The organism is Myroides sp. DF42-4-2, from assembly GCF_030326445.1.
Taxonomy (GTDB): domain Bacteria; phylum Bacteroidota; class Bacteroidia; order Flavobacteriales; family Flavobacteriaceae; genus Flavobacterium.
Map to the genome: position 1 here is coordinate 1 of NZ_JACAKI010000019.1, position 56,255 is coordinate 56,255.

70 protein-coding genes and 2 pseudogenes (1 of these 72 running past the window's edge) are annotated in these 56,255 nt (G+C 36.2%); 16 read left to right on the forward strand and 56 right to left on the reverse strand.

The window, feature by feature from the left end; all coding sequences use genetic code 11:
* On the reverse strand, positions 1-516 hold a 516-nt coding region (locus HX062_RS12885; RefSeq protein ID WP_286467705.1), incomplete at its 3' end, for a transposase.
* A gap of 508 nt (positions 517-1,024) precedes the next feature.
* Between HX062_RS12885 and HX062_RS12890 the strand changes: the two genes are divergently transcribed.
* Positions 1,025-2,275: a site-specific integrase gene (locus tag HX062_RS12890; protein WP_286385843.1), complete on the forward strand. Its 1,251-nt coding sequence runs from the start codon at positions 1,025-1,027 to the stop codon at positions 2,273-2,275.
* Positions 2,276-2,372: 97 nt separating this feature from the next.
* On the opposite strand, the gene HX062_RS12895 is transcribed toward HX062_RS12890, so the two are convergent.
* From HX062_RS12895 to HX062_RS12920, 6 genes are all read right to left on the reverse strand, one after another.
* Positions 2,373-2,654 carry a helix-turn-helix domain-containing protein gene (locus tag HX062_RS12895; protein ID WP_286385844.1) on the reverse strand — a complete coding sequence of 94 codons (282 nt, stop codon included), beginning with the start codon at positions 2,652-2,654 and terminating at the stop codon, positions 2,373-2,375.
* The gene (locus HX062_RS12900) at positions 2,651-2,947 is read right to left on the reverse strand and encodes a helix-turn-helix domain-containing protein (protein ID WP_286385845.1); all 297 of its coding nucleotides are present in this window, start codon (positions 2,945-2,947) and stop codon (positions 2,651-2,653) included. The genes HX062_RS12895 and HX062_RS12900 overlap by 4 nt, the downstream gene beginning before the upstream one ends.
* Before the next feature lie 101 nt (positions 2,948-3,048).
* A complete protein-coding gene (locus HX062_RS12905; RefSeq protein ID WP_286467707.1) occupies positions 3,049-3,429 on the reverse strand; it encodes a hypothetical protein in 381 nt (126 codons plus the stop codon).
* Positions 3,430-4,119: 690 nt separating this feature from the next.
* Positions 4,120-4,437, reverse strand: coding sequence for a DUF6922 domain-containing protein (locus HX062_RS12910; protein ID WP_286385847.1), 318 nt, complete (start codon positions 4,435-4,437; stop codon positions 4,120-4,122).
* Between the two features lie 39 nt (positions 4,438-4,476).
* On the reverse strand, positions 4,477-5,151 hold the full coding sequence (locus tag HX062_RS12915; RefSeq protein ID WP_262908427.1) for a nucleotidyl transferase AbiEii/AbiGii toxin family protein: 675 nt from the start codon (positions 5,149-5,151) through the stop codon (positions 4,477-4,479).
* Between the two features lie 143 nt (positions 5,152-5,294).
* Positions 5,295-5,753: a DUF3408 domain-containing protein gene (locus HX062_RS12920; RefSeq protein ID WP_286385848.1), complete on the reverse strand. Its 459-nt coding sequence runs from the start codon at positions 5,751-5,753 to the stop codon at positions 5,295-5,297.
* A 545-nt stretch (positions 5,754-6,298) separates the two neighbouring features.
* Between HX062_RS12920 and mobA the strand changes: the two are divergent.
* Both mobA and mobB read left to right on the forward strand, forming a co-directional pair.
* A pseudogene (mobA, locus tag HX062_RS12925) lies at positions 6,299-6,733 on the forward strand (conjugal transfer protein MobA).
* Between the two features lie 4 nt (positions 6,734-6,737).
* Entirely contained in the window at positions 6,738-7,997 is a 1,260-nt protein-coding gene (mobB, locus tag HX062_RS12930) for a conjugal transfer protein MobB (protein ID WP_286395974.1), read from the forward strand.
* Positions 7,998-8,000: 3 nt separating this feature from the next.
* Here mobB and HX062_RS12935 read toward each other — a convergent pair whose 3' ends face one another.
* A complete protein-coding gene (locus tag HX062_RS12935; RefSeq protein ID WP_286395972.1) occupies positions 8,001-8,561 on the reverse strand; it encodes a Tll0287-like domain-containing protein in 561 nt (186 codons plus the stop codon).
* Positions 8,562-9,096: 535 nt separating this feature from the next.
* Here HX062_RS12935 and HX062_RS12940 point away from each other — a divergent pair.
* Genes HX062_RS12940 through HX062_RS12955 form a run of 4 tightly spaced genes read left to right on the forward strand, consistent with a single transcriptional unit; the run spans position 9,097 to position 12,164 of the window.
* Positions 9,097-9,504 (forward strand): DoxX family protein, encoded by a 408-nt coding sequence (locus HX062_RS12940; protein ID WP_286385850.1) that lies wholly within the window; start codon positions 9,097-9,099, stop codon positions 9,502-9,504.
* Between the two features lie 25 nt (positions 9,505-9,529).
* Positions 9,530-9,970: a DsrE family protein gene (locus HX062_RS12945; RefSeq protein WP_286385851.1), complete on the forward strand. Its 441-nt coding sequence runs from the start codon at positions 9,530-9,532 to the stop codon at positions 9,968-9,970.
* A gap of 9 nt (positions 9,971-9,979) precedes the next feature.
* Entirely contained in the window at positions 9,980-11,581 is a 1,602-nt protein-coding gene (locus HX062_RS12950; RefSeq protein WP_286395970.1) for a bifunctional metallophosphatase/5'-nucleotidase, read from the forward strand.
* Positions 11,582-11,603: 22 nt separating this feature from the next.
* Positions 11,604-12,164: a TlpA family protein disulfide reductase gene (locus tag HX062_RS12955; RefSeq protein ID WP_286385854.1), complete on the forward strand. Its 561-nt coding sequence runs from the start codon at positions 11,604-11,606 to the stop codon at positions 12,162-12,164.
* A 44-nt stretch (positions 12,165-12,208) separates the two neighbouring features.
* Here the strand turns inward: HX062_RS12955 and trxA are convergent, their stop codons facing one another.
* From trxA to HX062_RS13005, 10 genes are all read right to left on the reverse strand, one after another.
* A complete protein-coding gene (gene trxA / locus HX062_RS12960; RefSeq protein WP_286385856.1) occupies positions 12,209-12,502 on the reverse strand; it encodes a thioredoxin in 294 nt (97 codons plus the stop codon).
* Positions 12,480-12,704 carry a DUF6132 family protein gene (locus HX062_RS12965; RefSeq protein WP_286385857.1) on the reverse strand — a complete coding sequence of 75 codons (225 nt, stop codon included), beginning with the start codon at positions 12,702-12,704 and terminating at the stop codon, positions 12,480-12,482. The genes trxA and HX062_RS12965 overlap by 23 nt, the downstream gene beginning before the upstream one ends.
* A complete protein-coding gene (locus tag HX062_RS12970) occupies positions 12,704-12,949 on the reverse strand; it encodes a hypothetical protein (protein ID WP_286385858.1) in 246 nt (81 codons plus the stop codon). The genes HX062_RS12965 and HX062_RS12970 overlap by 1 nt, the downstream gene beginning before the upstream one ends.
* Before the next feature lie 10 nt (positions 12,950-12,959).
* Positions 12,960-13,334 carry a rhodanese-like domain-containing protein gene (locus HX062_RS12975; protein WP_430526428.1) on the reverse strand — a complete coding sequence of 125 codons (375 nt, stop codon included), beginning with the start codon at positions 13,332-13,334 and terminating at the stop codon, positions 12,960-12,962.
* 36 nt (positions 13,335-13,370) lie between these two features.
* The gene (locus tag HX062_RS12980) at positions 13,371-13,685 is read right to left on the reverse strand and encodes a rhodanese-like domain-containing protein (RefSeq protein ID WP_286385859.1); all 315 of its coding nucleotides are present in this window, start codon (positions 13,683-13,685) and stop codon (positions 13,371-13,373) included.
* 71 nt (positions 13,686-13,756) lie between these two features.
* Positions 13,757-14,404, reverse strand: coding sequence for a peroxiredoxin (locus HX062_RS12985; RefSeq protein WP_286385860.1), 648 nt, complete (start codon positions 14,402-14,404; stop codon positions 13,757-13,759).
* 29 nt (positions 14,405-14,433) lie between these two features.
* Positions 14,434-15,816, reverse strand: coding sequence for an MBL fold metallo-hydrolase (locus tag HX062_RS12990; RefSeq protein WP_286385861.1), 1,383 nt, complete (start codon positions 15,814-15,816; stop codon positions 14,434-14,436).
* A 12-nt stretch (positions 15,817-15,828) separates the two neighbouring features.
* The gene (locus tag HX062_RS12995; protein ID WP_286396012.1) at positions 15,829-16,089 is read right to left on the reverse strand and encodes a heavy-metal-associated domain-containing protein; all 261 of its coding nucleotides are present in this window, start codon (positions 16,087-16,089) and stop codon (positions 15,829-15,831) included.
* Between the two features lie 117 nt (positions 16,090-16,206).
* Positions 16,207-17,625 (reverse strand): MBL fold metallo-hydrolase, encoded by a 1,419-nt coding sequence (locus HX062_RS13000; RefSeq protein ID WP_286395968.1) that lies wholly within the window; start codon positions 17,623-17,625, stop codon positions 16,207-16,209.
* Between the two features lie 93 nt (positions 17,626-17,718).
* A complete protein-coding gene (locus HX062_RS13005) occupies positions 17,719-18,522 on the reverse strand; it encodes a sulfite exporter TauE/SafE family protein (RefSeq protein ID WP_430526429.1) in 804 nt (267 codons plus the stop codon).
* 219 nt (positions 18,523-18,741) lie between these two features.
* Here HX062_RS13005 and HX062_RS13010 point away from each other — a divergent pair, with 219 nt between their 5' ends.
* On the forward strand, positions 18,742-20,079 hold the full coding sequence (locus tag HX062_RS13010; RefSeq protein WP_286385865.1) for a cytochrome ubiquinol oxidase subunit I: 1,338 nt from the start codon (positions 18,742-18,744) through the stop codon (positions 20,077-20,079).
* 6 nt (positions 20,080-20,085) lie between these two features.
* Complete coding sequence (gene cydB, locus HX062_RS13015) at positions 20,086-21,162, forward strand: cytochrome d ubiquinol oxidase subunit II (RefSeq protein WP_286385866.1); 1,077 nt, start codon at positions 20,086-20,088, stop codon at positions 21,160-21,162.
* Between the two features lie 27 nt (positions 21,163-21,189).
* Here the strand turns inward: cydB and HX062_RS13020 are convergent, their stop codons facing one another.
* The 14 genes from HX062_RS13020 to HX062_RS13085 all read right to left on the reverse strand — a co-directional run bounded on the left by HX062_RS13020 (position 21,190) and on the right by HX062_RS13085 (position 34,540).
* Positions 21,190-21,657 (reverse strand): PaaI family thioesterase, encoded by a 468-nt coding sequence (locus HX062_RS13020; RefSeq protein WP_286385868.1) that lies wholly within the window; start codon positions 21,655-21,657, stop codon positions 21,190-21,192.
* A gap of 20 nt (positions 21,658-21,677) precedes the next feature.
* Positions 21,678-23,144: an MBL fold metallo-hydrolase gene (locus HX062_RS13025; protein WP_286385870.1), complete on the reverse strand. Its 1,467-nt coding sequence runs from the start codon at positions 23,142-23,144 to the stop codon at positions 21,678-21,680.
* A 184-nt stretch (positions 23,145-23,328) separates the two neighbouring features.
* On the reverse strand, positions 23,329-23,970 hold the full coding sequence (locus HX062_RS13030) for a carboxymuconolactone decarboxylase family protein (protein WP_286385872.1): 642 nt from the start codon (positions 23,968-23,970) through the stop codon (positions 23,329-23,331).
* A gap of 5 nt (positions 23,971-23,975) precedes the next feature.
* Positions 23,976-24,668: an ABC transporter ATP-binding protein gene (locus HX062_RS13035; protein ID WP_286385873.1), complete on the reverse strand. Its 693-nt coding sequence runs from the start codon at positions 24,666-24,668 to the stop codon at positions 23,976-23,978.
* A gap of 3 nt (positions 24,669-24,671) precedes the next feature.
* Positions 24,672-25,895: an ABC transporter permease gene (locus HX062_RS13040; protein WP_286385875.1), complete on the reverse strand. Its 1,224-nt coding sequence runs from the start codon at positions 25,893-25,895 to the stop codon at positions 24,672-24,674.
* Between the two features lie 4 nt (positions 25,896-25,899).
* Positions 25,900-26,991, reverse strand: a complete 1,092-nt coding sequence (locus HX062_RS13045; RefSeq protein ID WP_286395966.1) for an efflux RND transporter periplasmic adaptor subunit — start codon at positions 26,989-26,991, stop codon at positions 25,900-25,902.
* Between the two features lie 3 nt (positions 26,992-26,994).
* Positions 26,995-28,320 (reverse strand): TolC family protein, encoded by a 1,326-nt coding sequence (locus HX062_RS13050; protein ID WP_286395964.1) that lies wholly within the window; start codon positions 28,318-28,320, stop codon positions 26,995-26,997.
* Positions 28,321-28,338: 18 nt separating this feature from the next.
* Positions 28,339-28,920: a TetR/AcrR family transcriptional regulator gene (locus HX062_RS13055; RefSeq protein ID WP_286385880.1), complete on the reverse strand. Its 582-nt coding sequence runs from the start codon at positions 28,918-28,920 to the stop codon at positions 28,339-28,341.
* Between the two features lie 127 nt (positions 28,921-29,047).
* Positions 29,048-29,413 carry a carboxymuconolactone decarboxylase family protein gene (locus tag HX062_RS13060; protein WP_286385882.1) on the reverse strand — a complete coding sequence of 122 codons (366 nt, stop codon included), beginning with the start codon at positions 29,411-29,413 and terminating at the stop codon, positions 29,048-29,050.
* Complete coding sequence (locus HX062_RS13065; RefSeq protein WP_286385883.1) at positions 29,413-29,958, reverse strand: DinB family protein; 546 nt, start codon at positions 29,956-29,958, stop codon at positions 29,413-29,415. Before HX062_RS13065 ends, HX062_RS13060 begins: the two co-directional genes overlap by 1 nt.
* A 78-nt stretch (positions 29,959-30,036) precedes the next feature.
* Complete coding sequence (locus HX062_RS13070) at positions 30,037-30,723, reverse strand: class I SAM-dependent methyltransferase (RefSeq protein ID WP_286385884.1); 687 nt, start codon at positions 30,721-30,723, stop codon at positions 30,037-30,039.
* Positions 30,724-30,734: 11 nt separating this feature from the next.
* Positions 30,735-32,039 carry an APC family permease gene (locus tag HX062_RS13075; RefSeq protein ID WP_286395961.1) on the reverse strand — a complete coding sequence of 435 codons (1,305 nt, stop codon included), beginning with the start codon at positions 32,037-32,039 and terminating at the stop codon, positions 30,735-30,737.
* Between the two features lie 3 nt (positions 32,040-32,042).
* A complete protein-coding gene (locus tag HX062_RS13080) occupies positions 32,043-34,103 on the reverse strand; it encodes a TonB-dependent receptor domain-containing protein (RefSeq protein ID WP_286395958.1) in 2,061 nt (686 codons plus the stop codon).
* Between the two features lie 56 nt (positions 34,104-34,159).
* Positions 34,160-34,540 carry a hypothetical protein gene (locus tag HX062_RS13085; RefSeq protein ID WP_286395955.1) on the reverse strand — a complete coding sequence of 127 codons (381 nt, stop codon included), beginning with the start codon at positions 34,538-34,540 and terminating at the stop codon, positions 34,160-34,162.
* Between the two features lie 177 nt (positions 34,541-34,717).
* On the opposite strand from HX062_RS13085, the gene HX062_RS13090 reads away from it, so the two are divergent.
* Positions 34,718-34,891, forward strand: a complete 174-nt coding sequence (locus HX062_RS13090; RefSeq protein ID WP_286467708.1) for a hypothetical protein — start codon at positions 34,718-34,720, stop codon at positions 34,889-34,891.
* Between the two features lie 120 nt (positions 34,892-35,011).
* Here HX062_RS13090 and HX062_RS13095 read toward each other — a convergent pair.
* From HX062_RS13095 to HX062_RS13130, 8 genes and pseudogenes are all read right to left on the reverse strand, one after another.
* Positions 35,012-35,155: pseudogene (locus HX062_RS13095) on the reverse strand (helix-turn-helix domain-containing protein); the annotation flags it as partial.
* A 278-nt stretch (positions 35,156-35,433) separates the two neighbouring features.
* Complete coding sequence (locus HX062_RS13100) at positions 35,434-36,360, reverse strand: hypothetical protein (protein ID WP_286385888.1); 927 nt, start codon at positions 36,358-36,360, stop codon at positions 35,434-35,436.
* A 36-nt stretch (positions 36,361-36,396) separates the two neighbouring features.
* Positions 36,397-37,161, reverse strand: a complete 765-nt coding sequence (locus HX062_RS13105) for a hypothetical protein (protein WP_286385889.1) — start codon at positions 37,159-37,161, stop codon at positions 36,397-36,399.
* Between the two features lie 432 nt (positions 37,162-37,593).
* Complete coding sequence (locus tag HX062_RS13110) at positions 37,594-38,223, reverse strand: Crp/Fnr family transcriptional regulator (protein ID WP_286385891.1); 630 nt, start codon at positions 38,221-38,223, stop codon at positions 37,594-37,596.
* Between the two features lie 12 nt (positions 38,224-38,235).
* On the reverse strand, positions 38,236-38,649 hold the full coding sequence (locus tag HX062_RS13115; RefSeq protein ID WP_286385893.1) for a YeeE/YedE family protein: 414 nt from the start codon (positions 38,647-38,649) through the stop codon (positions 38,236-38,238).
* A 5-nt stretch (positions 38,650-38,654) separates the two neighbouring features.
* Positions 38,655-39,959: a hypothetical protein gene (locus tag HX062_RS13120; protein ID WP_286385894.1), complete on the reverse strand. Its 1,305-nt coding sequence runs from the start codon at positions 39,957-39,959 to the stop codon at positions 38,655-38,657.
* A 56-nt stretch (positions 39,960-40,015) separates the two neighbouring features.
* Complete coding sequence (locus tag HX062_RS13125; RefSeq protein WP_286385895.1) at positions 40,016-40,573, reverse strand: YeeE/YedE family protein; 558 nt, start codon at positions 40,571-40,573, stop codon at positions 40,016-40,018.
* Between the two features lie 80 nt (positions 40,574-40,653).
* Entirely contained in the window at positions 40,654-41,916 is a 1,263-nt protein-coding gene (locus HX062_RS13130) for an FAD/NAD(P)-binding oxidoreductase (RefSeq protein WP_286395953.1), read from the reverse strand.
* A 206-nt stretch (positions 41,917-42,122) separates the two neighbouring features.
* Here HX062_RS13130 and HX062_RS13135 point away from each other — a divergent pair, with 206 nt between their 5' ends.
* Positions 42,123-42,908, forward strand: a complete 786-nt coding sequence (locus tag HX062_RS13135) for an RteC domain-containing protein (RefSeq protein WP_286467709.1) — start codon at positions 42,123-42,125, stop codon at positions 42,906-42,908.
* Between the two features lie 171 nt (positions 42,909-43,079).
* On the opposite strand, the gene HX062_RS13140 is transcribed toward HX062_RS13135, so the two are convergent.
* From HX062_RS13140 to HX062_RS13165, 6 genes are all read right to left on the reverse strand, one after another.
* Complete coding sequence (locus HX062_RS13140; RefSeq protein ID WP_286467710.1) at positions 43,080-43,241, reverse strand: hypothetical protein; 162 nt, start codon at positions 43,239-43,241, stop codon at positions 43,080-43,082.
* 15 nt (positions 43,242-43,256) lie between these two features.
* Complete coding sequence (locus HX062_RS13145; RefSeq protein ID WP_286467711.1) at positions 43,257-45,035, reverse strand: terminase large subunit; 1,779 nt, start codon at positions 45,033-45,035, stop codon at positions 43,257-43,259.
* A 326-nt stretch (positions 45,036-45,361) separates the two neighbouring features.
* Positions 45,362-45,856 (reverse strand): P27 family phage terminase small subunit, encoded by a 495-nt coding sequence (locus tag HX062_RS13150; RefSeq protein WP_286467712.1) that lies wholly within the window; start codon positions 45,854-45,856, stop codon positions 45,362-45,364.
* Between the two features lie 106 nt (positions 45,857-45,962).
* On the reverse strand, positions 45,963-46,274 hold the full coding sequence (locus HX062_RS13155; protein WP_286467713.1) for an HNH endonuclease: 312 nt from the start codon (positions 46,272-46,274) through the stop codon (positions 45,963-45,965).
* A gap of 5 nt (positions 46,275-46,279) precedes the next feature.
* Positions 46,280-46,609 (reverse strand): phiTE_072 family protein, encoded by a 330-nt coding sequence (locus HX062_RS13160; RefSeq protein ID WP_286467714.1) that lies wholly within the window; start codon positions 46,607-46,609, stop codon positions 46,280-46,282.
* Positions 46,610-46,640: 31 nt separating this feature from the next.
* Complete coding sequence (locus HX062_RS13165; protein WP_286467715.1) at positions 46,641-46,820, reverse strand: hypothetical protein; 180 nt, start codon at positions 46,818-46,820, stop codon at positions 46,641-46,643.
* 300 nt (positions 46,821-47,120) lie between these two features.
* Here HX062_RS13165 and HX062_RS13170 point away from each other — a divergent pair, with 300 nt between their 5' ends.
* Positions 47,121-47,435 carry a hypothetical protein gene (locus HX062_RS13170; RefSeq protein WP_286467716.1) on the forward strand — a complete coding sequence of 105 codons (315 nt, stop codon included), beginning with the start codon at positions 47,121-47,123 and terminating at the stop codon, positions 47,433-47,435.
* Between the two features lie 45 nt (positions 47,436-47,480).
* Here HX062_RS13170 and HX062_RS13175 read toward each other — a convergent pair whose 3' ends face one another.
* From HX062_RS13175 to HX062_RS13205, 7 genes are all read right to left on the reverse strand, one after another.
* Positions 47,481-48,953, reverse strand: coding sequence for a replicative DNA helicase (locus HX062_RS13175; protein WP_286467717.1), 1,473 nt, complete (start codon positions 48,951-48,953; stop codon positions 47,481-47,483).
* A gap of 2 nt (positions 48,954-48,955) precedes the next feature.
* Complete coding sequence (locus HX062_RS13180) at positions 48,956-49,609, reverse strand: helix-turn-helix domain-containing protein (RefSeq protein WP_286467718.1); 654 nt, start codon at positions 49,607-49,609, stop codon at positions 48,956-48,958.
* Positions 49,610-49,674: 65 nt separating this feature from the next.
* On the reverse strand, positions 49,675-49,923 hold the full coding sequence (locus HX062_RS13185; protein WP_286467719.1) for a helix-turn-helix domain-containing protein: 249 nt from the start codon (positions 49,921-49,923) through the stop codon (positions 49,675-49,677).
* A gap of 68 nt (positions 49,924-49,991) precedes the next feature.
* Positions 49,992-50,726, reverse strand: a complete 735-nt coding sequence (locus HX062_RS13190; protein ID WP_286467720.1) for a DUF2786 domain-containing protein — start codon at positions 50,724-50,726, stop codon at positions 49,992-49,994.
* Positions 50,727-50,907: 181 nt separating this feature from the next.
* A complete protein-coding gene (locus HX062_RS13195) occupies positions 50,908-51,087 on the reverse strand; it encodes a hypothetical protein (RefSeq protein ID WP_286467721.1) in 180 nt (59 codons plus the stop codon).
* A gap of 74 nt (positions 51,088-51,161) precedes the next feature.
* On the reverse strand, positions 51,162-51,422 hold the full coding sequence (locus tag HX062_RS13200) for a helix-turn-helix domain-containing protein (RefSeq protein ID WP_286467722.1): 261 nt from the start codon (positions 51,420-51,422) through the stop codon (positions 51,162-51,164).
* A gap of 2 nt (positions 51,423-51,424) precedes the next feature.
* On the reverse strand, positions 51,425-51,676 hold the full coding sequence (locus HX062_RS13205; protein ID WP_286467723.1) for a hypothetical protein: 252 nt from the start codon (positions 51,674-51,676) through the stop codon (positions 51,425-51,427).
* A gap of 156 nt (positions 51,677-51,832) precedes the next feature.
* On the opposite strand from HX062_RS13205, the gene HX062_RS13210 reads away from it, so the two are divergent.
* The 4 genes from HX062_RS13210 to HX062_RS13225 all read left to right on the forward strand — a co-directional run bounded on the left by HX062_RS13210 (position 51,833) and on the right by HX062_RS13225 (position 53,987).
* Positions 51,833-52,534 carry a S24 family peptidase gene (locus HX062_RS13210; protein ID WP_286467724.1) on the forward strand — a complete coding sequence of 234 codons (702 nt, stop codon included), beginning with the start codon at positions 51,833-51,835 and terminating at the stop codon, positions 52,532-52,534.
* Between the two features lie 26 nt (positions 52,535-52,560).
* Positions 52,561-52,827, forward strand: coding sequence for a hypothetical protein (locus HX062_RS13215; RefSeq protein ID WP_286467725.1), 267 nt, complete (start codon positions 52,561-52,563; stop codon positions 52,825-52,827).
* Positions 52,828-52,848: 21 nt separating this feature from the next.
* A complete protein-coding gene (locus HX062_RS13220; RefSeq protein ID WP_286467726.1) occupies positions 52,849-53,352 on the forward strand; it encodes a hypothetical protein in 504 nt (167 codons plus the stop codon).
* 65 nt (positions 53,353-53,417) lie between these two features.
* On the forward strand, positions 53,418-53,987 hold the full coding sequence (locus HX062_RS13225) for a hypothetical protein (RefSeq protein WP_286467727.1): 570 nt from the start codon (positions 53,418-53,420) through the stop codon (positions 53,985-53,987).
* Between the two features lie 218 nt (positions 53,988-54,205).
* Here the strand turns inward: HX062_RS13225 and HX062_RS13230 are convergent, their stop codons facing one another.
* From HX062_RS13230 to HX062_RS13240, 3 genes are all read right to left on the reverse strand, one after another.
* Positions 54,206-55,294 carry a helix-turn-helix domain-containing protein gene (locus HX062_RS13230; protein WP_286467728.1) on the reverse strand — a complete coding sequence of 363 codons (1,089 nt, stop codon included), beginning with the start codon at positions 55,292-55,294 and terminating at the stop codon, positions 54,206-54,208.
* A 75-nt stretch (positions 55,295-55,369) separates the two neighbouring features.
* Positions 55,370-56,023: a hypothetical protein gene (locus HX062_RS13235; RefSeq protein WP_286467729.1), complete on the reverse strand. Its 654-nt coding sequence runs from the start codon at positions 56,021-56,023 to the stop codon at positions 55,370-55,372.
* Positions 56,024-56,177: 154 nt separating this feature from the next.
* Positions 56,178-56,255, reverse strand: partial view of a phage integrase SAM-like domain-containing protein gene (locus HX062_RS13240; RefSeq protein ID WP_286467730.1) — the end only. Its footprint extends 1,086 nt past the window's final position; only the last 78 of its 1,164 coding nucleotides appear in the window; its start codon lies beyond the right edge, outside the window; it ends in the stop codon at positions 56,178-56,180.

Below are 56,255 nucleotides of genomic sequence, written 5' to 3' on the forward strand. Positions count from 1 at the left end.
TTCTCTAACTTTAAATACAATACCATCCATCCATACGATTAAATAAACAGGCTCTAATGGGCGATTTTGCCAAGCTATAATATCAGAGGTTATAGCATCTGTTATACGAGAAATGGTCGCTTGAGAAACGTCAAAATTATAAACTTCTCTGATTTGTTCTTCAATATCAGACACGGACATTCCTTTGGCATAAAGTGACACAATAACATTTTCCAAGCCTTCTACCATGCTTTTTCGCTTGGGGATAATCATCGGGTTAAAACTAGCATCACGATCCCTAGGAACCTTTATTTCTTCTTCTCCGTAACTGGTTTTTATCTTTTTGGTAGAATAACCATTACGTGTATTATCTCCCTTTCTTGAATCATGCTTATCGTAATCCAAATGAGCATCTAGCTCGCCTTCTAACATTTTTTCAATTCCTCGCTTTTGTAAGTCTTTTAGGAAGTTTTGAAGTTCATCTCCAGTTTTAAACTGTTTGAAAAACTCATCCGGAAATAGGTCTTTTGTTTCCATAACTATGTAAATATTAAATATATAAAAAAATTCTGCTCGGTTTTAACCCAAGCAGAATTTTATACTTACACAGTTTTTGGTACAGTGTCAAAAAAAAGAACTTTTTCATCCTCTTACACGTTTGTTCATTGCATTTTTAAAACTCCAATAATTCTTATACCGTTTACTCCCAAAATACTTCTCATACAATCCGTTCACATAATTAAAAGCATCAATACGAGAAGAATATTTTGTGATATTTTTAAAATAAATTTTCAGTAAAAACACATCAAAGATTAATAACAGGTAAAACGATTGTAAATAAAGGCTTTACAATCGTTTTTTGATTTTTTTGTAATGAGGTAAAAAGCAGTAAAAAGCGAGGTTTGGCAAAAGTAAGGTTACTAAAACGTTACTTTTAAACATTAGAAGAAATAGTTTTAAAATGCTGTATTTCAGCTTTCTGCATGGTTTTTCATATTGTTCCGTAGCTCACATAGGTTTAATTTTATCATTAAGAATTGTGAGTATGGAAACGACAAAAAAATCAACGTTTAAGGTATTGTTTTACCTTAAAAAGAATGCCCCGAAGAAAAACGGAAAAGTTACGGTTATGTGCAGGATTACCGTAAACGGCAAACAGTCTGCATTTAGCACCAAGCTGGATATTTCCGCAACAAATTGGGATTTGAAGTACGGCAGGGTTTTAGGTAAAAGCCGAGAAGCCCAAGAAACAAACAGTAAACTCGACAAAATCCGTTTGGGTATTGAGGAATGCTATTCCAAAATTTTAAAGAATGAAGGAGCTGTAAACAGTGCTAAACTTAAAAATTCCTTTCTTGGAATGGAAAGCGGAGAACTGACCTTTTTCAAATTTTATGAACAGTTCCTTTCCGATTATGAGAAAAAGGTCAATAACGGACTTCGGGTAAATGGTACACGCAGTAAGTACAAAACACTGTTAAAGCATCTACGAAATTTTGCACTGACAAAATACGGTTATTCCGATGTGTCTTTTAACGACCTTACCCCTGATTTTGTACAGGAATTTGATTACTACCTGCGTGACGCCCAAAGCTTGACGCACAACACCATTTGGCTGTATATGATTGGCTTTACCACGCTTTGCCGTTTGGCAATGAGCAGAAAACAACTTGCTTTTAATCCGTTCAGCGAATATAAGAACACCAAAAAGGACAAAGACAGAGGTTACCTGCTACGGAACGAGTTGGAACAGCTCGTAACATTCAACTGCGAGAAAAAGAAAGACGAATTGGTTAAAGATTTGTTTGTTTTCAGTTGCTTTACAGGATTGTCTTATTCAGATATGAAAGGGCTTAGAAACAGAAATATTCAGGATTTCTTTGATGGCAATCAATGGATTATCGTACGCAGAAAGAAAACGACTACATCATCAAACGTGATGTTGTTGGATATTCCGAAAATGATTATCGAAAAATATGCAGGATTTACAAAGGACGGCAAGGTGTTTCCTGTACCATCAAACACCGTCTGCAATGATAGTTTGAAACGAATATCTCAACAGATTGACTGCCTTAAAGAAAAGAAAGTAACCTTTCATTTGGCACGCCATACGTTTGCCACGCTGTTTTTGAGTGAAGGCGTTCCACTCGAAAGTTTGAGCAAGATGTTGGGGCATAAAAATATTGCCACCACACAGATTTATGCCAAGATACTTAACGAGAAAGTTGGTAAGGATATGCAAAAGGTATCTCATAAATTCAAAGGTATGGAGCAGTCTTTTGTAGCAAGCCTTTAACACTATATCACAATTCCTTAGAACACCACAGCCCACCGCTTAAAGCAGTGGGCTGTTTCTTTAATTGACCGATACGGTTACAGTTTCAGATAGTTGGCTAACGTTGATAATTATCTTCCAATACTTTAATAATATCACTCTCACGAAACAAGATTTTCCGTTCGAGCTTGATAAAAGGTATCAGTCCATCATCTCTGTACTGTTGTAATGTCCGTTTGCTGATGTGGAGCATCTCGCAAACCTGTTCGCCTGACAGATAAATTTCTCCTTTTAAGAGCGGGTGAAAATATTCCCTTATATACAACAGTTCATTTTTAATGCCTACTACAGCTTCGAGCAGGACAAGCATATCCTCGTTTGAATTTCCAATCTGTTTCATTTCTTTTGCTTTTTTAATGGTCGCTCTCCCTGCATTAGTAATTCCACTTCGGATAATCTGAAATAGGTTTTCCGATTGATTTGCGTTGCCCCAAGAATGCCTTTTGCCCTGTACGTCTGCAACGTTCTTTTGCTGATATTGAGCAGTTGGCAGGCTTCCTGTTGGTCGAGCCATTTTGTTGCCTGTTGCAATGCTTTGTAGGGTACAGTTATTTCCGAAATCAATAAAGAAACTTCCTTTACTTCCCTATGCAATGCTTTCAAAATCTGAATGTCTAAAACTGTTATTTCCATATTCTAATCAATTTAGACTTCAAATGTATAAGGTACTTATACAGGGCGTTTCAATGTTGCTGTCAGAGGTAGCATTTGGCGTACAGTTGCCAAATACGGTATTACAATCCTAATTTTGGTTTATTGTTTTTCGGGCGAGCCTGTTGCTGTTTGATTCTATTGTCAATTCTCAAAGCTGGTTTTTTGTTGGTTTGTACAGTCTGACTTTTTCTATCGTTTTTGAAATCTGAACGCATAATCGTTTTTGTTGCACCTATTACGCTTTCGGGTTCGGTAGTCTGTTTTTGTTGTTCAACACGCTTGCCACCGAATAGTCTGCCCAGACCTAAACCCTTTGTATCTTTGAATTGACGTTTAAAGTTGGTAATAAAATTGGAAATCGGGTCGCTTTGCTTATCGACCTGCATAAAAGGAGCATTCTTTTTCTTCTCGGATAGCTCGTTTTCTTTACGCTCTTTGTTGGTATTTACTTTTTGTGCCATAGGTTCAAAATTTCCCCCAATATAGAACACAAGAAAATGTATTATTTTCATTTGGCTTTATGTGGCAGTATTTGGCTTATATTGGCACAATAGCAAAGAAAGCAATCCTTAAAACACTTTAAATTTTCCTCGCAAAGCCCTCACAGATTTAAAGAGTTTTCTACGGATAAAGAAAAGCATACCAAAAACACCCTATCCTTATCCCTTACGTGTTTTTCGTACCCTTTCTTTGATTGGAATGGATTAAAAAAGAATAAAAAGGTCGCAAAGATAAAGCGGACAGTCACCGCACCACCCAACCAAAAGCTTACGGCATAATGGCAGGGCAAAAAGGTGGCTTCGCCGAGTTGTTTGATTGCCCTGCCACCCTTCGGGATTTATTCCGTTTCCTTTTGGTTTTTTCGCCTGTCCGCCTTGTTAAAATGGCTTTCTTTTTTTTCTGTTTTTTTGTTTTGGAAAATATTTTTTGAGAGAGAATTTCAGAACTATAATCAGCATATGCAGGATACCCCTTGTATCTATGGTTCGGGATACCCCGATTTCCTTTTCTTGACAAGTTGCGGAGCAAGAAAAGGAAGCAAAAAGAACTCCGCTATTGGGGTTGGAACTATTAGGCTAAAAGTCGTTGGATAAAAAAAAAGACAGGCTGATTTCTCAACCTATCCCTCTATAAGATTTTAATATTGTAATTTATATCCAATGGTAAGGCTTGTCCTTACGGTTCAGGTAGCAGTACATTTCTTCCTTTTTAAGTTCTGGGAAGAACCTCAATGCCCTATCAATTGCATAGTTGGGCAAAAAGTAAATTTCGTCACGGATTGCTTTGATAACCCTGCTATGACCATAGAAACGGACAAGCTCATCAATTTCATTGTGACCGCCACGTTCTATGATACGGGCTATAATAGTCTTGTAGGCTTTCTTAAAGTCCATTGCTTCGATGTCAAAATCCCAAAAAAACACTCGGTCAAGATTTGGAATGTCGTTATTTTTTTCTCTTAATTCCATATAGTAAAGATACGATTTTTTTAGTTGTTCATTGATTTTTCAACGCCTAAAGCCTCTACCTTTTTTCGGCAGATCGGGTATTTGTCCAAATTTTAAAGACGGATTAAGAACCGCCTTGTTTAAGCGTTCATTAATTTTTTCCATATCGGTCTCTTTACCTTTTAACAACTTAACTTTTGCTTCGTGGTCGATATTCTTGTGATACAATAATGCATATGTAGCCATTGCAGGATTACCGCCATATTTATTTTGATATGCTTCTAAATAGGTTCTTAACGGATGGTGTTCTAATAGAAAATGCATATCTATAAAATCCTTAATCCGTGTACCATTTTGGAAGATGGCGTGGAGCTTCATTGCCCCTATGTCCTCTAAGGATGCTAATCGTATCCCATCTTTTGTTTCAATGGGCTTTTGCCATGGATATTGATGCGAAAGAATATCAACTTTAATCTTATCTATATCAAGTAAGATTGTATTATTAAACATATCGTTTATCAATACCCGAGGATATTGAGTGACTAAATGTTTTAATAGCTTCTGTTCATCAAAGCCTTTGGTTGTAAAAAGGTCAATATCAATACTCAATCGGTGACCAATCTGTAGACTTAATGCAGTTCCCCCTACAAGGTTAAAATCTTTCAGCATTTCATCTTTCATTAGTGTCTGGAGAAGTTTCCACATCTCACTGCTGACTGTTTCTTTGTGTAGCATGATTTTTCGTTTTTCGGGAATTTAATCCCGAAAACGAAGCCTTTGCCCAAAGTGGTAGTCAGTGGCACTGTTTAGCGTTCATGGGCACAATGAGCGATGAATATCCAAAAGATTATATTGCTCTTTGCCTACACAAACCGTTATCAGAACAACGGCTTGTGCTTATCGTTATAGATTTCCTTAATCAGTTCTCCGAACTCCTGAAAGTGGTATTCGATAATATTATCCAGATAAGCATAAATTGTCAGCTTGTCAATTCCCATAATGTTGGTAAGCCTGTTAAATGTTTCGTGGTGTTCCTGCCGTACATAGACCGATTTGCCTTTGCTTGCATTTCTTTTAGGGATTTTAAAGAACGCTACGCAATAATCCTCTTTCGTCAACTTCCTTGGTTTTGAAACGGTTCTTTTGGTATTACCTGCAATCGTTTTTGTATCTTCTGTTTCTACAGGTTTTTCGTCTGTTTCAATTGCAGTAAGCTCATCACCATGCGGTAAGGTGTTCTGCCCCTGTTCAGGTTTTTTCTTTTCATCAGTTAGGAAATTTTCAATAGAAAAATTCTCTATTTCGGGTTGCTGATTTTTGTTTTCTTCGTGTATCATATCTCTTAATTTTAATATTATATCCAATTAGCTATTTGGCTAGCTAAGCAGTCAGTTGTATGGACTGTTACACCTATGTAACAACCTATCTACCTATGCACCTGCATACCCTTAATTAACTGTTTCCTTAACTGAAAAGTGTGCAATTCGTCTGCATTCAGTCACGCAGATTTGCTGTTGGGATTTATGCTGATTGATTACCTAGTTAAGGTTATAACCAATCAGCCAGCTAACCAGATACAAAGGAAACAAATGCAGTCTCAACCTAACTTAAGGTGGTATTCAAAGGCATTATTTGGCGTTCATTGTCGTGACTATAAACAACTGTTATTCAAATAGTCTTGCCGAAATTTGTAATGAAAGCGATGGGTTCTCCCTGCTAACTCCAATCCGTTTGCAAAACGGATTTTCTGAACTCCTGTTCAGAGCAAGTTATCTCTTGAGGTCCTCGAAATAAATTTCCGTACCTCAAGAGCACTTGCCCTTTCAGGGGGCTGGAAACGGCTCCGAAGTCGCTCGTTTGTGTAAAATTAAAAATAGATTTTATGGAAGAGAAAAACAGAAAACAGATTAGGAAAACAGGAAGAAAACCAAAGATTGCCCCTGCAGTCAATCGGTATTCCATCAACCTGAATGCAGAGGACAATGACAAATTTCTTGCTCTATTTGACCAGTCAGATATGAAAGTAATTGCTCATTTTATCACAGCATGTATATTTCAGAAGACGATAAAGACCGTCAAAATTGATATGGATGCTATCGAATAACACGATAAGTTGACCCGATTTTTTAGCCAGTTCCGATCAATCGGAACAAATTACAATCAGATTGTGAAGATATTGTACCACAATTTTTCAGAGAAAAAAGCAGGAACCTACCTTTTTAAATTGGAAAAGAAAACCATAGAATTGGTACAAGTTACTAAAGAAGTCATCCGTTTGACACAGGAATTTGAAGAGAAGTATTTGAAAAAAGAGTAAAGTTATGATTGCAAAAATTGGAAAGGGAAGCAATATGTATGGTGCAATTCTGTACAATCAGCAGAAAGTGGACAATGAAAATGAAACGGTTCTGTTACTGAACAAGATACCCGACACAGTTGACGGTAAGTATTCCGTAGCTTATTTTAATAAATGCTTTGAGTCATATTTATCGGCAAACATCAAAACGGAAAAGACAGTAAGGCATATATCACTAAACCCAGATCCTGCGGATAAGGTTAACGACGAACAGTTTACCGAAATGGCTCAAGAGTATATGGAGCGTATGGGTTACGGCAGTCAACCTTATATTGTTTTCAAGCATACGGACATTGACCGAATGCATATTCATATCGTTTCAACCTGCGTAGGTATTGACGGAAAGAAAATACCCGATGATTACGACCACCCACGTTCAATGGCAATCTGTCGGGATTTAGAACAGAAATATAATCTGCAGAAAGCTACTGAACAAGAGCAGAAACAAGCCAACAAAATTTTCAAGCCTATAAATCATAAAAATGGTGACACCAAAAGTCAGATTGCTTCGGTAGTAAGGCATTTGCCGAAATATTATCAGTACACAAGTCTTGGAACATACAACGCTTTACTTTCGTTTTTTAATATCACAGTCGAAGAAGTCAAAGGAGAGCGGGACGGTCAATCTGTACACGGATTAGTATATTTCGCTTTGAACGACAAGGGAGAAAAGGTAAGCAATCGGTTCAAAGCATCGCTACTCGGAAAAGATGTAGGGGGTACACAACTGCAAAAACACTTTGAACAATCTAAAGAGAAAATGAAAACTACCCCTGTAAGGTCTGTTCTGAAAAACACAATTGAGCTTGCTATTCATACAACAAGTAACGAAGGGGAGTTTAAAAAACAATTAACTGAACAAGGAATTAATACGGTTATAAGACGTAATAATGAAGGGCGAATTTACGGAATGACCTTTATTGACCACGAAAGCCGTAGCGTTTGGAACGGCTCACAATTAGACAGAAACCTTTCAGCTAATATTTTTAACGATTGGTGGAACAAAGGCAATAAGCCCGAACTAAAAATACAAGACAGTGCTATTTCCAAAGCAAATACATTGGATAACCAACCAACAAAAGACCTCTTTGAGTTTCTCTCACAGGACCATTCGTCTAATTTTGATTTAAGTGTGTTCAGCCTGTTAACCCAAACACAGGTCGTGGATTACGAAGAAGAACAGTTTGCCAAACAAATGAAGAAGAAGGGAAGAAGAAAGTTATAAAAATTATTTGTTTATTTCTATTTTCCATAGCCCCCTAAAATCATTTAGCTTATAACCGATTGCTTTATCATTTGGGTATAGGCTTTTAATCTTTTGTAACGTCTTTTCTTCAATGTCAGTTGTTGAGTTTCCATGACATTTCATGCAGGTAGGCATAGCGAGGTTAATTCTTTTGTAATACACATATTGGCTTTTTGCTTTGAATAATGTGTCTACCAATTCTTGCTTTTTTTTGAATTCATCAAAAACAGAACGATCCGTTTCTGTGTCTAAGTTGTTTTCAGGATTTCGATTTTTGTCTGATATACGTTGGATACTCATCCGAACTTCTTTTGATAACGAATCTGTAATGGGTATCGCTTTAACATGGCAAAAATTCACGGCATATTCCGTTCCGTCCTTTTGTATGGCAGCAGCTACATTTTGCAACAAAACATTTTGGGATACTGTCGTAATAGAATCAGCCTGATTTTTCAGGGCAGAAATTTCTTTTTCATTATGTGTAGTTTGCTGACACGAAACTATGGTTAATACTAATAATAAAGTCGATATTCTCAATTTCACTGTTCTGTTTTTGTCAAAAATAGTTCATCTGAAATATTCAGTGTGTAACATTGGTTACAAAACAATGAATATGATCTTGTTATTTTTGCTGTCACTTTAAACTGTGCTCTGTTGATTATGTTTCAACTTCTAACAACATACCGGAAGATTGTAATCGTTTTATTAACGATTATTTTGGCTATTCCGTGTTCGGTAAAAAGGGATCTGAAACAGCAGTTCAATATTGAAAGTAATCAGCCTGCAAAAAATAATTCTGCTAAAATTGGTTGTGCTTCTTTCTGTTCCAATTACATAAAATCTAACAAAGAACAGAAACAGCAAGTTTTCAAAAAAAACGCATCTCCATTCTCTTTTATACAAAAAGACAGGGTTGTTGCTCATCTTATTTTCCCTATTTTAGACCAATATCATTTCTATAAGGAAAAAATTCCCACACATATCCGCAACCAACAATTCTTGATTTGATACTTTGATGAATTTGCTGTTTCATACAGTAATAATTTTTTAATTAGTATTTATCAAATCAGAATTATATATGGACAAAAAAAATCAGATAAACGGATTATCCGTTTTGTTGTTGCGTATTACACTCAGTGGTATATTTATCGTTGCAGGTGTATCACATCTGTTAAATCCTGAAGGAGTAACTCAACGTATTCAAAATGCTCCTTACAGCGGTTTTGCTACATTATTTGGCGATCCACATTTATTAGGGATTCTCTCAGGCTACGTACTGCTCGTTTTTGGCATTGCTTTGCTGTTGGGAGTATTTACCCGTTGGTCTGCCATTATCTTATTTATTACACTCATTCCCATTACGATTACTATACAAATGGGAAATGGATTAATACATGGACCGTTGTGGAAGAACATTGCCTTATTTGGTGGTCTTTTGTTTTTTATCCTCAACAATCCGAAATCATTCAGTCTTTATAACAAATAGTAATAACATTTAAAATCAAAATAAAATGAAAAAACAAATCATTTTCATCGCTATATTCCTTTTAGGAATCACACTATTTCATGATGTAAAAGCTCAAAGCCTTACCACATCGCAAGTCGAAAATGCCATCAAAAAAGATGGGAAATATGCACTTTTAGTTCAAAATTCTATGCACTTTATGGTATCGGTAATGACGGGTGAAGAATACAAAACGAAAAATGCAGGCATTCAGTTCGAGATTATCCTGATAGGTGAAGTCGTAAAAGATTTAGCCGAAAAAGAAGACTTGAAACCTTTCATTCAAAGAGCGGAAAAAGCAGGAATTAAAATCGTGGTTTGCGAATTTGCTATGAACAAACTCGGTGTCAAAAAATCGCAATACCATTCATCAATTCTTACTACACCTAACGGTTTCACATATCTTTTTGGCTTGCAGGAATTAGGATTTAAAACCATAACGCTTTAATCGAACTGTATGAAAAAATTAGCAATATTATTCAGCTCAATAGCGATGCTATCTTGTAGCGACAACAATAAAGAAGAAGTCATTACCATTCTGCAAACTGCAGATATACACGCTTACCTGAATCCGCACTCAGAATTATTCGTTGAAAACGATTCAATCCTTTTCAGAAATGCAGGAGGATTAGCCAACATCAAAACTTTGGTAGAGTCGGTACGTCAGGAAAATCCCGATGGAACTGTTTTTATCGATGGTGGCGATCTAATTCAGGGAAGTGGAGAAAGTGTACATTCTGAAGGAAAAATATTTCCTTCTCTTGTCCAGCAGATGAATTACGATTTACTGATTCCAGGCAATTGGGAAGTTATCTATGGCAAGCAGGTAATGCTCGATGTGATGAATGGTTATAAAACCAACGTCATCGTATCAAATATGTATTACGAAGCGGACGATAAACCGATTTTTCCACCTTATTGGATTACCGAAAAAAAAGGCATTAAAATGGGGTTCATTGCCTACAATGATCCAGAGGTCCCGATACGACAAAACCCCGGTTTCAGTAAAGGATTGAAATTTACAGAAGTAGAAAATAACCTTAAAGAACTCATCAAAGAGCTTAAAGAAACCCAAAAAGTAGATTTGCTCTTTCTGGTGGCACACATTGGCATTTCCAAGCAGGTTTTATTGGCAAACAATCCTGCGGTAGAAGGTGTAGATTTCATCTTTGGAAACGATACGCACGAACGTATCCGAAAACCGATAAAAGGCAAATTTACAACGGTAGTTGAACCCGGAGCTTTTGGTTCGTTTGTAGGAAAATTGGATTTGAAAATCAAAGACAAAAAAATAATCGCTTACGATTATGAACTGATGGAAGTTGACCCAGAGAAATATCCCGCAAATGCCGAAGTACAGCAATTGGTCGATCAGTCGTTGGCTCCCTACAAAGAAGATATGCAACGGATTTTGGGCTATACTTCGACACCGATGTACCGCTACTTAGTGGTTGAAAACCCCATGGACAATATGATTACCGATGCCTTGCTTTGGAAATCAGGTGCAGATTTTGCTACGTCCAATGGTTTTCGTTTTGGTGTGCCGATTGTTCCTGATGAAAATGGTAAAAAGGCGATTACCAAAGAGGATTTATGGCGGATGCTCCCTGTGGACGAACACATGAAAATCGGCGAAGTTACTGGCCAGCAAATCAAAGACTGGTTGGAAAAGGAAATCAATAATGTATTTGCCAAAGATCCGTCCAAACGTTTCGGTGGTTGGCTGGTTCGATTTTCGGGCATGACCTTAAAATTTGACAGTTCCAAAGAAATGGGCGAACGGGTATTGGAAGTAACCATTCAGGGCAAACCGATGGAACTCGACAAAACTTATAAAATGGCGTCTTGTAACCGTACCGGAGAGCCTTTGCACGTGTTATGCCGTATGCCAAACGGTAAAAATGTTGAGATTAAAGATTATACTTTGCACGATGCCGTAGAAGAATATTTAAAGGTAAAAGGAACAGTAAATCCTGTACTGGACGGACGTTCAATTGCGGTAGATTTAGGCACAAATGCTTTCTCTCAAATGGCGGAAACAGGGTATAAATTTCGATAGTATAAGCGGTAAACTAAAAATAATGAACAGAACAAAAAAAAATTATATGCTTGCATTTCATTTCTTAGTCTTATCAACTGCTATACTTGCGGGTTGTTCTAATGTTGATGGTAAACATAATAACAAGGAGCGAAAAACAACGACAGTCACTGAAAAAACGGATATTCGTACAGACAATGGTATTACATTTCAGGATGGAAATGGTAAGATAGTGGCATTAAATGATCTAAAGGGCAAAGTTGTCTTTATCAACTTCTGGGCGACCTGGTGTCCGCCTTGTATTGCTGAAATGCCTTCTATCAACGAGCTGAAAGCAAAATTTAATGGAAATGAAAATATCGTTTTCCTGATGGTGGATGTAGATGGGAAACATAAGAAAGCACAGGCTTTCATGGATAAGCGTAAATTTGACCTTCCTGTGTATGTCCCACACAGCGAAATCCCCAAGGAGTATTTAGGTGGAGCAATACCTACGACGATTATTCTGGATAAGAAAGGTGCTATTGCAGCAAGGATTGAAGGAGGAAGGGATTATTCCGCTCCAGAAATTCTCAATGGGTTAAAAAAGTTGATAGCGGAATAACAAGAAGTTAAAAAAATCCGAAGATGTGAAATCTTCGGATTTTTTTATAGATTTTCTTTTATCAATCTTTCCAATTCATTGGCTTGAAAAACCCCTGATTGTCGCCATTTGATTTCTCCATTTTTGAAGATAGCCAATGTCGGAACACTTCGTATTTGATATTGTGCTGCAACTTGTTGGTTTTGGTCTACATCGATTTTAATAATCGAAGCTATATCGCCAATACGCTCTTTTAGTTCTTCTAATATAGGAGCCTGCATTTTGCAAGGGCCACACCATACCGCAAAAAAATCCACCAAAACCGGCTTATCCTGATTAATTATTTCCTGAAATGTCATTCTTTTCTTTTTTATTGTTTTTAAACATAGAGAATACCAAACCTCCCATTACCGAGCCATATAACGTGCTATTGATTGGATTGGATGTAATGGCACAAGTACCTGTGTTGCAGCCGACAAATTTCCAGTACAAAAATCCAGCTATGGTACCTAATGATATTCCTATGATGGTTAAAAGGTTTTTTCTTATAAATGTATTCATCACTGTTTTGGTTTTACTTCTTCATAGGTAATGTATTCTGTAGCTTTGTTTTTTCTTGAGTTATAAGTAGTGCTACAACCTGCCGTACCGCAACAGCCGATGTTGAGCAAAGGCATCAGTGTAAATAATCCGCCTAAAGCAACGAACATCCATTCGTTTGCCTGAATACCTTGGACAATCACAATAATTCCCAAAACCAGACGGATAATCCGCATAAAATTCCAGTTGCTTAAATAGTTTTTCATTTGTCTGCTCTTAATTCTCTGTAATTACTTTCTGTACATTGTTCCAAGTTCCGCCATTGACAACGTTATTAAAACCGTTTTTTTCTAAAATACTCTTTGCTTGTCCGCTACGGTTGCCACTTCTGCAAAATACAACGATGTGTTTTTTACCCTTGAATTTAGATAATTGCCCAGAAACTTTATCCAATGGAATGTTTACTGCTTCTTTTACGCTTCCGGATGCAAATTCAGAAGGCGTGCGAACATCAACCAGAAAAGCACCTTCTTTGATAACTTCTTTTAGCTGTATATTGTCTTTCTGACCGAAAAGATTTTTAAATAATCCAAACATAGTTATACCGATTACAATAATGATGATAAATATGATATTCTGTTTTTGCATCATTTTCCATTTTATACGATTGAAAAAATGGTATGAGGATTAGTTTTTTTGTAATACCTCATCCAAAGTTTGTTGTACATTTTGCCAAGGACCTCCGTTCACTACATTTTTAAATCCGTGTTGTTGCAGGATTATTTGTGCATTTCCGCTTCTTGCTCCGCTTCGGCAGAAAACGATAATGTTTTCTTTGTTTTTAAATTGTGAAAGCTCCTGTTCCAATACGCTTAATGGTATGTTTATGGCACCGTTAACACTTCCTGAATTAAATTCTTCAGGAGTGCGTACATCAACCAAAAAAAGAAAATCTTTATCTAAAAACTTATCTTTCGAAAGTTTGTCTAATAACTCTAACATATGATGTAAATATTTATGATAAGAAGACTGACCCAAAATTTGCGTAAAGCCAATCTCCTTATTCTTAATGATTAAATTGATTTTTTAGCTAAGTACCAATCCACTTGTTCTAAAGTCGTATCGGCTTTACGTTCTTTTAATCCTTCCAATGTTTTTGGTGCTCCTACGATTACTTTGTCGCCCGGTTGCCAGTTGAGTGGCATAGCTACTTTGTATTCATCGGATGTTTGAAGTGCCAATAAAGAACGTTTAATTTCATCCATATTACGACCTACATTCAAAGGATAATACATAATTAGTCGAATTTTTCCTGCCGGATCCATGATGAATACGGCACGGACAGCCGCAGTTTCGCTTTCGCCCGGTTGCAACATTCCGTACAATTTGGCTACTTTCATATCCAAATCTGCAATAATCGGGAAGTTGAACAATACACCTGTCTTTTCGTCAACGGCATTTACCCATGCGATATGTGAATGAATGCTGTCTATGCTTAACCCCATCAATTTGGTATTGTGCTTTTCGAAGAAATCGCTTTCGTTGGCAAAGCCCGACATTTCGGTCGTACAAACCGGTGTGAAATCGGCAGGATGGGAGAATAAAATCACCCAGCTTCCTTTGTTGTATTCCGAAAATTTGATTACTCCTGTAGTAGTTACTGCTTCAAAATCGGGTGCCATATCGCCAATTCTTGGCATTGTATTTATTTGATTTTCCATTTTTTTAAATTTTAATGTTATTTAAGTATTTAACTATTTACTTCCATCCATTCTTTCATTCCGGCAGAATAGTTCTTGACATTTTTGAAACCGTATTTAGCCAACAATGACTGAGCAATTGTTGCTCTGTCACCGCTTTGACAGTGGATGACGATTTGTTTGTCTTTGCTGAATTTGTCCAGATTGTCTGTTAGTGTTCCCACAAAAACGTTATCTGCACCTTCTACGTGATAGGTTTCGTATTCTGTTAATCCTCTCACATCGACGATTTGTGCATCAGGATTTCCGATGTACGATTTGAATTCTTCAATATTGATAATGTCTTCGGTTTCCAATTCCAATCCCAAGTCTTCTACGTTGGAGATGTATCCGTATATGTTATCCAAGCCTATTCGCATCAGTTTTCTGGTCAAATCTTCGATTTGATTATCATCAGCAACTAAAACAAATTGTTCTTGATAGTTCAGTAACCAACCTGCCCATGTAGAGAAAGAATTATTGCCCTGTATATTGATACTTTCCGGAATAAACCCTTTTGCAAAATCTACTTTATTGCGAGCATCGATAACTTTCAATCCGTTGTTGTAGGCTGTCAAAAATTGTTCTTTCGATAATTTTGGGTGTTTAGGAACCTCCACTAATAATGGACGATTTACTTTGTTCAAGTGTTTCATCATCGCAAAATATTTTGGTGGTTCTGGTTGTCCTTCCAAAAGATATTTCACAAAGCCCGCTTCATCATCTTCGTATTGAAATGCCCAATTGCGGATTTTTTCGTAACCAACTGTTGTACTTGGTACTGCTCCCAAAGCCTTGCCACAAGCCGAACCTGCTCCATGTGCCGGCCATACCTGCACGTATTCCGGTAATTTAGCAAAGCGTTGAATGGATTCGTACATCTGCTTCGCACCTTTTTCTTGTGTGCCGATTAATCCTGCTGCTTTTTCCAATAAATCCGGACGGCCAATGTCTCCAACAAAAACAAAATCTCCCGTGAATACCATTACCGGTTTGTCGGTTGCCGGGTGGTCAGTCAACAAAAAACTGATACTTTCCGGTGTATGCCCCGGTGTGTGCAATACTTCTAATGTCAAGTTTCCTACACTGATTTTGTCACCGTGTTTCAGCTTGGCATGATGCGGAAACTGGTATTCCCAATCTGGTCCTCCTTCGTCTGAAAGATACATTTGTGCTCCGGTCACTGCTGCTAATTCGCGTGAACCGCAGAGAAAATCGGCATGGATATGCGTTTCTGTAATATGGGTAATTTTCATATTGTTTTGCTTCGCAATTTCCAAGTACACATCTATATCACGTTGTGCATCGATTACAATGGCTTCTCCTTTTGCCTGACAGCCTATAAAGTAGCTTGCCTGTGCCAGACTTTTGTCGTATACGTGTTGAAAAAACATAATTTTTATTTTTTAAGATTTTAAATTTCCTACGGCACAGCTTACATAAGACTTTGCCTTTTTTAATAATGAGTTATTGCCTTTTTGCGGATAACCCAAATCATTCAGCTTTTGAATGAAAGGTTCTATGTCTGAATCGGATTCGATGGTTACGGTTTCTGTGTCTTTATCTATGTTGACTTCCTGCACACCTTCCATTTGCTGAAGAGCCGTTTTGATGCTGTTCATACATCCGCCGCATTTTATATTTTCTACTTCTATCGTGTGTATCATTTTATTCTTAAAGGTTAAATTATAATACAAATTTACCATCATAAATCAGCTTATAAAGTAACATTGGTTACACTGACTAAAAAAGCCGATATGTTTTAAATACCGGCTTTTTTGGGATTATAACATAGTGGTCGGACAAACGTAATCGCTCACCTTGAATTTCCCCGAAGCTTTAATGGCATCGAATCCACCTTGAACATCAATCAGGTTGTCATATCCTCTGGCTTTAAGAATAGAGTTGAAAATCATAGAACGATAACCACCTGCACAATGGACATAATAAGTTTTGTCTTTGTTTACTTCAGCTATATGTTCGTTAATATAATCCAAAGCAATGTTTTCGGAATCTAAAACGTGTTCTGAAAAATGTTCACTTTTTTTGCGTACATCTAATATATTCAAATCAGGATTTTCTTCCATTCGTTTTGCCAGTTCATCTACTGAAATTGATTCGATAGCATCAGTTTCTTTACCTGCCTTTTTCCATGCTTCAAATCCGCCTTTCAAATAACCAATGGTATTGTCGTAACCCACACGAGCCAATCTGGTAACGATTTCTTCTTCACGACCTTCATCGACAATCAATAAAATGGTTTGCTTAATATCTGGAATTAATGTTCCTGCCCAAGGAGCGAAATTTCCATCGATACCAATATTGATTGAATTTGGAATAAATCCTTTAGAAAATGTTTGTGCATCACGCGTATCCAGCAACAATGCGTCAGTTTCGTTGGCAGCAGTTTCAAATGCTTCAGGACTTAAAGCTTGCGTTCCTTTGTTCAATACTTCATCAATACTTTCGTAACCTTTGATGTTCATCAGCACGTTTTCTGGAAAATATCCAGGAGGTGGCATTAAGCCATCCAATACTTCTTCGATGAATTTTTCTTTGGTCATCGGCTGCAAAGCATAGTTGGTTTTCTTTTGGTTGCCTAAGGTATCGGTCGTTTCTTTACTCATTTTTTTACCACAAGCCGAACCTGCTCCGTGTGCGGGATATACTATTATGTCGTCTGCTAAAGGAATAATTTTGTTGTGCAGTGAATCGTACAAATGAGCGGCTAATTTCTCTTGAGTTAAGTCGGCAATTACTTTCTGTGCCAAATCCGGACGACCTACATCGCCGATGAATAAGGTATCACCGGTAAACAAAGCAGTTTCCTTTCCAGTTTCATCAATCAATAAAAAGCAAGTACTCTCCATAGTATGACCCGGTGTGTGGATGACTTTGATTTGGATATTTCCGACTTGTAAAATTTCACCATCCTCAGCAACATATGCGTCAAATGATGGTTTTGCAGTGGGACCAAAAACAATCGTTGCACCGGTTTTTTTAGCCAAATCCAAATGACCACTCACAAAATCAGCGTGAAAATGCGTTTCCAATACATATTTAATTTTAGCCCCGTCTTTTTCCGCTTTTTCAATATAAGGTTGTACTTCACGAAGCGGATCTATTACCACAGCCTCTCCATTACTTTCAATATAATAAGCTCCTTGAGCCAAACATCCTGTATAAATTTGTTCTACTTTCATTCTTTATGGTTTTTTAATTGTTTTAAATTTTATACTACAAAATTACAACCTGCTTATAACCTGTACAGTAACATAAGTTACAAGACTGTTTTTTTATAAGAATAATTCCTTGATGAGGATATAGATTCCCATTACGAGTACAAACCAGCCGAATGCGGATTTAAGTTTATTGCCTTCGATTTTTTTAGATAGAAAAATCCCGATAAAAATCCCGACAACGGATAATCCGGTAAAGATGGATAGCAAAGTCCAGTCTATGGTTTCACTACCTTGCAAATCACCTGTGAATCCCAACAGTGACTTTGCTGCAATGATAAACAAGGAAGTTCCTACAGCTAATTTCATAGGCATTTTTGCTAATAAAACCAATGCCGGAATAATTAAAAATCCACCGCCTGCACCTACCAATCCGGTTAGTGTACCAACTAATGCTCCTTCCAGAAGAATCATCGGATAGTTATATTTTATTTCACCGGTGTCTGCATCATTGCAATGCGGGCAAGGACGTATCATCGATATCGAAGCAAAAATCATTACGATGGCAAAAAGCACCATCAAGGCGATAGGTTTGGTAAATTCAAAGCTTCCGATAGAGATAATCACATCAGGAATTAAAGGCATCAGATAGGCTCTGGTTAAATATACGGCAATGATAGACGGAATACCAAAAATAAATACGGTTTTGAAATCTACTTTTTTCTGAATGGCGTTTTGAACGCCACCTACCAAGGATGTAGTTCCCACTACAAATAAGGAATACGCTGTAGCTAATATGGGGTTAACGCCCATCACATACACCAAAATAGGAACCGTAAGTATGGAACCTCCGCTACCTATAAGCCCTAATGAAACACCTACTAAAACGGCTAATAAATAGCCTATAAGATCTGTCGTCATAATTCAAAAATTAAATGATATGGCAAAATTAAAATACCACGATAACGCAGGCAGTAACAATTGTTACAGAGCTAAAAATTAAAACTAAAAATCATTGGATGGCTATTTATTCTATACTGTGTAACAAGTGTTACAATTTTTTTTGTAATTTAGAAATACATTTACAGGTGCATATATGCGGTAACAAAACCTGATATTCAAACGCTTAAAATATTCCTTATGGAAGACATGATCCTTTACAATCGGCTACAGTTTGCCTTTACGATTACCTTTCATTATTTGTTCCCTCAGCTCACTATGGGACTTTCTCTGATGATTGTTTATTTTAAATGGAAGTTCCTGCGAACGAAGAATGAAGACTACAATAATGCTTCTAAATTCTGGATGAAGATATTTGCATTGAACTTCGCAATGGGTGTTGTAACGGGTATTCCGATGGAATTCCAATTTGGCACGAACTGGGCTAAGTTCTCTGAGCTTACTGGAGGTATCATCGGACAAACATTGGCAATGGAAGGAATGTTCTCCTTCTTTTTAGAATCTTCTTTTCTGGGCATGTTTCTTTTTGGTGAAAAGCTACTTGGACAGAAACTACACTTTCTATCGGGACTGATGGTTTTCATTGGTTCGTGGGCAAGTGGTTTTTTGATTATCGCTACACACTCTTGGATGCAACATCCTGTCGGTTACGAAATTTTGGAGAACGGAAAATTTGTATTGAACAATTTTGGTGCTCTATTCAATAACCCTTGGCTGTGGCCTTCATATCTACATAATCAAATGGGTTCGTTAGTAACGAGTTCTTTTTTTGTGGCAGCCGTTGGAGCTTTCTATTTATTGAGTAATAAGCATAGTCGCTTTGGGAAGATTTTTGTAAAAAGCGGAGTCGTTTTCGGGGTGATTTCTTCTGTCATATTGGCTTTCCCTACGGGAGATTGGGCGGCAAAAAATGTGGTTAAATACCAGCCAGCAACATTTGCTGCGATGGAAGGTATTTTTGAAACAGAAAAAGGAGGATCTGAAATCGTTTTGGTTGGACAACCCGATATGGAAAACAAAAAACTGGACAATAAAATCGCTGTACCCAATGTACTTAGTTTTCTTACGTATCAGCGTTGGGATGCTGAAATTAAAGGTTTGAATGAATTTGATGAATCCATACATCCTACCAATGTCCCCGGTTTGTATTATGGTTATCATATTATGGTTGGTTTGGGCACAATTTTCATTGGTATTATGGTATTTGCTTCTTTTTTACTTTGGAGAAATAAATTATATCAAACAAAATGGTTGTTGTGGATACTGATGTTTATGATACCTTTTCCGTACATAGCCAACACAGCTGGATGGTACACAGCAGAACTTGGCAGACAGCCTTGGTTGGTTTACAATCTGATGCGTATGGTAGATGGAGTTTCTCCTACCGTATCTTCGGGAAATACCTTATTTACACTTTTGGGTTTTGTTGGACTGTATTTACTTCTTGGACTGCTTTTTCTTTTACTTGTTTTAAAAATCATTCGCAAAGGACCTGAAGCTAAAATTGCATTAAAATAAATGGTTATGGAAATATTTTGGTTTATTGTATTAATGGTTATGTTGGGGATTTACATTATCCTCGATGGGTATGATTTCGGAGCCGGAATCGTGCATTTGTTTTTTGCAAAGACAGAAGAAGAAAAGAAAGCCGTAACCAATGCTATCGGTCCTTTCTGGGATGCTAATGAAGTGTGGCTCATTGCTGCAGGTGGTGTTCTGTTTTTTGCATTTCCTACGCTATATGCTTCTGCTTTCAGTGGTTTCTATTTACCATTGATGTTGGTATTATGGTTGCTGATATTCAGGGCTGTGGGATTGGAACTGAGAGGACAAGTACATCACAGAATGTGGGAAGCAATATGGGACAAAGCATTTGGGATTGCAAGTTTTCTGTTGGCTCTTTTCTTTGGTGCAGCACTCGGAAACGTGGTAAGAGGTGTAAACCTTGGAATGGTCGAAAATGGTGTTTCTACACAAGAAGCTCATTATTTCTTTCTGGCACTTTGGAACCCTACGTTTGATCCGCTTGCAGTGCATCAGGGAGTTATTGACTGGTTTACCTTGTTATTGGGACTTGTCGCGGTTGTAACATTAACCATTCACGGGGCTAATTGGATTATACTTAAAACATCCACAGACCTTAATCAAAGGCTAAAAAAGGTAATTTTTAAATTGAATTTTGTATTGTTGGCACTGGTTGTTACTTCTGCTTGTTTATGGCATTATGTAAAGCCCTTTCCTTTAAATAATCTGCAAACGCATTATTGGCTTTGGATATTCCCGATAATTGGTGCAGTAGGTCTAATCGGTTTGTTCAGAATTACCAAATTCAAAAAAGACAGCACCGGATTTTTATTTTCTTCTATGTTTATTTTTGGGAGTTTTGCTACTACTATAGCTTCTTTGTTTCCGACATTATTGCCATCTACAAATGGAATTAACCCTTCATTGACTGTGCATAATGTGGCAGCTCATGAATATGGATTGTCAGTAGGATTGTATTGGTTTATTATTGCAGCCATTTTGGTGGTTGTATATTTCATTATTCAGTTTAGGGTATTCAAAGGTAAAATGGATGATGTAGGATATGGAGAGCATTAAAAAAAACTCAAAGACTAAGCATTTGACTTAGTCTTTGAGTTTTATCGCTAAAATTTCTCCTGTCGCACAAACAATTCCTTCAGCAGAAAGTGTCATATCTACCAAGATTTTTCTGCCCTCTATACTTCGGAGTTTTCCTTTTAGCTCCAACTCTTTACCCATTGGTGTAGGCGCTTTAAACTCAACTTTAAGCGATGCTGTTACACATCTTACAGAAATAATTGTTGCATTTTCAAGATCAATATTTTCTGCTAAACAAACAAAAGCCGCAGCCGAACCAGTTCCGTGACAATCTAATAAGGAAGCTACTAAGCCACCATATACACTACCGGGAATTGCTGTGAATTTCTCATCGGGAGTAAAATGCGCAATAGTTTCATCCCCGATTAAATACGTTTTTAACTGATGACCGTTTGGATTGTTTTTTCCACATCCATAGCAATGTGCGAGTTCATCGGGATACAAATCTTGGATTGCTTTTCTTTTATGATGCATTCTTGTTTGAGAATTTGAAATTACTTCACAAGTTCATTGTTTTTATCTTTCCAATCGTTAATTCCACCGGTATAATTCAGAATGTTTTCAAAACCGTTTTTTGCAAGAATAGAATAAGCAATTGCCGCTCTTGTTCCGCTTTGGCAATGGATGATAACAGGTTCTTTTTTATTGATTTTATCAAGATTGTTTTCAAGTGTATTCAGTGCTATATTTTCAACACCTTTGATATGACCACTTTTGTATTCGTTTTCGGTACGAACATCAATTTTCTGAATGTTTTTGTTTCCTAAATATGATTTGAAAGTATCTATATCAATGGTTTTTACATTTTGCAAAGCCAAATTTTGTTCAGACGGATTGGTTATATACCCATAGATATTGTCCATCCCGATACGCATTAGTTTACGGGTCAAATCCTCGATTTGATTTTCATCTGCAACCAAAACAATTTGATTTTGATAATCAATAACCGAACCAGCAAACGTAGAAAATGTTTTCATATTTTCAATCAGAAGACTCCCAGGAATAAATCCTTGACTCGAAACTGCTTTAGGACGGGCATCTATAACGATTAACCCATTTTTAATTGCATTATCTATTTCTTTTTGATTGAGTTCAGCAAGTTTTGGTACTTCAACCAATAGCGGACGATTTACTTTGTTCAGATGTTTCATCATCGCAAAATATTTTGGCGGAGCGGGTTGCTCACTCAAAATATAGTTTACAAAATCTTTTTCTTTTCCTGAAAATTGCAAAGCCGGATTGGTCAATTTTTCTTGTTTCAAAGTAGATTGCGGAATATTGCTCAAACTTTTCCCACAGAAAGAACCTGCTCCGTGTCCCGGCCATATTTCGGTATCTTCGGGTAATTTCATAAAACGTTCGATAGAAGCATAAAGTTGTTTTGCTCCAACTTCCTGCGAACCAATTTGTCCTGCTGCTTTTTCCAATAAATCAGGACGGCCGACATCGCCTACAAAAATAAAATCTCCAGTAATGGCTTTGATTGGATTTTTTGTGCCGTCGTTAACCAAAAAAGTCAGGCTTTCGGGCGTATGTCCCGGTGTGTGAATGACTTCTATCGTAATACTTCCGACCGAAATTTTATCGCCATTTTTCAGTCCGGTGTGTGGAAAATCGTATTGCCAGTCTTTTCCGCCTTCGTCGGATAAATACAGCGGTGCTTTCGTAACTGCTGCGAGTTCTCTCGAACCACTGAGAAAGTCTGCGTGAATATGAGTTTCGGTTATTTTCGTTATTTTCAGATTGTTTGTCTGAGCTATTTCCAGATAAGTGTCAATGTCTCTTTTAGGGTCGATTACAATCACTTCTTTGGTTTCTGTATCGCCGATCACGTAACTTGCCTGTGATAGCGTTTCGTCATAAATACGCTCAAAGAAAAGAGTTTGTGCAAATGAGAAATTGGACAAGAAGAATATTGCTACCAACCAAAGAAAACTGTTTTTTAAAAAGATGGATTTCATATATTAATTGCTTTAAAATTCAATGTTTAAAACTATCTACACTAACTTTAGTACGTTATTAGTGTAGTAACAAATCGTCAAAATTAGCAATTCCCATTTTGGCGGAAAGTAACATAGGTTACATAGGATGCAGGAATAAAAAAATATTCAAAAAAGCAATTGTTCCATTTTTTAATCTTTCAACCTATTCTTTGTTGGTCTCAAAATAGATATTCGGTCTTCCAAAAATCCATTTTACGAATGAAACAACCAATGCAATCGGAATTATGAATATAGCGGCTATAATCATTCCGTATTCATACAACAAAGAACTATCTGAATAAGGTTTCCCTTTCTTTCTGGCACGGAGTGCACTCATTGGTAAGCCAATCATATTGCCCATCAGCATCAGTTGAATGGCAGCTAATATAATTCTTGCTTTTTCTTTTCCGTATTCTTTTACAATGGCTTCGTATGTTTCCATTTCGGGCAATCCACGTGTTTCGGCATAATGTTGAGCAAATAGGACGGCTTTCGATTCTTCGGGTTTGACAAAGCTTTTGTCTCCCGTAAGGAAACCCGATATTTCATCGTTATTCATTCCCATTTTTAATGCCATCTGCGTATGGGCGTATGAACATACGGCACAAGAGTTGACCTCAGTTACTGCCAGTTGCAATCTTTCTAAAAATTGTTCATCAATGGTGTTCTGTTTTTTATTTTTGATAAATACTATTGCTGACCTCGGTGCTAATACCAGCGAACGAAATAGTTCCGATAAAGAAACTTTTCTTTTATACGAAGTTTGATTTTCAATGTTTTGAGGTATAGATATGTTATTGTTCATTGTATTTAATTTGTATGTCCACCAATGATGTTTCCGTCTTTCATTTCTATGGTTCGGTCACTTTTTTGAGCGAATTCATCATCGTGGGTTACAGCGATAATGGTCTGTCCAAAACTGCGTGTCAGGTCTTTGAAAATATCAAAAACAATGTCTGTATTTTTACTGTCCAAATTACCTGTTGGCTCATCACCCATAATAATCAACGGATCATTAATTAACGCTCTGGCAATGGCAACACGTTGTTGCTGTCCACCCGAAAGTTTATTCGCAGGTTTAAGAGCCTGATCTTCCATACCCAGCATTTTTAACTTTTCATAAGCCCGTTCTTCTATTTCTTTTGGAGAAAACTTACCAAGTTTCAGTGCGGGAATCATCACGTTTTTCAGGCAGGTAAATTCTGACAGCAGGTAATGAAACTGGAATACAAAACCTATTTTTTCGTTTCGGATTGCAGCCAGTTCATCAACCGATTTTCCGGTAATTAATTCATTATCTATCATTAAATTTCCACTATAGTCTCTGTCCATAGTGGAAAGAATATAGAGCAAAGTAGATTTACCACTCCCTGACTTCCCGACAAGTGTTAAGAATTCTCCTCTCTCTACTTCAAAACCAATATTTTTCAACACCTGAAATTCTACCGGGTCATAAAAATACTTGTCGATATTTTCTGTTTTTAAAACGATATTTTTATCCATGATTTACTTTCTAAAAATGCTGACCGGATCTACTTTTGCTGCTTTACGGGCTGGAATGTATCCGGCAAAAAATGTAATCACTAAGCCCATAACAATTCCCTGAATGAATTTCTGCAGTTCATAATCTACAGGAAAGTATCCTATGTCACCACCGATGTAAACCTTTTTCAACAAGGTAATCATTAGCAATGCCATCAGCATTCCGCCAACTACACCGATCAAGCCAATAGATAATGCCTGCGTTACAAAAATCCGTATCACGTCGTTCCCTTTAAAACCAATAGCCTTTAATATGGCAATGTCATTTATTTTTTGGGAAACGGTCATGTTCAGGATATTGTAAATGCCAAAACCGGCAATGAGCATAATGGCTGTAGAGACAAAATTGATCATAATGAACCGCATTTTGCTGAGTGCCATCAGCGATTCGTTACTCTCTTTCCAATCTTCGGATTTGTATCCGGTTAATTGAGATAACTTTTCGGCAACGGCTGCCGCGTGGTGCGGATCTTTTACATTGACACTGATGTCTGTTACATACACATTGTTTTCTTTGAGCAATTGCTGAGCGGTGTATAGATTAACGTACGATTTGGTGTCGTCGGCAGTTGAATTAAATGATCGAAAAATACCTGCTACACGCAGGTTCTTAGTTACACCTTTTTGTGATGTAAGATTGATGTTATCACCAAGTGCCAAGTTCATTTTTTCTGCTATTCCTATACCGATTACGATGCCGTTCGGGTCGGATTTCAGGGTTTCAAATTTGCCTTCAACCATTGATGATGTAATGCTGTACATCATATCTGCTTCATCTGGCTTTATCCCGATGCTTAATCCACTCACTTGAGTTCTTCCGTTATTATAAAACACGCTTGTGTTTACCTGGGCTGTTACCACAGTTACTTCCTTTTGCTGTTGTGCCATTTCTGCAATACCGTTCGGGTTAATGATAGTATTGACTTTGGGTACTATTTTCGGATTAGAAATCAGGTATTCGGCAGCAGTATCACTTACCAGATTTTTGCTGATGACATCATCATGGTACAACCGAATATGTGGCGTATTTTTGAAAATATTTTCGTCAGATGCTTTATCAAAACCAACCAGTAAACTGTTCATGAAAATATAGATCGACATTCCGAGCAACACACCAAGAACGGCTACAGCAGTCATTTTTTTGCCCGAAAACAGATAGGTTCTGGCTATGTCTGTATTAATATTCATCAGTCTAAGGTTTTATATGTTCCAGAATATCATCTTTGCTAATTCCTTCCAATATTTCTACATATTCGGTAGAAATGATACCTGTTTTTACAACAACGGGTTCGTCTTTCCCTTTTAGTTTTACCTTATTTCCAAAGCCCAAATAACTTCTCGGAATTAATAAAGCATTCTTCTTTTCGCTTGTCAAAATATTGGCTTCCAACTGTGTGCCGTAAATACTACTTGAAGGTGCTTCATTCAGCAACACTTTTACAACAAATGATTGTGTTTTTTCATCAAATGCAGCCACTATTTCACTGATTTTGCCTTCGTACACGTTGCTTTTATCTGTGTTAAACTGTATATAAACCAATTGTCCCAATTTTACTTTTCCGATGCTTTTTTCATCTACGTTCAATACCACTTCCGGTTTGCTGTCATCAGCAATTGTAGCAACAATATCTCCTTTTTTGACATAATCTCCTGTTGATTTCAGCTTGTTGACAATCGTACCATTTTGAGGTATTATCAGTTGATTGTATCGTTCTATCACTTTGCTGTTTTGTAGCTGATTTTTGTTAGAAATCTGCTGTGTTTTGGCACGTTGCAACAGTTCTGCTTTTTGCTTTTTTAAGGCATTCAGCTGTGCCAGTGAATTTTTTGCTGCCAATTGCATATTTTCAAATTCTACCTTGGCTACACTTTGCTTTTGGAACAGGCGTTCATAACGTTCAGCTTGTTGTTTGTCTTGCTCGTATTTGCTTTCTGCATAGCGAATGTTTTGTTCCAGTTGCTGAATTGCAGGCGAATTTTCCGTTAGGTTTTCGTTGGCAATGGTTAATTGTTCCTCTGCCGAATGCGTATTGATACGGTTAGACGGATTGTCGATAACCGCAATAACTTTTCCTATATTCATTTTGTCTCCCACCTCAAAATTAGCTTCGGTCAATACGCCATCTGTTTGTGCCGTGAGATGATAAGCATCATCCCAATCGAGCATTCCCGATGCAAAAACCAATTCTTTTATATCTTTTACCACCGGCTGCGCTTCTTCCTTTGAACCACAGGATTGTAGTGTAGCGAACAGTACAATGGTAACGAGCAACTTTATTTTCATAGTTTAAAACTTATTATTGATGATAATTTTATTTTCACTAAATCCAATGCCTGCCAAAGCTGTAATAACATTTAGCTGGCTCAGCAGCATATCCGTTTGTGCAGTAAGTAATTTGTCTAAGGGCAGAATATTTTCCTGATACTGATCGAAGTATTTCTGATAAGTATCTTCTTTCAAGGTTTGAATTTTCTTAAAATTTTCGAGCTGTGAAGATGCTTTTTCGTACTCCACCAACAAATTGCTATTGCGGGTTTGGTTTTCACGCAAAAAATGAATACGATCATTTTCCGCCATTTGCCATTGCATTTTTTTCTCTTTTACTGCCGAGTATTTTGAAACGGTAGTAGGTAAATCCCAACTCAAACGAAGACCAACGTAATTAAAATCAATCCAATTGGAATTAGAATGAAAAAAAGACGCATTACTCAAGTTTTGCCAATTAAAGGAAGATACAAATCCCAAAACGGGTAACTGTTGTTTCTGTGCCGCTTTCCATTCCTGTTCTGCCACTTTTTCTCTCAGCTGATAATGGTTTACCCATAAATTGTTGTTTGCTTCTGTCAATATTTGTTTATGATCAAAATCTCGAATGTTTTGATTTAAAATGGGATTGACTTCATTCTCAAAAAACAAAGCAAGATTTTGCTGTTGGATTTGGATATTAAATTGCAATTGCGAAAGCTGATCCTGTAATCGAATAAGGTTCACTTCGGCTTCGTTTACATCTTGTTTGCGTACAAGTCCTTCTTCAAATCTGTTGTTTACGATGGTTAAAATTTGTTTTGCAATGACAATATTCTGCTCTACCATCTGTTGCTGTCCCTGAAACGATAAGATATTAAAGTAAATGCCGTTCAACTGGTCATAAATAGTCCATTCGTTTATTTTTTGCTGATTGGCTACCAGTTCCTGATTGGTTTTGGCAAGTTTTATACGGCTTATATTTCCAAGGTTAATAATATCGAACTGCGGCTGTATGCTGAATGTGCTTACATATTGCAAACCCATTGTGATTTCACGAAAAGAACCGGGCAAACCGCCGAAAACTTCGGCAGAAATATAATTGGTTTGCAAATTCATATTATCAATAACCTGAGCCGATACCGGAATTCTCGGATTAAAGGCACTTCCAACTGCGGTTTTTCTGGTCAGCTCTGCTAAATTTTGCTGGATGATGTCATTTCTGAAACTGACTTTTTTCTCCTTTGCAAAGGCAAGTACTTCGTCCAGCGTATGAAATTCTTTCTTCTCCTGCGACCATACCATAAAAGGCAATAAAAGGATGACTATTAGTAATTTATGTTTGTGAATATTCACTAACTTTTTCATTCAAAAAAATATTATAAATTAGACCTTTATTAAAGCTAAAATGCTATCCATTGTTTTTTGTCCCTGAACCTCAATATCAAATTCAAAAGAAGCCAATTTCCACTTCAGCATTTGCAGCCGAAACGTACCCATAACAATATGCACGAGTTCTTCTGAAGCTATTACTGTTCTAAAAACACCTGTCTCTTGTCCTTCCTTTATCAGGGAATTGAAACGGATGAAATTGGTTTGTAATAATTGCTGTATGGCATTTTTCACCTCATCAGAATTATCAATCAACCCGTCTGATAAAACAATATTGATGAAACACGGATTTTGCTTGAAATACGAAAACTGACTTTTAAAAAGTGTTGTAAACTTTCCTTCCGGTGATTGCTTTGTATTGATAATGGCATCAAAACGCTGGGTAATATTTTCTGATAAATAAGCAATTAATAGTGTTACGATTGCCTCTTTATTTTTGAAATGACGATACAAAGCACTTTCTGAAAAATGCATTTCCCGAGCCAAATTTTTAGTTGTAAGCCCTGCAATGCCACTTTCCATCAATATTTTACCTGATGCCTTTATGATTTCCAGCTGTCTTTCAGACAAATTCATTTAATCCAAACTATTTTAAAAATGTAAAAGTAGTTTAGCTCATTAAGCTACACTGTAACAAAGGTTACACAAATAAAAAACGAGGACATTTAATCCTCGTTTTTCACTAAAGCTATTAAACAGCTTTCTAAGCAGGATTTTCAATTGCTTCAAACACACAATCTACTGCCATGCTAAATGCAGGCATTCCACCTGTAATCGCTGCGGTTTCGCAAACGCCAAAAAGTTCTTTTACGGTAGCTCCGGCTTTTAAGGCTCCTTTGGCGTGCAATTTTGCAGGTTCTTTGTGCATTCCGCCAATCAATAGAGCAAAGTGAACCAATTGCTGGGTTTTCTTGTCAAGTGGATTGTTGTAAATGAGTTGTTCTCGGTATTTTTCGATGATTTCTATGGCATCTGTTTCGTCTGAAAGTGCTGCCAATTTTAACCTTTTCTCGATGTTTTCCGGAACGAAACCCAGCAGTTCTTCGTACTTTTTTCTAATGTTTTCCATTATCCGATTAAGGTTGAAGTGTTGGGCCATTCCATATATTCAGCCGGATAAATTCCGTTTTGACGCATCAGCATATCTACCTGCCCTAAATGGTACGAATGATGCCCAAACGTAATCCACAGAAATGCCATTACCGTGTATTTCCGTCCCATAAAGGAAACGGTTTTATTCAAATCTTCTTCGGTATAGCTTTTTAAGATTTCAAATCCTTTGGCAAAAACGTCCTTGTATTTTTCCACTAATTCCTGTCCGTCTGCAATGTTTTCCAATAAAGAAGCGTTATCGGGTTTTGGAATTGCCAGTCCGTTTTCTCCTTCCTTCATCGCCTGAAACCAATGAATTTCTGCCAATACAAAATGACGGATTAATCCACCTATATTAATTGTATTCACACGAGTTCCGAGATACATCACTTCGTTATCAATCGGTGTACTGTTAAATACTTCATCGGGAACATCTTTCAGTAATTCCAGCGTTTGAAGATACAATTGTTCGTGAATATTCAAGAAGCGATTGAACTCCTGTATTGTTGCCTTATTTTCCATTTTTATTACATTTTAAACTGTTGTAAAATTATGTCGTAACAGGAATTTACACAGTAACCATTGTTACAGAAAGGAGATTTATTTCGCTTTAATAATAAATTGATACGGCAGTAAATCTACATTCACTTCAAAAGAAGTATAACCTGCTTTTTTCAACTCTGCAATTACTTCATCGATAGACACTTTATGGTCGGTTGGCGGGCCCACCGGAACATCTGTTTTGAAGAAATCAATCACGACCAATTCTCCATTGTTTTTTGTTCCTTTTTTTACTTTTGCAAAATATTCGGCTCGATTGTCAATATGGTGATAGGTATTTACGATTAACACCATATCCACTTCATTGTCTTTCAAATCAGGACTGTCAAAAGGTATTTTGCGAAGAGTGATATTATCGATTTTGTTGTCTTCCATACGTTTTTTCAGGAAAGTCTGAAACTCGTCATTTACATCGGCTGCAATTACATTTGCTCCGTGTTTGGCCAGTTTCACAGAAAAATATCCCGTTCCGGCACCGATGTCCATAATGGTTTTTCCGTTGATGTCGCCTAAATATTGCATCACCTTGTGCGGTTGCTGGTATTCGTCTCTTTCTTTCGATTCAAAACGATTTGCTAATTCATCCACAGATGATCTGTGCATATACTCATTTGCAGAATGTGCAGGTTTTCCGTCTCCGTGACCTTTGTGTTTGTTGTGTTCTTGTGCCATAAGTGTGCTTGTTGTGGCAATTGCGAAGATTGCCGTAATAATTTGTTTTTTCATTTTATATCAATTTAATAATTAGACTTTTTTATTTTTTCACTCCAAAAATAAGTTCCTGTTCCGATGAGTAAATTGCTCATTCCCAATATTGTTTCAAACGGATTATGGATTAATGCGTAGGTAATCATCCATACAGATAAAAGAACAAACACAATTTGAAACAGCGGAAATAACGGACTTTTGAAACCTTTTGTTTGTTGATTGTGATTTTGCTTTCGCAATTTGAATACGCCTAAAACTGTCATTAAAGAAGATGCAGTAAGCAATATTCCGCAATAAATCATAATCTGCTCAAAGGTGCCGGTGAGCAACAATAAGGCACTGATGCTAAACTGCAACCACAAGGCTCTTTTGGGAATGCCGTTTTCCTGTGTTTGAAAGTACGACCAAAGACGATGTTCTTTTGCAATGCTCGATGTTACTCTCGGGCCAACCCAAACCATAGCACTAATGCCTGAGATTAACAGTAATGAAATGGCCAACCCAAAGAAATTCCCTAATTTTTCTCCCAACATTTGCTGTGTAGCAATGGTGCCTACGTTCAACTGTCCGGCTAAATAATCAACCGGAACGTGTTTCAGAAAAACGTATTGCAATAAGGCGTATAAAACCGTTACCAAAATTGTTCCTCCAATAAGTGCTTTGGGTAAAGATTTTAAAGGATTTTCAAATTCTTCGGTAATATAAGCTGCCGCATTCCAGCCCGAATAGGAATAACTTACATAAATCAGTGCTATGGCAAAAGCTGTTGACGTTAATTCGGTAAAATATCCTTTTGAAGAAACGATTTCATTGCCCGAATGCTCCGGTAAAACCAAACCAACACCAACAATTATGACAATCAAAATTACTTTGAGCAAAGTACTGATGTTTTGAAATTCGGCACTCAGTTTCAAACTTCGGGTATGGATTAATGTGATGACAGCGACCAAAGCAATACTCATCCATTTGACATTGAAATTCCCAAATGGAAAATACTCCGAAAAAGCAATCGCAGCTAAAGCAATCGGTGCCGCAAAACCAACGGTAAGCGAAATCCATCCCGAAAGATATCCGATTAAAGGATTGTAAATTTTGGACAAGAAAGCATATTCTCCTCCTGATTTTGAAATAACCGTTCCTACTTCAGCATAACTGAACGCTCCCGAAAGAGCCAAAATACCGCCTAAAACCCAAAGAGTAAGTACAACCGAAGGATTATTCAAGTCTTTGAGTTGAAACCCTAAACTGGTAAATGCACCTGTGCCTATCATATTGGCAACAACAATGGCAATTCCTGTTAGCGTGGTGATTTTATGTTTGGATTTTGGCTGCATACATTAAAATTTATATTGCATGAAAACCGTAAAATTTCTACCTGCTTCATTAATCGGTACGCTGGCAAAACCTTCTTGATTTCGAAATGCAAAATTTAAGTGGTTGTGGTATGTCTTATCAAAAATATTTAGCCCGGCTATTCCGATACTTAGTTTTTCAACAGGTTTATAACCTAACCGCACATCCATAGTCTGATAACCTCCTGTTCTGATTTCTCCGAATGAATATGCCAACTCATTTTGGGTTGCAACAATATTATATTGAATATTTCCCCAGAATTTTTCTTTTTCTATTCCTTTAGAAATACGAGCTGTGAATGGAGGAATTAACGGTAAAGATTCATCAAAATCCTTATTTCTGGTATAGATATAAGACAAATCTGTTTTTAAGAAATAGTACTTTCCGAAATCTAATTTTGCGGAAACATCAATACCCGTTTTATAAGCATCTTTTATATTTGTAAATACTTTTGCATCAGATGCTATATCAGGCTCAATCACTGCTGAAATATAATTTTTCAAAAAGCCATAATACACAGATCCCTCAAAACGAATGGTATTGAAAAAGCCACTTAGGTTTTCATAACCGCTTAATCCAATTTCAAACTGATTATTTATTTCAGCTTTCAAATCAGAATTTCCGGTATAAGTATAGCTATCCTGTCCTACATTGAACTGGTTGATGTATCGCTCGATCATATTGGCAGAACGCACACCACGACCATAAGCAAATTCTAAAAAAAGGCGGTCTGAAAATGCTTTTTTCAACGAAATGGTTCCGCTTATATTATGCTCTGTTCTTTTATCCAAATCATACAATGCGGCAAAATCAGCTTCCAGTTTACGAATGTCTGAAATGACCATATCGTAACGTAATCCTGCGGATAAAATATAGCTGGGCAGAAAGTTCCATTTCGCTTCCGTATAAGCTCCTATATCGTCAATATACGAATCCTGCCATATAGAATTTATTCTTGTAATAGGGTTAGGCAATGGATTACCGTTCTGCATCTTTATCAGTCTTGTTCGGTCTCCATATCTGCTGATGTGTAGATAATCCACTCCGCTAAAAAAATGAAGTTTATCGGACGTTTTCCATTCCAATTCTGCTTTTGCCCCGATGGTTGTAGAATTTACATCGGCCGCTGCTTCGGTTGCTGTCGCTGTGGAGCGTTTGTAATTGGTCATCAGATGATCTACATAACTGTAGTAGGTTTTTACTTGCAGACTTTTCAGATTTTTCCCAACATTATCCCATTTGTAATCCAATGAAGCAATGCTGCTGTTGTCATATTCGGTATCCATAGGAAGACCTGCGTGCAACACATCACGTCCGAAAGCCTGTCTCCAGGATGCTTGTATACGCTGATTCGGATGGATATTATAGCCTAATTTCAAACCATAGTCAGTACTTCTGAATGAAGATGGAATTTTTGTATCATCACCGTCTTTGTAATTGCCATAATCTCTGTAACCGAAATTACCAGCTACGTCAAATTTTTGCGTTACATACTGTAGTTGAGCCATTCCTACATAGGCACTTCCATTGGTTTCGTAGCCTGAAGCCACCGAACCGTGAAAGCCGTGTTCTCCTTTTGATGGATTGCGTGTGACCAGATTGACGATGCCTCCAAAATTTGCACCGTACCGCACACTATAGGGACCTTTAATGATTTCTATTTTCTCAATTTCTTCAGGTGAAATGTGAGAGGTGATCGGATCCATACGATTGGGACAAGCGTGCATCACTTTCAGTCCACCATCGTATTGAATGTTCAATTGCTCATATTGTGCACCACGAAATGTGGGATCCATTGCGTAATTTCCTCTCTTTATCAAGGAAAATCCATTGATGTCACAAAACAAGCCCGCAACATTTTTGGGTTGGACTATTTTTTCATTATAGTTGTTGGAAACTTTACTGAATGTGGGGTTTTCCAATCTATAACCCGTAATTATTATTTCATTGAGGATCGTTGTTTTTATAGTATCCTCTTTTTGCTCACTTTGAGCCATAGTTATATAAGGCACAATACAAAGCAAAGTCAATAGTATTGATTTCATTTTTTAAAATTTGATGAATGATAAATGTGTCCCGTGAATATATCAGGGATTTTAATTTAGATCATCAAATTTTCGGGTGGATATTTGCATTTATCCAAATACAGAAAGGAATAAAAAGATTGTTTGGCAATGATTTTATTCTTCTGTAATCTTTTGATTTTTATAAACTCTAAAGTGAATTTTTCGGTAGGAATAAAATCAGGAAAGCTGATGGAGGAAATCTGTTCGGGTATTTTTTCCTGTGTTTCTGAAGCTTCTTTTGAGGCTTTATTCAGACTACATTTTCCATTACAATGCAGTTCAGGTTTCTCTTGATTTTCACAAAACAATTCTATATATCTTTCGGTATCCAATAAATAAAAAGCATAATGAAACTGTGCATAGAACGTTCTAAACACTAAAGTAAAGAGGAATATGTACAAGGCTGCCTTTTTCAAAGAAAATCTTTTGAAACCATTATTGCAACAAAGTTATTTTTACAAAATGGTTTTTATTGTAACCAATGTTACAGAAGAGTGATTTTGAAACAATGTATTTTGGGATACTCTTAATCTAATGATAAGCTATATGCAAAATTATTCTGCCTTTTCATATTTCAACTTATAATCGCCGATATGAATTTCGCTCTGCTTGATTTTTTTATGATTTCGGAAAAAATTGATGATACCCACAATCAGCAAAAGACTGGATATGACGAACAAGATGTATTCAAAAATCACCGCCTCGTTACCATCAACAAGTTTGTTGACACTAAGACCAGCCACAAAATAGTAGATAGAACTTCTTAAAATGACAGAAATGTCGATTGGTTGGCAAGAAATGTACGTTGGATAGCTAATTCTTCTCTAAGTATCAGGTCTTTTTTGAAAGGTGAATTTATTTGTTCGCCTTTGGTTTCTTCCATAGTGTTAGTTTAACAATTCTATGTTATTGCGGTTTAGTTTTATTTTTCCTTCATTTTCCAATGCTTTCAGCAATCGTGAAATTACTACTCGGGAACTGTTGAGTTCGTAGGCAATCTCCTGATGGGTTTTGGTGATGATACTTGAAACCTGAGTTAGACTCTTCTTTGGTCGCTCAGAAATATAAATATGATAGTTAAGGCGCCTTTGTGCAGGCTTATCGAGATAAGCCAAGCAGAGGCAACACAGCATAGCGTGTTTAATTGATTAGCTTTTTTGTTGTTTCACTTTGAAACAGCCATCTTCTTCCTGAAAACGCCTAGAAATAGCCCGCTATTCCTTCGTTGTTATCAGTCGAATCTGACAATTTCAAAGCGTTCTGAGTAAAAAATAATAATCGAACTCAGCTTTATAGTTTTTACAATTGATCATATGAACTCTATAGTTTGTGGACTATCCGGCAGGTAGAGTAGATTAACTTCTCCTACTTGGTATGCGTGTATGTCTGAGAGTAATACTACTTTCTTTTTCTCTAAGTAATGTGTCTTACCGTCTTTATCGGTATAGTTGATGTGGATGCGCATTTCAGGTTGCTCATTGATGAATGTCCCGGTCTGATTAATTTTCGTAATATGTCCTTTGGTTTCCAAACCGTATAGAAACAATTTATAGGAACTTTTATGATTAAGTCCACCTCCCATTCGGCTGAAAATTTTGTTAATTGCTAATTCAGTTATAAGCCCAAAATATGGAGTCCAGACCCAAGGGTGCCATAGCGAAAGCCAACGCCATCCTTTTCCATTGCTAAAGACCAAATGATTGACTATAAATACTGCAATGGCATACACAATAGTAAATAGATAAAGCCAACGCATTTTCGATTTGGTAGCAAAATAATCTCCCTCGCCTAGTATCCATGGAATTTCTGCACTTTTTTGTGTGTTTAGTCTGAGGGGGAGTTGTTTCCCAACTTCATATCTCTTTAAATGTGGCTTGATATCAAGAAAATCAAAAGAAGTAGTGATTTCGGTACCCGCCAAATTGGGAAAAGACACCATTACTTCGGTCATGAAATTTCCTTCTTTGGTTTCTTTTTTTGTGATGATCTCATAGATTTTTGCATCTACAACCTTTCCGCTTCTCTGTAGCTCTTGAGCTTCTTTCAGCAATAGCTTGGGCTTACTGACATGCTTTCGGAACTGTACTTTGATCAACCAGGCCCAACCGATGATTCCAATCATCAGAGAAATTGTCGCCGTCCATGCACCCGAACTCCATCCTCCAGCATAAGAAAAAAACAAAGGGAAGATGTAAAGGAAAAAGAAGATGTACCACTGCCAAAAATTTCTACTCATATCTTTTGTGTTTAAACTATTAAATACGCTGAATCATTACCTCATTTCCAGTTTTGCAAACTTTCCTTGGCTATCGGTTTCCAGACTGTAATCTGAGCGATCACCTCTTAGTGAAATTGCCCAATATTGTTTGTGTGGATGCGAGTAATAGGTTACCGAAGAAGGGAGCTCTATAAAACCTATCTCGTCAAACCTATTGATGACCTCGTATAGAACCTGATGGGCAGTACGCAACTTGATAGTGGCGAGCGGATAGGAATTTCCCTCCATATTCTGCAAGTCTCTACTAGTTAATTTTACAGGATCTTTTTTTGCCCATTTTCCGGTTTTGCTTTCATGCCAATACCAATCTACTTCGTTGGGGTTTGACGGATTGACAATAGGCAAACGTACTCTTTGGTGCTCTACAAATAAGGGAGAAGAGTATAACAGTATGTCTTCCGTATTTAATACTGTATATAATTCGGCTTGGATTTCATCCAATCTCTCAGGTTGGAAAAGTAAGGATATCTCAGTTCTGTTCCATTTCTCGATTTCATGCGTCAGCATTGCCATGGTGTAATCAAACTTTAGGCTATCAAGTGTTGGATATAACCCCTGGATGAGCTCACGGTATTTTTCAATCGTTTGGTTTTGTGCTCTGAGCTTCGAACTAAAAGGGTTGTGAAAAGTATCTTTTAGATTCTCTTGCGAATCTTCTTGATTGTTAAAGGTGTCTTCGACTGCTTTTTTTACATAATCGCAAGAGTTCAAACTAACAATTGCAACAGACAATAAATAAATTATTCCTAATCGTTTCATATGTTATTCTATCAATTATTACTCGATAAAAGGGTGTTTTGTGTGCCATCCATCTTTTTATAAAATTATGGATATAATACTCACTTTATATTAATTCAATATTAATATCCCGTTATCTTTTAATTCTTTTAGCCGCTCAATTGTATATTCTTGTTCAGCGAGTTTCATTTTGTGTGAGTTTATTTCGAATTCTTCCGTTAATTTATGTCTCGTTTGGCTTACTTCATGCAATTCAAAAATTGCCGCCTCGTTACCATCAACAAGTTTGTTGACACTAAGACCAGCCACAAAATAGTAGATAGAACTTCTTAAAATGACAGAAATGTCGATTGGTTGGCAAGAAATATACGCTGGATAGCTAATTCTTCTCTAAGTATCAGGTCTTTTTTGAAAGGAGAATTTATTTGTTCGCCTTTGGTTTCTTCCATAGCGTTAGTTTAACAATTCTATGTTATTGCGGTTTAGTTTTATTTTTCCTTCATTTTCCAATGCTTTCAGCAATCGGGAAATTACTACACGGGAACTGTTTAATTCGTAAGCAATTTCCTGGTGGGTTTTAGTAATAATATTCGAATCGTTGATCTTACTTTTCTCCTGAAGATAGTTGTAAAGGCGTTCATCCATGTGCATAAAGGCAATATTGTCTATAGCAGCGAGCATTTCATTGAAGCGATTGTTATAACTTTCAAAAACAAAAGCACGCCAGCTTTTATATTTACCCATCCATTCTTCCATTTTCCCTACGGGAATCATCGCTACCAAACCATTATTTTCTGCCACTGCCCGGATTTCGCTTTTTTTATCGCCCATACAGCAGGTAAGTGTCATAGAGCAAGTATCTCCTTTTTCGATAAAGTATAGTAATAGTTCACCTGTATCAAAATCTTCACGCATAATTTTGATAGCTCCACTGATTAGCAAAGGCATGGTTTTGATATATTTACCAATATCTATCAATACATCTCCTTCTTTGAATTCGACAACCTTAGCGACAGAAACGATTTCGTCAATGAGCTCTTTTTCAAATATCCCCCGGTAGGTTTCACGGATTAATTCTTCCATATTTATTTCGATTTAATGAGGCAGCTTGTTTTTTATCAGACCATAAAGCCACGTTCCTAATAACGCCCCTAAAATTACAACTAAAATCGGGAAATATCCTGCACCTGTCATTACAAACATTGGACCTGGACATGCTCCCGCTAACGCCCAGCCTAAACCAAAAAGAATACCACCTATTAAATAGCGTGGAATACTTTTATCCTTGTCTGCAATAACAATAGGATTTCCAGTAATATCTTTTACCTTGTTTCTTTTGATGTATTGTACTACGATTATTCCTACTGCCAAAGCAGTTCCCATTAAACCATACATGTGAATGGATTGAAACTGGAACATTTCATAAATCCGGAACCATGATGCGGCTTCAGATTTGTACATAACAATTCCGAAAAAGGTTCCGATTAGTAAGTAAACTATATTTTTCATTGCTTTTAAAAATTAAAATTTGTTATTAGATTGATTTGGTTGTAATCGCTTCTTTGTGCAACCAATTGTGTGTTATGCTCGTTTTTATTTTTTTTCCAGACATACAGCAACTCAATATGAAGCCCTTTTAAGAAATTGGTAAACTCATAATGCAATCGTGTATTTATCTGGTAATAATCATCGATGTTGTATTTGTTTAATTCATAGTTTTTTATGGCTGCTCCGTGAGTAGTAGTTGCATCGACATTCAAAAATAAATGTTTCCAATTGTACTGATACCCGATAGCAAAGACATCAACTCCACCCAATCCTTCTATACGGCTTCTGGACATAGATGTATAAAACTGATCCCGACCCAATTCTTTCGGGAATAAGTACCTGCTGGACTCAAAAGATTTGGTATAGGCTGCTTTAAATTGTGATGAACCATTTTTGTATTTCAGTATACTGCTGACTACCTGTCCGTTTTCGTTCGGCTGCACATATCGGTTTTTATAAGCGAGCGTTTTTTGGTAAGCATCAGGTATCTGGTAAGAATAAATAATGCCAAGCTCCCAATTTTTTTTTGCATACTCCAATTGCAACCAAGAGGTGTTAATGAATTTATCCAAATGAAAATTCCAGAAATTGACTTTCAAATTTTTAAATTCCTTTCCCAAATGCACAATCGCTAATCCTTGTGAATGGGTTGTTTCTTTATAGTATGCTTTTTCTCCGTTTGGTAAATATCCGTTATCTGTCAATCCGATAGCCTCTTCCATTGAAAACCATTCGGTCATTGATCTAGGAGAAACCCTATGTATCCATGCTACATCAGCCTGAAATTTTTCATTTTTATGATGTAACCAACCTCCCTGAAAAGCAAAAGGCTTCATTCTTCCATCGCTTTTATTCAATAAAGGCGTATATTCTACTGGGATTTTCCCATAGGTTACGTAAGAATTTTTCCAATGATATTTGATATACAGTTCCTCCAATCTGTCCAAATCTTTAAAATTGTCTTTATGATTCACATCAAATAGTTCCTGTTCCCATCGTGATGATTTATTGGTCTGATCGTAAGGTTTATTCAAATCAGATGAAAACAGCTTATAGGTAAATATTCCCGAAACACCTAACTGAAAGCCTTTATACGATTTGGTTTTATAGCTTAATACGCCTCCAGTGGCATTGGCATAATAATCGTTTCCATGATTGTTTTCAGTCATCAAAAAATAATTTCGGATATGTCCGCTGATTTCGCCTTCTTTGAGATAGGAAACCAAAGATTTATTTTCAACAGTATCTTTTATATGATTTTCCTGTGCCATTGTTGGTTGAGAAAGTATAGCTACAACCAGTATTACCAACAGCCTTTTCATCGGTATTAAAAAATTAAAGGAAAAATGAGATGTACCATAATTAATCCACCTATAAAGAAACCAATAGTTGCTATCAAAGACGGTAACTGTAAATTACTGATACCTGATATAGCATGACCAGAAGTACAGCCACCTGCATAACGTGCTCCAAAACCAACCAATATTCCGCCAATTAGTAGTATAGCCAATGTCTTAGGATCTGAAAATGCTTCCGTTCCAAAAAGTTCTGTAGGTACGTATGCTTTCCCAGCACTTTCAAAACCTATTTCCTTTAAATGCTCAACCGTTTTTGGGTTTAAGTCCGGTATTTGATTATCCGACAGATAATTTGAAGCTACAAAACCACCGATAATAGCTCCAATCATTACCAATAAATTCCAGCGTTGTGCTTTCCAGTCAAAACAGAAAAAATCACAAGTCTTGCCGGCTCCGCTCATAGTACAGAGTGTTCGCAAATTGGACGACATTCCAAAATTTTTACCTACGTAAAGTAGAATAAACATCGTCAGTGCAATCAATGGTCCGCTAACATACCACGGCCATGGTTGTAAAATCCATTCCATAAATTATAGTTTTATTCTTTTTTATTACTGCAAATTTCAGTTTATAAAAAGAGATAGTCTGTTACATAGGTTACACAGGACTAAACATCTTCGCCTTTCATCATTTTTTGCCAATAGAAATAGGGAAGCATGTATTTTTTTAACAGCCACAAACGCCAGTGTTCTTTGGAACTGTCGCCAATCAGCATCATTTTGAGTTTTGGGTCGGGCGTGAATTCATTTTTGTAATTAAACTCTGCCAATACCATTTTTCCATAACCTGTTACTAGGGGACAAGATGAATACCCTTGGTACGATTTGTTGTCGGCAGTTTTTCCTTTTATTAGTTTAAGGATATTATCAACCACTACAGGAGCCTGTTTGCGTACGGCTGCACCGGTTTTTGCGGTTGGTAAAGCAGCTACATCTCCAATTCCGAAAATATTCGGATATTTTTTGTGTTGAAGACTATTGATATCCACATCTAACCAGCCTGTTTCATTTACCAAAATAGACTCTTTCACAAACTTTGGGGCTGTTTGGGGTGGAGCTAAATGTAACAAATCAAAGGGCATTTCAATCAATGAATCACCTTGTTGCTTTTCTCCCAACACATTGCCTTCATTCACTACGCAATTATTTTCATCGGGAGCAACGCTTTTGAAATAGACTATTTTTTTATCGGCATCTATTTTGACTGGAGCATAAAAAGGTTTAAAATGTACATTGTATCGATGGATGACTTTCATTAGTGTATCTGCAATTCGTTTCACTCCAAATATGACAGTACCGGGAGTTGCAAACACTACATTTGATTTCTTGTCTAATCCATTTCTGCGAAGGTAATCAGCTGCCAAATACATAATTTTCTGTGGAGCTCCGCCACATTTTATAGGGGTTGTAGGTTGGGTAAAAACCGCATTTCCACCTTTAAAGTTCTTTAGGCATTCCCAGGTGTATTTAGGATCTATATAGTTACTGCATACAATGCCTTTTTTTACTGCTTCTTCCAATCCTTCTATCAGGGAAAGGTCATTTACTAATCCGGGAGCAACCACAAGATAATCATAACTAATTTTGATACCTTTCTTGGTTTCAATCTTATTTTCTTCAGGATAAAAAGATACTACGGCATCCTGAAGCCACTCTACGCCTTGTGGGATTAAATCCCGCATAGGTTTTGCCGTTTTGGCGAAATCATATGTTCCGGCTCCGACCAATGTCCAGGCAGGTTGATAATAGTGTCTCTCTGCCGGATCAATGATAACAATGTCAAGAGACTTATCTTTTTTCAAAAGTTGGGCAGCGGTCATAATTCCGGCTGTACCCGCACCTATAATGGCTATTTGATAATGTGATTTCATACCGTTACTATTTATTATTATTCGTAAAAGTATATTTTGGGAATAAGATAGTCTGTAACATATGTTACTGAAAGGCATATTTATGAAGAATAATATTAGGCTAAGTAGCTGTAGTAGTTATAATAAAACATTTATTCATTAAAAATTGAAGTATTATAAAGTACATTAAAAACATCCTTTTATCAATAAGGGAAGAAGAAAAGAAATTGGATTTAAACTCACAAAATGTAATAGAAAGTACACGTGAAGTTGTTTCTTTTTTATTGTCTAAACTGGAAAGATTACGAGATTATATCATGGAAAATGGATTTGAACAACCTAATCAAGAAATTGAATTTTTCAAGAAAATAAAACCCGAAATACAAGGGAAATTAATTTTCTATAATAAGGTGTTCAAAATTGAGAGCAGTTGTCCAAGTGAGATGTGGGATGTTCACAAAAAATATTTTTCGGATGAACTACAAAAGATTGAAAATATTTACAGAGAAAACACCTGCAATTGCCCTTTCTACAGATATTACCGGTCGGGACGTATAGATCGGGATGAAGAGTTATTTATTAGGGGGCAGATAAATATAGACAATGGGCTTAATAGTCACATTTTTGAATCTGATCACAGATTTTCTACTTACTTCGATTATAAAGTAGCAAGAATAATAGGTGATGAATTATTTTATGATTATCTCATTTTTCGTATAAATAGTGGATTATTTGATATGACTAAAGCTGAAAACTTACAACAATTGGTATGGACGGAATCAAAAAATGCTTTGATAGAACTAATTTATACTTTGCATGTTAATGGAGCTATATTGAATGGAAATATAAGTGTTCGAAAAATAGCCTCAGCAGTCCAATCTGTTTTCAATATTGAATTAGGGGATATACACCATGCCTTTCACCGAATGAAAATGCGTGCTGGTTCCAGAACAGCCTATTTGGATCAATTAAAAAAATCTTTGGAAGAGCATATGGATAAAGATTTTGAATAATTAATATTTTCAAGCAGTGATTAATTTCACTGCTTTTTGATTTTTGTATCATTTATGATCTTGTTTTCAGACATATGTTTTCATATATTTGCTGTGAGCTAACGGAAACACATTGAAAAGCAAAGCAATAAGCACCGTTACCAAATCGTTACCTGACTTTTTTGATTATCCTTATAAAAGCTTAGTATTCAACCGATACAGCTTTTTCCTGAAAACTTTAAAATAAAAATCATAAAACCCCTCAGTTGAAGCAATCTGCTTCATCAATTCATTTTCTTTTTTTAGCCGTTCATTTTCTGCTTGAACCGCTAAATGATGTTGTGTTATCGTCATAATTTACAGTTTTGGTTAAATATAAACTTCTGCTCCAGGTTTGCTGTATTTCCCTCCTTCATCTTCCTCAACTGACATTGATCCACCCAGCGCCATAATAATTGCTATAATTCCATCGATTCGCTTTCCTCCTTTGTTGGATTGCCCTTTATGGACCTTGATATTGTCATTCGCATCGCGGTAAACAATACAACCGGAAAGCATCCATTGCAGAATCGGATTACCATCGTGTTTTATTTTTCCTTCATAGGTCAACTTCTCAAACTGTTTTGTAGGAAAGGAGATCACTCCTATTGCCTGACTAAAGAAGCTCACTTCCATCCCCTCTTCGGTAAGTTCCTGTGCCATCTGTTCACAGTTCCACTTGTCCGCTTCAATTCTATTTACATTTAATTCTTTGTAGGTTGAGCGAATTGTGTCCTTCACATATTCATAATCTACTACGTTACCAGGTGTAGCAATTAAATATCCCGCATCCACCCAATATTGATAAGGCACGCGATCCTCTTTACTGCGATGTTCAATCGTATCTTTTGGACAAAAGAAATAAGGCTTCACGTATCGATTCATTTCTTCGTCCGGTTCTGATACTGCCAAATAACAAGTGATATCCGTTGTTGTCGAAAGGTCAAGCGCTCCAAAAGAACCAAATTGCGTAAACTTGTCCATCGGAATTTCATCTACCTTATTAGCCATCCATATTTCATTCGGAATCCATATCGTTGGCGCATCCACCCACATGTTTAAATGCTTCGTTTTAAAGTTTGGTATCTTACTCGGTTGGTTCCGCGCCTTGATATATTCCTTCTGAATATTGTCGATATCTAAGCCAAATCCCAAAAGCGGATTTGCCTTAAACCAATTATCCTCATCCTCCCAATCGTCTCCCTCATCTAAATCGTGAATCATAATCCAAAGGTGGTCGTCTTGATTCCTTCCTTCCAACACTTCTGTAACTGCTTCTTCATATCGCTTGCAGGCGCTCATTAAGTTTACACCAGCTGTCGTGATATGATAAGTAATTGGCTGCTTCCTGGAGACCGAACTTGATTCCAAATTTTCCTTAACCGTATCATCTTTATGCGCGTGATACTCATCAATGATTGCCACGTGGGCGTTGATTCCATCCTGTGTCTTAGAATCACCTCCCAGCGGCATCATAACTGATTGCGTTCTTCCAAACTTGATTTCCTTTTGAAAACACTGGAATCCCATATTGCGTAAATTCGGATTTGCTACTGGAGATTCAATAAACATTTTAGCCTGGTTCCAACAGATTTTGGCTTGTTCTTCTTTGGTCGCTCCAACGTAGATTTGTGCCCCCATCTCCACATCAAAACTCATACAAAACAAAGCAAGTCCTGCCATTTCTGCGGTTTTTCCGTTTTTCTTGGCGCGTTTGTCATAGACTGTATTAAATCTACGTACTTCCGTTTCTTTATGGATCCAACCGAAAATATTGTAAATGGTAAACGCTTGAAAAGGAGCTAAGAAAAAGCGTTGGCCCGCCATCTTTCCAGTTGTATGATTGAGGAAATTTGGAAAGAAGTTAATCGCTCGCATTCCTTTGTCGTGATCAATAGTGAATCCTTTCGTATCTGCTTCTTCAATGAACTTGTAAAACCGCTCAACAGCGAGCTGTATTTTTTTTCCTGTTTTCAGCTTTCCATTCCTCACCATTGCTGCATACTGAAAAGCTGGTGAAGAAAGCATTTCTTTTGTTAGTTTCATTTTATTTATTAATTTTGTCTTAATAAAATCTTCTAATTCAATACTAAACCCAGATTTTCTCATATCAAGAAGTCATTTAGTTACTTATTTTCAGAAAACAGTTTTATTATTAACAGCATTTTTTTCAGTCTATTCGATAAAATTAGAAGAATAATATGATAATAGTTTTTATGTATATTAATACAGAAGGATATGCTTCTCAAAAACTACTAGATAACAAAAATGCGCCTTTAATTCGATGTTTATGAAAATAAATCTCAGTCACAAGGGCAAAAACAACACATTTAGTCTAGAAATTACGTCTAGAGACATTTGTATGTTTTTCATACTTCTCTACGAATTGATATCCTAAATGAGAATCTAAAGGCTTCATGTAAATGGAGTCTTTTTTATCCAAATTTCTGATTCAAGAAACCTGTAAACAAATCACCTTGTCCAGGATCTCCTTTTGGTACATCCACCAATTTATTTCTATCCTTAAACGAAAACCCAAAGTGTTTTGATAACTCGTCCATATCCTTGATCATCTTTTCGCGGATTGTTACATATCCGCTCACGTTTGTTGCTCCAGTTGCAAAGGTTTGAATCAACCCTCCTTGAAAACCTCTCGCATTGATTTCCGCTTCCGCTTGGATATAGAAATCAATCGTAGTTGCCAATCGATGTAAATGAACCAAGTCGGGTTTGGTCAATTTATTTGAACTCACCAACTGCTCACCAAAATACTTGTACCAAAACTTCTGGTCCTTTGTCAAATTGAACTTTGCCATTGCAGCTGGAAGCTTATCCAAGACATCATAAAGCTGCTGATTCTTTCCAGTGGTAGTTGCAGTTTCCCATTCTACAATTTCACCACTCATGTTGAATACTTTTTTCTCTTTCATTTTTGTAAAATATTAGTTATCAATTTCATCCCCCCCTCCCCTAAATTCATCGTGAGTAAAATTCTCATTAACATGCGATGTACAGGTAGTCCATTTTCGGGAGATTTTACCCCCTATCCCCATGCGATTCGCGAGCGGATTTTTTATTGTGACAGCTCGCGCACATCGGTTGAAGGTTGTCTTCACTCAGTCGTTCGCCTCCTAGGTTGATAGGCTGGATGTGATCCGCTACAGTTGCAGGAGTAACCAAGCCTTCTCGTTCACATTGCACACACAACGGATTCGCATCTAAGAACGATCGTCTCAACTTGCGCCAAGCTCTCGAGTTATAGAACGCTGAGTTGCTTCTTACATTTCGTTCAAACGGCTTGCGCTCTACTACCCAAGGACGCTTTATACTATCTATTCTCTTTGCCATACCTTTTACCACTTAGGATTATCAATCAAATCTTGTTTTAAAACCTCTTGAAGTGTTGGAAGTATTTCCTTAGCAAATCGATGACAAGCTTTTTCACAAGCTTTTGAATATAGGATGTATGTATTGCCTTGATACATCTTTCGCCCAAAGTATTCAACATCCAATCCACACAAAAAATCTCTAAAATCATCTCTACCTGTATGTCGCCAAGCAAAGGAAAGATTTCCCCAATCTGTAACAGATGCAAACATTCCATCTGATGTCAATACTATTTGACCTAACCAACTACCATCACTCTTTATGAGTGTATAAGATTTACTTTTTACTTTCATCATAATCTAAACCACTTACTACAAGTGGGAAGTTTTAATTTCCGATTAATTTGTCGATATAGGCCCTTATTTCTTCTTTTGCTATATTATATCCATAGCACACGTCTATACTACTGTATTTAGTATCACTATAAGTACACCCTTCTCGACCTGTTTCATAGGAGGGATTAGTCAAGATATCTAAACCTTTTAAAATTTCTGTATTTGTTTTCATTAGTCTAATGCTTACGTGAGTAGGATAAAAAACCCTAGCATTAGTTCTAATATCAATTCCATTGAACCATACATTTCCATTATCTACTATCTGAAAAGATTCAATTCTCACATTTTCTATATTTCCTTTAGTGTTTTTGTAAGGAATAATATCACCTATTTTCATAATCAATAACCACTTACTACAAGTGGGAAGTTTTAGCTACAGTAAAACTGTATATTTTGTTAATTATCAATACTTTATTTTTTTTACACATTAACATTCTTTACATTTAGGATAACCAATTTTAAAATATTTATTATGAAAAAATTAATGATAATGGGAGCATTTTTGCTTTCAGCCGGAGCTTTCGCTCAATCAGCAGATATAAAATCAACCTTTGCTGAATATGAAAAACAAGGTTATATACAAATTGACTCCTCAACTATGTATAATCCTGTACGCGAATGTTGGGTTGGACTAGTATTTGGATGTGATGAAAACGGAGAGCGTGATGACAACTCTGACATATCTATTAAAGTCACTTCATTCTATAGAAAAGGAATTGATGATAAACAAAGAGAATATTGTGAAACAGGTACGATCGCTAATCCTAGAGAGTGTAATGGAATCTAATATCTACAAACCTGAGTTAATTGTTTAGCTCAGGTTTTTTTAAACTCAAAACGGTGTATCATCCCCAAAAGCTTCAGCAGCACTCACTGTCGGAACATACTCACAAGCATTACCATACACATTTGATTCTTGCTGATTGCTTCCATTCTCGTTACCATCTGTTGGATCAATAAACTTTGTCTTATCACCAATCCATTTCAGAAACGTCGTTCCTACGGAACCAGCGCGATACTTAGCGAAGATTATTTCCGTATCAGCTCCTTGCCTTATCATTTCATCGTACTCCGGATTGCCGTTAATATCTATGTTGTAGTATCCTGGTCGATAGATAAACTCAACAATATCCGCATCTTGCTCAATAGATCCCGATTCTCTAAGGTCAGACAGTAACGGACGTTTAGAACCACCACGCGTCTCAACCGCTCTAGATAACTGCGACATCACGATGATAGGAATATCCAACTCCTTTGCCAACAACTTCAATCGACGACTCACCGAACTCACTTCATTCTCTCGGTTATTTCCTTTTGTCTTATCGCTGATCAACTGCAAATAGTCAATTACCAACAACTTGATATCATGCTTGCGCTTCCAACTTCTCGCTTCAACAATGATATCCGAAATATCATTCACTCCTGAGTCCTTCATCACAATCTGATATTTTGCCATCCTTCCTGAGTGAGAAATAAATGTTTGAAAGTATTCAGGTTTATCGAATCCCGTTTTCATCAACTGCCCTAGATGGAAGTTCGTATCAATCGAAACCATACGAGAAGTCAACTGCAATACAGGCATTTCCAAAGAGATCACTCCAACAGCATTACCAACCTTTGCATTTTCAATAACCGTCTTCAACGCTTTAGCCGTTTTACCCATACCAGGACGCGCAGCAACAATTACCAAATCTCCATTTTGATACCCCGATGTATACGCATCGATTCTTTTAAACCCAGTTGGAACTCCAGTCACTTTACTTTCGCCAGTGCTTTTAGAAATGAACTCCAATCGCTTCGCTAGGTCCTGCAAAGATTCCGCAATGGTTACACTTGAACGTCCTGTTGTGATTAGTTCTGTAACCATATCGAACTCTTTGTTCCATCGCGCAAGCAAATCAAACACATCAACACTCTCATCCATTGCAGAAGCAGTCATTGAAGCATTAAAACTTACAATCATCCGCCTAAGCTTGTATTGCAAAAGAACTCTTGAGTGATACTCGATATGTGCCGCTGACATACTATTTTGAACTAGAGACACAACCAAGCCTTCAGCGGCAATTCCATTTGCACGCAACTTCTGCGAAACGCTAATCATATCCACGGGTAGCGAACTCGAATACAACTCTTGAACCGCTTCAAAAATCTGCATGTGTGCTAGAACATAAAAGACCGAAGAATCTTTGATCACTTGCATTGCTTCATCCAGCGCTTGCTTATTGTTGATCATCCCACCGAGCACTGTTTCTTCAGTATCTTTTGAATGCGGAGGAACTAATCCTTTTGAAATTGTTTGACTCATGACTAAAAGTGATTTCTTGAATAAGATTGTGTTTGTTGTTGCACTGGAGGCTGTTGCTTTCCAAATGCTTTGTTTTCGTTTTCAATCCAGTTAATTGCGTATCGCGTTAATCGTGCATTTATCTTATTTCCCGTCCACTCCAAACCCTCTTCAATAACTTTGCAATCGAACAGCTCGCAGAACTTTTGAAAATCTTTGATTTTCGATTGATATTGCATTAAGAACGTTTCGAATAAACTTGGATTATTTTCTTTCAAAAAATTGAGAGCGCTATTCTCTGTATTATTAATTGTATTATTAATCCTTATATTAGAGTTGATCTTTTCGTCAATAGCTATTGATCTTTTCGTCAATAGGTCTTGATCTTTTTCGCAATAGGTCTTGATCTTTTTGTCAATAGCTATTTTGCGTTTATTCCCCTCATTTTTCAGAATTTCAACCTCAATATATCCACCCTTTTTTAAAGCCGATATCCAACGCGAAATAGTCTCACTAGACACCGAATACAATTCTGAGAAATAATCATTTCCCGCCCAGCAGAATCCCTCGCGTTGAGCAAGGGCTGTAATTTCCCCATAGAGCAACTTTGCATTGGGTTGCAATTCCTTATCATACCGCACTGATGCTGGTATGATAGCATAATATCCTGGTTCCATGTAACTGTATTTTTACATTGTTATTTATTTAATATTCAACTACCTATTGACGAAATTGTCAATACCTAAAGAGCCATTTTACGCACATCTTTCACCAACAAAACATCTATACCAAACCCAAAATACTCACTGATTCTGATCAGCAGATAAAATGGAGGCTCAGACGCACCTTCTTCATACTTAGAATACCTAGCACGTGTTATTTTTAACTCATCAGAAACACTCTGCTGAGAAACCCCTTTTTTAACTCTCAGAAACCTCAAATTATCAGCAAAACGCTGTCTTTCAATATTTTCATTTACAGGCGTATCCATAGATATTTTTTAATTGATTCATTAAAAACACTGGACCAACCAAAAGATTGGTCCAATGTAAATTTTACTTACATCGACAATTGTAACATATCCTCTTTAACACTCCCATTCAGTGGCTGAACCAAATCAACTTCTTCGCTTTTTTCTTGACCTGAACGGAAAGCAGCCTCTTCGAGATTATCTAAATTCACTTTATGAACCTTTAGCTTTGGATGTTGCTTTTTAAATTCAGATTTTACTTCTTCATCTTTTTGAATAACCATAAGTCCCATTCCGTAAGGAATAGACGCTTTTCTTTGTTGATACATTTCAGTTAATCGCTCTCCTAATCGAATCGTAAAACCCTTTACAAATGAAGCCACAAGAGTTCGACCATGAGTTCCATAAAAACTTTTAGCATGAATAAATTCAAAGCTATTTTTATATTCTTCTATTGAAGAGAAAGCCAACTTCATAATCATTTTATAGAAATACATCGCTAGCCTTGCATCGGATTCGAAACCAAAAAACACGATATCTCCTTTTCGTCCAGAAGTCCAAAAACATTCACAATCAAACAACCTTGCTAGATCACCATAAAACCATGTGAAATCATAAGAAGAAACCACAATAGACTCCCTAACTTCAATAATCTTTTCAGGCTCTACACCTTCCAAATCATGTTCACATAGAAAGTTTTCCAACATCAGTTCATTAGCTTTTTTCAAAGCCAACATCGCTTCTTCTTCAGAAGCACCATTCTCAACTGTTTTATTCAGAAGAGCGCGGATCTTTCCTTTAACTTTAAGTTTTTTATCTTCCATAATTTTCAAAAAATAGTTTAGCCAAGGAGCCAGGATTCGAACCTGAAGGGATACAAAAAAAAATTAAATGAATATGAGGTTGTGAACCAATCACCTTACTCCTTGTTGTAATTTTAAATTGTTAGACTGAATAGCAAAACCGCCATTAGTGCGCCCAAAAACGCGGGCCACAAAACATCAATCAAAAGCCTTTTCCGCATTTCTTGCATTTTTCAATTCCCGCGAAAACATCCATTGGATGACATGCTTTAGTTTTTGCTTCACACTTAGCCGGATTAACCGTTGTTTGTTTCACCTTGCAGTTTTGCCCCATCATGGCCACCGCAGGTATCTCTTTTAGAATCTCTGATATATGCTTCATTGATTTGCTGGATTAACTTGTTACTAAATATTTGCCAGGACTGCTCGAAAGTTTGATAAACCATAATGCGCGATTTAAAACTTCATAACTTCCAAAGCCGACATGATCTCCGACTTTTTATAATATCTACGACCACCCATTCCATAACCAATCAATCGCCCTTCCGTTGTCCACTTACTTAACGTGGATAAATTCACATTGAGAAACTCAGCCGCCTCCTCACGAGTCATCAGTTCCTCAGGTTCCGATTTACCAAGCTCGCTTTTCACAACTTCAGTAATCGCAGCAATCAATCCAGCCGCGGAAATACCATCTAAGATTATTTTACCATCCATACCTATGATTGTTTTAAGTTTTCTAATACTTGTTCCAACTGATCGTTCAGTTTAAATTCACGACCTGTCCAAAAATTAACCAAACGATTTCCTCCATCATGACTATCTAGTTCAGGTACCTTATCCATAACTACATTCAAAAAAGATTTTCTCGTAGTAAACCCTAATCCTCTAAAATCACTTAAGATTTTTAGAGCTCTAGCCCTAATCGCTATTTCTTCATCAGCAGCGTGTATCTCAATAACTTTTTTCATACTTTTGACTAATTTGTGACATGTCAAGTAATTGACATAAATCTCATTGTGAGACTTATGTCCTGACATGACAAATATAGAGAATTACTCTAATTATAAAAACTATTTATTAGATTTTTACTCTAATAAAATAATTTATTTTATAACATATTGAAAATGAACGTAAAAGATCGATTAAAGAAATTTATTTCAAGTAAAAAAATCACAATTAGTTACTTCGAAAAGAGTATAGAAGCATCAAATGGATACATAAACAGTATTACAAAAAGCATAGGATTAGACAAAATCTCTAAAATAAAAGAAACTTATCCCGAACTAGATCTTGAATGGCTTCTCACCGGAGAAGGAGAAATGATAAAAGGAAAAGAGAAAAAACAAGAAGCAATTCCAATTACTGCGGGAATTGTAAAATATGTTCCATTAGTTTCGCAATATGCGAAAGCAGGTTATCTTAGCGGTTTTGCTGACGAAAATTATATGGACACCTTACCAACTATACCCGTAATTTTAACCCAAGAACAAGAACCGAAAGGCGAATATGTATGCTTTGAAGTAAGCGGAGATAGTATGATATCAGAAGAACATCCGGAAGAAAGTTTATTTGATGGCGATATCCTAGTATGTAGAAACGTAGCCAAAGACTATTGGAAAAGCAAGTTGCATATCAACCAATGGGATTTTGTCATTGTGGACCAGGAAGAAGGCGTAATAGTTAAACGAATCATTGATCACGACGTTGACTCAGGAAATATCACCATTCACTCATTAAATCCAATGTTTGAAAATAAAGTGTTAAATTTATCTCACATTGACAAACTTTTTAATGTTGTCAAAGTAATGAGAGATAGAAGAAGATAATATTTAACATAACACCTTACTAACTTATGGGAGGAGCAGAAATACTAGTAATCTTTCTAGTTGGATCAGTAGTGATAGGATTTGTAGCTTACAACACAAAAAAAACAAATAAAAATGCAGGCATACCTGATAAAGAGCTATCAGAGATTGATATACAACTCAAGCAACTCGAATATTTGAAAAATATACAAAAGCAATCTGAGCGATCTGCGCTAAATTTAGCCTTCATAACTTGGTTTATTATTATTTCTTTGATAATAACATTTTTTCTATATCTATCTAATTTAAAATAGCATTAAGATCTTTCTCTAACTATGAAAAAAATTATCACCATACTAACATTATTCGCTGCAAGCATTTCGTATGCTCAAACTGCTGAATACAATAAATTATCCAAAAACAATCAATCATTTACAGAATATAAATCTAAAAATGGAGATATCATTAAAGTTGGCGATAGCTTAATGATTGGAAAAGCAATGGACCCTGATGGATTCAGATACATTTCTCAAGGCGGCGGAAGAATGCACGCTACCCATGGAGGAAAACCTTTTACTATTCATAAAATCAAATCTTATGGCAAAGAAAAATCAGGTTTTACTATTTGGATTAGCTTTAAAGGTTACGGACTTCTTCCTGTAGAAGTTGATTACGAAAATGCACTTGAAGCTAACGAAATTATTAATCCAAAAGGAACTTTAACCCGCCAACAAGCGATTGATAAACTAAAAGAAAGTAAAGAACTACTGGATTTGGAAGTTATTACACAGGAAGAGTATAATGTCATAAAACAAGAAATGAGTAAACTCATTAAATAAAAAACATCATTTTTATTATTCAAAAATTATACTATTTTTGTTCAATATTTCACCTACTAACCAATATGGAATTTTTTACAGATCCTAAAACGTATTATAATGCTCTAGTTAGCGTTGTAATTGGCATACTAACAGGAGTACTTGCCTCATACATTTTTCTAAAGTACTTTTTACAGACTTTAAAACCCTCTATTGAGATATCGAACTATATATGCAAAACAAAAAGAGAAGGTCAAACTTTATATATATTTAAGTTCATTAACAAAACTAAATATGAACTTTTTGACGTCACATTAGACTTAAGTAGTTATAAAACAATTGGCGCTTTTGGAGGACAAAATTTAAGAATAACTAAAATCAATTTAAAACAATCAAAAATATCATCTATTCCAACATACAATCCAAAAAACGACAAACATCATACATACGCAGCTATCATAAGCACAGAAGAAAACTTAAATGATTTTTTTAAAAAATCCTATAATCAATCAGATTATCTTAAATTAACTGTGATAGCCAAACACTCTTTATCTGGACTAAATAAAGTATTCACCCAAGACTTTCACGCCAGTCATTGTATAAAGAACAAAAATTTTGCATTTGGAGACTCCTTAGAGTTAATTAATTCCAAATAAATAATTTTAATATAATTTATTTATTATATTTATAGAGAAAAGAAAAACTAAAAACAAGAGATATGTCAAAAATGAGCCTTAAATTAAAGAAAGAAGACGTAATCATTGGATTATAATTTACTAATAATACTAAAAAAAAACACCTAGATTAGGTGTTTTTTTATTCTAAATATCACAAAAATATAAAGGGAGTGTTTTTACAAACACTCCCTTTTTTATTATCCTACAGCTACAGGAATCCTGTTTAATACACGAACCTTAACTTTATTCTCACTTTCTATTTTAAAAATACTTTTTATCACATCCACTGGAAGCTTAAAAGCACCTACAAAATCATCCAGCGAATAATTTAATTCATCTTTATACAAACTATACGCTTTATTAAACAATTTTGGTCGATCAATATAAACATTTCCGGGCTCATGTTTACGGTACCCTAAACGACTCATTTCTATTGAAAAATACTTATATCGATTTGCATCAATACATTTTAAATCATAAGCTCTTCTAATGATTGAAGCCATAGATGTTAACCAGTAATTCTTTAACGCAGTTAAATCTTTCAACATCAAACCACGCAACTGATTCTTAATTGCATTTTCTGGCATTAAAAACTCACTAGCAAAAACATTTGCTTCGTTCTCTTTATCCTTTTCTGTTCTAAAATCCGAAATAGGAAAGTTTCGCTCATCGTGCATTAATATATGCCCTAACTCATGAGCAACCGTAAATCTTTTACGATCATTCGAATAGTTTTCATTCACTATAATTATAGGATATCCTTCATCGCTAATAAAAGACACCCCATCAATCTTTTCATTTAAATCTAACTCACAAACAATAACACCGTATCGCTCTATTAAAGAATAAATATCTTTAACTGGTTCGTCTGATTTTAATTTCATTATCTTACGAGTATATTCAGCTACCTTTTTAGGACTAAACCCGTCCTCAACATTTAATGGTTTTAATAAAAACTCTGGCCACTCTAAAGAATCAGCCATAGAATCAACAATGTAGCCAATAAACTTACATTTCAATTCAAAATCAACTATTTCATTTTTAGCTACAACACTCCTTTTTCTATAATTAGAACTTTCCAACACATCATGAATTTTGATATCATAAAACTCTTTTGGAAAACCTAAACAATTGATTATTTCTCCTTGAACACTTTCAGAAATAACAGAAAGTCCTTTTTCAAATTTAGAGAGACTAGACTGAGACAATCCTTTAATCTTATTAGATAATTGAGTCTGCGTCAATCCTCTATATTCTCTTGCTATTATTAGTTGTCTATAATTCATACTTAGTATGTTTTGAAAAATCAAATTAACTTCCATTAATTTAAGAAAAAACTTTAAGGTTCTGGTAAACTATATTTAACTAGTTTTTCTTCTTAAATTATTGTTTCTAATTCGTACACCTCTATTGTCAGCATTTTGATCTTCAACAATCTCAATGTGATCAATAGGCATGTTATTTAATTGCTCCTCAGATAAAGAAAATACAATTTTACCTTCATCTATATAAACTATTTGAGGTTCTATAAACTGCCCCATCTTATCTTTCTTATATCCGAAATAAAGAATTGGATCATAAATATTTTGATCCCCAAATAAATCAAGTGCCAACTGATTATTAATATTATCGACATTTACTGTCTTAATATTCATTGGCATACCCTTTGCATTCAGTTTTTTAAACTGAATCAAAACTTCATTCATAATTCGTAAACTAAATTTAGCATACTTACCGAATGAACAACCTTTCGGAAACATCTTAAACGCACTCGTAACCATACATTGGTTAAAACAAACCGCTTCATAATTACGAACTTTTTGTCCTGGTAGAACCTTCGACAAATAGTAATTATTATACATTTCCACAGCATTTTTAAACACTGTAAACAACTTAATTAACTCTGACCTAAGCTCATATTTAAGCTCATCTTCAGTAATTAATCGTCTTTTTCCTTGCCTATTAGGCATTATTGCGCTATCTTTGCGCAATACATTTACATCAAAATTATTCATATGTCTCTTATTTAAAATGAATAATTTACCAGAACCTCAAAGAACATCTCTGCGCCAACAGAGATTTTTTTTTGCACTACAAATATACACTTTTTTTTACAATGAATAATTTTTAATTTTAATTGTGAATAATTTTCTTTGAAAATTGTATTTTTTAATCAAAATACTCACTAAGCTCCATTGCAATGTCATTGGAGCCTTTTCCTATATATTTTAAGAACATCTGTTCCGT

Coding starts and splice junctions, on each gene's coding strand:
- HX062_RS12890 (WP_286385843.1), top strand. CDS start 1,025: ATGGAAACGACAAAAAAATCAACGTTTAAGGTATTGTTTTACCTTAAA.
- HX062_RS12895 (WP_286385844.1), bottom strand. CDS start 2,654: ATGAAACAGATTGGAAATTCAAACGAGGATATGCTTGTCCTGCTCGAA.
- HX062_RS12900 (WP_286385845.1), bottom strand. CDS start 2,947: ATGGAAATAACAGTTTTAGACATTCAGATTTTGAAAGCATTGCATAGG.
- HX062_RS12905 (WP_286467707.1), bottom strand. CDS start 3,429: ATGGCACAAAAAGTAAATACCAACAAAGAGCGTAAAGAAAACGAGCTA.
- HX062_RS12910 (WP_286385847.1), bottom strand. CDS start 4,437: ATGGAATTAAGAGAAAAAAATAACGACATTCCAAATCTTGACCGAGTG.
- HX062_RS12915 (WP_262908427.1), bottom strand. CDS start 5,151: ATGCTACACAAAGAAACAGTCAGCAGTGAGATGTGGAAACTTCTCCAG.
- HX062_RS12920 (WP_286385848.1), bottom strand. CDS start 5,753: ATGATACACGAAGAAAACAAAAATCAGCAACCCGAAATAGAGAATTTT.
- mobB (WP_286395974.1), top strand. CDS start 6,738: ATGATTGCAAAAATTGGAAAGGGAAGCAATATGTATGGTGCAATTCTG.
- HX062_RS12940 (WP_286385850.1), top strand. CDS start 9,097: ATGGACAAAAAAAATCAGATAAACGGATTATCCGTTTTGTTGTTGCGT.
- HX062_RS12945 (WP_286385851.1), top strand. CDS start 9,530: ATGAAAAAACAAATCATTTTCATCGCTATATTCCTTTTAGGAATCACA.
- HX062_RS12950 (WP_286395970.1), top strand. CDS start 9,980: ATGAAAAAATTAGCAATATTATTCAGCTCAATAGCGATGCTATCTTGT.
- HX062_RS12955 (WP_286385854.1), top strand. CDS start 11,604: ATGAACAGAACAAAAAAAAATTATATGCTTGCATTTCATTTCTTAGTC.
- trxA (WP_286385856.1), bottom strand. CDS start 12,502: ATGACATTTCAGGAAATAATTAATCAGGATAAGCCGGTTTTGGTGGAT.
- HX062_RS12965 (WP_286385857.1), bottom strand. CDS start 12,704: ATGAATACATTTATAAGAAAAAACCTTTTAACCATCATAGGAATATCA.
- HX062_RS12970 (WP_286385858.1), bottom strand. CDS start 12,949: ATGAAAAACTATTTAAGCAACTGGAATTTTATGCGGATTATCCGTCTG.
- HX062_RS12975 (WP_430526428.1), bottom strand. CDS start 13,334: ATGATGCAAAAACAGAATATCATATTTATCATCATTATTGTAATCGGT.
- HX062_RS12980 (WP_286385859.1), bottom strand. CDS start 13,685: ATGTTAGAGTTATTAGACAAACTTTCGAAAGATAAGTTTTTAGATAAA.
- HX062_RS12985 (WP_286385860.1), bottom strand. CDS start 14,404: ATGGAAAATCAAATAAATACAATGCCAAGAATTGGCGATATGGCACCC.
- HX062_RS12990 (WP_286385861.1), bottom strand. CDS start 15,816: ATGTTTTTTCAACACGTATACGACAAAAGTCTGGCACAGGCAAGCTAC.
- HX062_RS12995 (WP_286396012.1), bottom strand. CDS start 16,089: ATGATACACACGATAGAAGTAGAAAATATAAAATGCGGCGGATGTATG.
- HX062_RS13000 (WP_286395968.1), bottom strand. CDS start 17,625: ATGAAAGTAGAACAAATTTATACAGGATGTTTGGCTCAAGGAGCTTAT.
- HX062_RS13005 (WP_430526429.1), bottom strand. CDS start 18,522: ATGACGACAGATCTTATAGGCTATTTATTAGCCGTTTTAGTAGGTGTT.
- HX062_RS13010 (WP_286385865.1), top strand. CDS start 18,742: ATGGAAGACATGATCCTTTACAATCGGCTACAGTTTGCCTTTACGATT.
- cydB (WP_286385866.1), top strand. CDS start 20,086: ATGGAAATATTTTGGTTTATTGTATTAATGGTTATGTTGGGGATTTAC.
- HX062_RS13020 (WP_286385868.1), bottom strand. CDS start 21,657: ATGCATCATAAAAGAAAAGCAATCCAAGATTTGTATCCCGATGAACTC.
- HX062_RS13025 (WP_286385870.1), bottom strand. CDS start 23,144: ATGAAATCCATCTTTTTAAAAAACAGTTTTCTTTGGTTGGTAGCAATA.
- HX062_RS13030 (WP_286385872.1), bottom strand. CDS start 23,970: ATGAACAATAACATATCTATACCTCAAAACATTGAAAATCAAACTTCG.
- HX062_RS13035 (WP_286385873.1), bottom strand. CDS start 24,668: ATGGATAAAAATATCGTTTTAAAAACAGAAAATATCGACAAGTATTTT.
- HX062_RS13040 (WP_286385875.1), bottom strand. CDS start 25,895: ATGAATATTAATACAGACATAGCCAGAACCTATCTGTTTTCGGGCAAA.
- HX062_RS13045 (WP_286395966.1), bottom strand. CDS start 26,991: ATGAAAATAAAGTTGCTCGTTACCATTGTACTGTTCGCTACACTACAA.
- HX062_RS13050 (WP_286395964.1), bottom strand. CDS start 28,320: ATGAAAAAGTTAGTGAATATTCACAAACATAAATTACTAATAGTCATC.
- HX062_RS13055 (WP_286385880.1), bottom strand. CDS start 28,920: ATGAATTTGTCTGAAAGACAGCTGGAAATCATAAAGGCATCAGGTAAA.
- HX062_RS13060 (WP_286385882.1), bottom strand. CDS start 29,413: ATGGAAAACATTAGAAAAAAGTACGAAGAACTGCTGGGTTTCGTTCCG.
- HX062_RS13065 (WP_286385883.1), bottom strand. CDS start 29,958: ATGGAAAATAAGGCAACAATACAGGAGTTCAATCGCTTCTTGAATATT.
- HX062_RS13070 (WP_286385884.1), bottom strand. CDS start 30,723: ATGAAAAAACAAATTATTACGGCAATCTTCGCAATTGCCACAACAAGC.
- HX062_RS13075 (WP_286395961.1), bottom strand. CDS start 32,039: ATGCAGCCAAAATCCAAACATAAAATCACCACGCTAACAGGAATTGCC.
- HX062_RS13080 (WP_286395958.1), bottom strand. CDS start 34,103: ATGAAATCAATACTATTGACTTTGCTTTGTATTGTGCCTTATATAACT.
- HX062_RS13090 (WP_286467708.1), top strand. CDS start 34,718: ATGAATTTCGCTCTGCTTGATTTTTTTATGATTTCGGAAAAAATTGAT.
- HX062_RS13100 (WP_286385888.1), bottom strand. CDS start 36,360: ATGAGTAGAAATTTTTGGCAGTGGTACATCTTCTTTTTCCTTTACATC.
- HX062_RS13105 (WP_286385889.1), bottom strand. CDS start 37,161: ATGAAACGATTAGGAATAATTTATTTATTGTCTGTTGCAATTGTTAGT.
- HX062_RS13110 (WP_286385891.1), bottom strand. CDS start 38,223: ATGGAAGAATTAATCCGTGAAACCTACCGGGGGATATTTGAAAAAGAG.
- HX062_RS13115 (WP_286385893.1), bottom strand. CDS start 38,649: ATGAAAAATATAGTTTACTTACTAATCGGAACCTTTTTCGGAATTGTT.
- HX062_RS13120 (WP_286385894.1), bottom strand. CDS start 39,959: ATGGCACAGGAAAATCATATAAAAGATACTGTTGAAAATAAATCTTTG.
- HX062_RS13125 (WP_286385895.1), bottom strand. CDS start 40,573: ATGGAATGGATTTTACAACCATGGCCGTGGTATGTTAGCGGACCATTG.
- HX062_RS13130 (WP_286395953.1), bottom strand. CDS start 41,916: ATGAAATCACATTATCAAATAGCCATTATAGGTGCGGGTACAGCCGGA.
- HX062_RS13140 (WP_286467710.1), bottom strand. CDS start 43,241: ATGACGATAACACAACATCATTTAGCGGTTCAAGCAGAAAATGAACGG.
- HX062_RS13145 (WP_286467711.1), bottom strand. CDS start 45,035: ATGAGAAAATCTGGGTTTAGTATTGAATTAGAAGATTTTATTAAGACA.
- HX062_RS13150 (WP_286467712.1), bottom strand. CDS start 45,856: ATGAAAGAGAAAAAAGTATTCAACATGAGTGGTGAAATTGTAGAATGG.
- HX062_RS13155 (WP_286467713.1), bottom strand. CDS start 46,274: ATGGCAAAGAGAATAGATAGTATAAAGCGTCCTTGGGTAGTAGAGCGC.
- HX062_RS13160 (WP_286467714.1), bottom strand. CDS start 46,609: ATGATGAAAGTAAAAAGTAAATCTTATACACTCATAAAGAGTGATGGT.
- HX062_RS13165 (WP_286467715.1), bottom strand. CDS start 46,820: ATGAAAACAAATACAGAAATTTTAAAAGGTTTAGATATCTTGACTAAT.
- HX062_RS13170 (WP_286467716.1), top strand. CDS start 47,121: ATGAAAAAATTAATGATAATGGGAGCATTTTTGCTTTCAGCCGGAGCT.
- HX062_RS13175 (WP_286467717.1), bottom strand. CDS start 48,953: ATGAGTCAAACAATTTCAAAAGGATTAGTTCCTCCGCATTCAAAAGAT.
- HX062_RS13180 (WP_286467718.1), bottom strand. CDS start 49,609: ATGGAACCAGGATATTATGCTATCATACCAGCATCAGTGCGGTATGAT.
- HX062_RS13185 (WP_286467719.1), bottom strand. CDS start 49,923: ATGGATACGCCTGTAAATGAAAATATTGAAAGACAGCGTTTTGCTGAT.
- HX062_RS13190 (WP_286467720.1), bottom strand. CDS start 50,726: ATGGAAGATAAAAAACTTAAAGTTAAAGGAAAGATCCGCGCTCTTCTG.
- HX062_RS13195 (WP_286467721.1), bottom strand. CDS start 51,087: ATGAAGCATATATCAGAGATTCTAAAAGAGATACCTGCGGTGGCCATG.
- HX062_RS13200 (WP_286467722.1), bottom strand. CDS start 51,422: ATGGATGGTAAAATAATCTTAGATGGTATTTCCGCGGCTGGATTGATT.
- HX062_RS13205 (WP_286467723.1), bottom strand. CDS start 51,676: ATGAAAAAAGTTATTGAGATACACGCTGCTGATGAAGAAATAGCGATT.
- HX062_RS13210 (WP_286467724.1), top strand. CDS start 51,833: ATGAACGTAAAAGATCGATTAAAGAAATTTATTTCAAGTAAAAAAATC.
- HX062_RS13215 (WP_286467725.1), top strand. CDS start 52,561: ATGGGAGGAGCAGAAATACTAGTAATCTTTCTAGTTGGATCAGTAGTG.
- HX062_RS13220 (WP_286467726.1), top strand. CDS start 52,849: ATGAAAAAAATTATCACCATACTAACATTATTCGCTGCAAGCATTTCG.
- HX062_RS13225 (WP_286467727.1), top strand. CDS start 53,418: ATGGAATTTTTTACAGATCCTAAAACGTATTATAATGCTCTAGTTAGC.
- HX062_RS13230 (WP_286467728.1), bottom strand. CDS start 55,294: ATGAATTATAGACAACTAATAATAGCAAGAGAATATAGAGGATTGACG.
- HX062_RS13235 (WP_286467729.1), bottom strand. CDS start 56,023: ATGAATAATTTTGATGTAAATGTATTGCGCAAAGATAGCGCAATAATG.